This window comes from Microbacterium sp. NPDC056003, assembly GCF_042274785.1.
GTDB lineage: Bacteria > Actinomycetota > Actinomycetes > Actinomycetales > Microbacteriaceae > Microbacterium.
The window spans coordinates 1591501-1649171 of record NZ_JBHJXQ010000001.1 but is presented as its reverse complement, the minus strand read 5'-3'; the positions used below and the strand labels follow the sequence as shown (position 1 = coordinate 1649171).

General features: G+C 68.1%; 46 protein-coding genes (2 of these 46 only partly in view). 20 read left to right on the top strand and 26 right to left on the bottom strand.

The window, feature by feature from the left end; translation table 11 throughout:
- Positions 1-1177, bottom strand: partial view of a collagen-binding domain-containing protein gene (locus ACFC1W_RS07640; RefSeq protein WP_375990572.1) — the 5' portion only. Its footprint begins 383 nt before the window's first position; 1177 of the gene's 1560 nt are visible here — the first part of the coding sequence; it begins with the start codon at positions 1175-1177; the stop codon falls past the left edge of the window.
- Positions 1178-1434: 257 nt separating this feature from the next.
- On the opposite strand from ACFC1W_RS07640, the gene ACFC1W_RS07635 reads away from it, so the two are divergent.
- On the top strand, positions 1435-2496 hold the full coding sequence (locus tag ACFC1W_RS07635; RefSeq protein ID WP_375990570.1) for an LLM class flavin-dependent oxidoreductase: 1062 nt from the start codon (positions 1435-1437) through the stop codon (positions 2494-2496).
- Positions 2497-2499: 3 nt separating this feature from the next.
- On the opposite strand, the gene ACFC1W_RS07630 is transcribed toward ACFC1W_RS07635, so the two are convergent.
- The 4 genes from ACFC1W_RS07630 to pheA form a co-directional block, all read right to left on the bottom strand.
- Positions 2500-3591: a class I SAM-dependent methyltransferase gene (locus ACFC1W_RS07630; protein WP_375990568.1), complete on the bottom strand. Its 1092-nt coding sequence runs from the start codon at positions 3589-3591 to the stop codon at positions 2500-2502.
- Positions 3592-3680: 89 nt separating this feature from the next.
- A complete protein-coding gene (locus ACFC1W_RS07625) occupies positions 3681-5351 on the bottom strand; it encodes a LuxR C-terminal-related transcriptional regulator (protein ID WP_375990565.1) in 1671 nt (556 codons plus the stop codon).
- 147 nt (positions 5352-5498) lie between these two features.
- The gene (locus ACFC1W_RS07620; protein ID WP_375990563.1) at positions 5499-5939 is read right to left on the bottom strand and encodes a pyridoxamine 5'-phosphate oxidase family protein; all 441 of its coding nucleotides are present in this window, start codon (positions 5937-5939) and stop codon (positions 5499-5501) included.
- Positions 5940-5941: 2 nt separating this feature from the next.
- Positions 5942-6901 (bottom strand): prephenate dehydratase, encoded by a 960-nt coding sequence (pheA, locus tag ACFC1W_RS07615; protein WP_375990561.1) that lies wholly within the window; start codon positions 6899-6901, stop codon positions 5942-5944.
- Between the two features lie 194 nt (positions 6902-7095).
- Between pheA and pgm the strand changes: the two genes are divergently transcribed.
- The 3 genes from pgm to ACFC1W_RS07600 all read left to right on the top strand — a co-directional run bounded on the left by pgm (position 7096) and on the right by ACFC1W_RS07600 (position 11525).
- Positions 7096-8739: a phosphoglucomutase (alpha-D-glucose-1,6-bisphosphate-dependent) gene (gene pgm / locus ACFC1W_RS07610; protein WP_375990558.1), complete on the top strand. Its 1644-nt coding sequence runs from the start codon at positions 7096-7098 to the stop codon at positions 8737-8739.
- Between the two features lie 108 nt (positions 8740-8847).
- Positions 8848-10368, top strand: a complete 1521-nt coding sequence (locus tag ACFC1W_RS07605) for an alpha-N-arabinofuranosidase (RefSeq protein WP_375990556.1) — start codon at positions 8848-8850, stop codon at positions 10366-10368.
- A gap of 110 nt (positions 10369-10478) precedes the next feature.
- Entirely contained in the window at positions 10479-11525 is a 1047-nt protein-coding gene (locus ACFC1W_RS07600; protein WP_375990553.1) for a LacI family DNA-binding transcriptional regulator, read from the top strand.
- 161 nt (positions 11526-11686) lie between these two features.
- On the opposite strand, the gene ACFC1W_RS07595 is transcribed toward ACFC1W_RS07600, so the two are convergent.
- Both ACFC1W_RS07595 and ACFC1W_RS07590 read right to left on the bottom strand, forming a co-directional pair.
- On the bottom strand, positions 11687-12805 hold the full coding sequence (locus ACFC1W_RS07595) for a glycerate kinase (RefSeq protein WP_375990551.1): 1119 nt from the start codon (positions 12803-12805) through the stop codon (positions 11687-11689).
- A gap of 47 nt (positions 12806-12852) precedes the next feature.
- Entirely contained in the window at positions 12853-13830 is a 978-nt protein-coding gene (locus ACFC1W_RS07590; protein ID WP_375991458.1) for a LacI family DNA-binding transcriptional regulator, read from the bottom strand.
- Between the two features lie 97 nt (positions 13831-13927).
- Here ACFC1W_RS07590 and galT point away from each other — a divergent pair, with 97 nt between their 5' ends.
- The 4 genes from galT to ACFC1W_RS07570 all read left to right on the top strand — a co-directional run bounded on the left by galT (position 13928) and on the right by ACFC1W_RS07570 (position 17773).
- Positions 13928-15103, top strand: a complete 1176-nt coding sequence (galT, locus tag ACFC1W_RS07585; protein ID WP_375991456.1) for a galactose-1-phosphate uridylyltransferase — start codon at positions 13928-13930, stop codon at positions 15101-15103.
- Positions 15100-16299, top strand: coding sequence for a galactokinase (gene galK / locus ACFC1W_RS07580; RefSeq protein WP_375990548.1), 1200 nt, complete (start codon positions 15100-15102; stop codon positions 16297-16299). Before galT ends, galK begins: the two co-directional genes overlap by 4 nt.
- 114 nt (positions 16300-16413) lie before the next feature.
- Positions 16414-17250, top strand: a complete 837-nt coding sequence (locus tag ACFC1W_RS07575) for an alpha/beta fold hydrolase (protein ID WP_375990546.1) — start codon at positions 16414-16416, stop codon at positions 17248-17250.
- Positions 17231-17773, top strand: coding sequence for a DUF1990 family protein (locus ACFC1W_RS07570; protein ID WP_375990543.1), 543 nt, complete (start codon positions 17231-17233; stop codon positions 17771-17773). Before ACFC1W_RS07575 ends, ACFC1W_RS07570 begins: the two co-directional genes overlap by 20 nt.
- Before the next feature lie 43 nt (positions 17774-17816).
- Here ACFC1W_RS07570 and ACFC1W_RS07565 read toward each other — a convergent pair whose 3' ends face one another.
- From ACFC1W_RS07565 to ACFC1W_RS07555, 3 genes are all read right to left on the bottom strand, one after another.
- Complete coding sequence (locus ACFC1W_RS07565; RefSeq protein ID WP_375990541.1) at positions 17817-17984, bottom strand: hypothetical protein; 168 nt, start codon at positions 17982-17984, stop codon at positions 17817-17819.
- Positions 17985-18105: 121 nt separating this feature from the next.
- Entirely contained in the window at positions 18106-20430 is a 2325-nt protein-coding gene (locus ACFC1W_RS07560) for a glycoside hydrolase family 3 C-terminal domain-containing protein (RefSeq protein ID WP_375990539.1), read from the bottom strand.
- A gap of 72 nt (positions 20431-20502) precedes the next feature.
- Entirely contained in the window at positions 20503-21825 is a 1323-nt protein-coding gene (locus tag ACFC1W_RS07555) for an MFS transporter (RefSeq protein ID WP_375990537.1), read from the bottom strand.
- Positions 21826-21928: 103 nt separating this feature from the next.
- Between ACFC1W_RS07555 and ACFC1W_RS07550 the strand changes: the two genes are divergently transcribed.
- Together ACFC1W_RS07550 and ACFC1W_RS07545 are read left to right on the top strand one after the other, a co-directional pair.
- Positions 21929-22600, top strand: a complete 672-nt coding sequence (locus ACFC1W_RS07550) for a TetR/AcrR family transcriptional regulator (RefSeq protein ID WP_375990535.1) — start codon at positions 21929-21931, stop codon at positions 22598-22600.
- Positions 22584-24095 (top strand): carboxylesterase/lipase family protein, encoded by a 1512-nt coding sequence (locus ACFC1W_RS07545; RefSeq protein WP_375990533.1) that lies wholly within the window; start codon positions 22584-22586, stop codon positions 24093-24095. Before ACFC1W_RS07550 ends, ACFC1W_RS07545 begins: the two co-directional genes overlap by 17 nt.
- A 125-nt stretch (positions 24096-24220) precedes the next feature.
- Here the strand turns inward: ACFC1W_RS07545 and ACFC1W_RS07540 are convergent, their stop codons facing one another.
- From ACFC1W_RS07540 to ACFC1W_RS07525, 4 genes are all read right to left on the bottom strand, one after another.
- Complete coding sequence (locus ACFC1W_RS07540; RefSeq protein ID WP_375990531.1) at positions 24221-25057, bottom strand: DUF559 domain-containing protein; 837 nt, start codon at positions 25055-25057, stop codon at positions 24221-24223.
- A 233-nt stretch (positions 25058-25290) separates the two neighbouring features.
- Positions 25291-26277 (bottom strand): LLM class F420-dependent oxidoreductase, encoded by a 987-nt coding sequence (locus tag ACFC1W_RS07535; protein WP_375990529.1) that lies wholly within the window; start codon positions 26275-26277, stop codon positions 25291-25293.
- 9 nt (positions 26278-26286) lie between these two features.
- On the bottom strand, positions 26287-27180 hold the full coding sequence (locus ACFC1W_RS07530) for a DNA-methyltransferase (protein WP_375990527.1): 894 nt from the start codon (positions 27178-27180) through the stop codon (positions 26287-26289).
- Positions 27181-27205: 25 nt separating this feature from the next.
- The gene (locus ACFC1W_RS07525) at positions 27206-28255 is read right to left on the bottom strand and encodes a biotin/lipoate A/B protein ligase family protein (protein WP_375990524.1); all 1050 of its coding nucleotides are present in this window, start codon (positions 28253-28255) and stop codon (positions 27206-27208) included.
- Here ACFC1W_RS07525 and ACFC1W_RS07520 point away from each other — a divergent pair.
- A complete protein-coding gene (locus ACFC1W_RS07520) occupies positions 28250-29230 on the top strand; it encodes a carbohydrate ABC transporter permease (RefSeq protein WP_375990523.1) in 981 nt (326 codons plus the stop codon). The genes ACFC1W_RS07525 and ACFC1W_RS07520 overlap by 6 nt on opposite strands.
- A 744-nt stretch (positions 29231-29974) precedes the next feature.
- On the opposite strand, the gene ACFC1W_RS07515 is transcribed toward ACFC1W_RS07520, so the two are convergent.
- From ACFC1W_RS07515 to ACFC1W_RS07490, 6 genes are read right to left on the bottom strand one after another with little or no spacing between them, the layout of a single operon-like run.
- Positions 29975-30985 (bottom strand): glycosyl hydrolase family 32, encoded by a 1011-nt coding sequence (locus ACFC1W_RS07515; protein ID WP_375990520.1) that lies wholly within the window; start codon positions 30983-30985, stop codon positions 29975-29977.
- Positions 30986-30997: 12 nt separating this feature from the next.
- Positions 30998-33058 carry a glycoside hydrolase family 32 protein gene (locus ACFC1W_RS07510; RefSeq protein WP_375990518.1) on the bottom strand — a complete coding sequence of 687 codons (2061 nt, stop codon included), beginning with the start codon at positions 33056-33058 and terminating at the stop codon, positions 30998-31000.
- Between the two features lie 57 nt (positions 33059-33115).
- The gene (locus tag ACFC1W_RS07505; RefSeq protein WP_375990515.1) at positions 33116-34741 is read right to left on the bottom strand and encodes an ABC transporter substrate-binding protein; all 1626 of its coding nucleotides are present in this window, start codon (positions 34739-34741) and stop codon (positions 33116-33118) included.
- Between the two features lie 46 nt (positions 34742-34787).
- Positions 34788-35708 (bottom strand): carbohydrate ABC transporter permease, encoded by a 921-nt coding sequence (locus tag ACFC1W_RS07500; RefSeq protein ID WP_375990512.1) that lies wholly within the window; start codon positions 35706-35708, stop codon positions 34788-34790.
- Between the two features lie 5 nt (positions 35709-35713).
- A complete protein-coding gene (locus tag ACFC1W_RS07495; RefSeq protein WP_375990510.1) occupies positions 35714-36682 on the bottom strand; it encodes an ABC transporter permease in 969 nt (322 codons plus the stop codon).
- On the bottom strand, positions 36679-37797 hold the full coding sequence (locus ACFC1W_RS07490) for a LacI family DNA-binding transcriptional regulator (RefSeq protein WP_375990508.1): 1119 nt from the start codon (positions 37795-37797) through the stop codon (positions 36679-36681). The genes ACFC1W_RS07495 and ACFC1W_RS07490 overlap by 4 nt, the downstream gene beginning before the upstream one ends.
- Before the next feature lie 93 nt (positions 37798-37890).
- Here ACFC1W_RS07490 and ACFC1W_RS07485 point away from each other — a divergent pair, with 93 nt between their 5' ends.
- From ACFC1W_RS07485 to ACFC1W_RS07455, 7 genes are all read left to right on the top strand, one after another.
- Positions 37891-39366 carry a family 43 glycosylhydrolase gene (locus ACFC1W_RS07485; RefSeq protein ID WP_375990505.1) on the top strand — a complete coding sequence of 492 codons (1476 nt, stop codon included), beginning with the start codon at positions 37891-37893 and terminating at the stop codon, positions 39364-39366.
- Between the two features lie 56 nt (positions 39367-39422).
- Entirely contained in the window at positions 39423-40775 is a 1353-nt protein-coding gene (locus ACFC1W_RS07480; RefSeq protein ID WP_375990502.1) for an ABC transporter substrate-binding protein, read from the top strand.
- Between the two features lie 71 nt (positions 40776-40846).
- Positions 40847-41728, top strand: a complete 882-nt coding sequence (locus ACFC1W_RS07475; RefSeq protein ID WP_375991453.1) for a carbohydrate ABC transporter permease — start codon at positions 40847-40849, stop codon at positions 41726-41728.
- Positions 41725-42633: a carbohydrate ABC transporter permease gene (locus tag ACFC1W_RS07470; RefSeq protein WP_375990499.1), complete on the top strand. Its 909-nt coding sequence runs from the start codon at positions 41725-41727 to the stop codon at positions 42631-42633. The genes ACFC1W_RS07475 and ACFC1W_RS07470 overlap by 4 nt, the downstream gene beginning before the upstream one ends.
- Positions 42634-42659: 26 nt before the next feature.
- Entirely contained in the window at positions 42660-43724 is a 1065-nt protein-coding gene (locus ACFC1W_RS07465) for a LacI family DNA-binding transcriptional regulator (RefSeq protein WP_375990497.1), read from the top strand.
- A gap of 753 nt (positions 43725-44477) precedes the next feature.
- Positions 44478-46043 carry a glycoside hydrolase family 68 protein gene (locus ACFC1W_RS07460; RefSeq protein ID WP_375990494.1) on the top strand — a complete coding sequence of 522 codons (1566 nt, stop codon included), beginning with the start codon at positions 44478-44480 and terminating at the stop codon, positions 46041-46043.
- A 136-nt stretch (positions 46044-46179) separates the two neighbouring features.
- Positions 46180-47838: a GH32 C-terminal domain-containing protein gene (locus ACFC1W_RS07455; RefSeq protein ID WP_375990491.1), complete on the top strand. Its 1659-nt coding sequence runs from the start codon at positions 46180-46182 to the stop codon at positions 47836-47838.
- 10 nt (positions 47839-47848) lie between these two features.
- Here the strand turns inward: ACFC1W_RS07455 and ACFC1W_RS07450 are convergent, their stop codons facing one another.
- From ACFC1W_RS07450 to ACFC1W_RS07430, 5 genes are all read right to left on the bottom strand, one after another.
- Positions 47849-48751, bottom strand: a complete 903-nt coding sequence (locus ACFC1W_RS07450; RefSeq protein WP_375990488.1) for a carbohydrate kinase — start codon at positions 48749-48751, stop codon at positions 47849-47851.
- Complete coding sequence (locus tag ACFC1W_RS07445) at positions 48748-49080, bottom strand: putative quinol monooxygenase (protein WP_375990486.1); 333 nt, start codon at positions 49078-49080, stop codon at positions 48748-48750. The genes ACFC1W_RS07450 and ACFC1W_RS07445 overlap by 4 nt, the downstream gene beginning before the upstream one ends.
- Before the next feature lie 55 nt (positions 49081-49135).
- Entirely contained in the window at positions 49136-49936 is an 801-nt protein-coding gene (locus ACFC1W_RS07440; RefSeq protein WP_375990483.1) for an ATP-binding cassette domain-containing protein, read from the bottom strand.
- Positions 49933-50967, bottom strand: coding sequence for an ABC transporter permease (locus ACFC1W_RS07435; RefSeq protein ID WP_375990480.1), 1035 nt, complete (start codon positions 50965-50967; stop codon positions 49933-49935). Before ACFC1W_RS07435 ends, ACFC1W_RS07440 begins: the two co-directional genes overlap by 4 nt.
- Positions 50968-51043: 76 nt before the next feature.
- A complete protein-coding gene (locus ACFC1W_RS07430) occupies positions 51044-52156 on the bottom strand; it encodes a substrate-binding domain-containing protein (RefSeq protein ID WP_375990477.1) in 1113 nt (370 codons plus the stop codon).
- 163 nt (positions 52157-52319) lie between these two features.
- On the opposite strand from ACFC1W_RS07430, the gene ACFC1W_RS07425 reads away from it, so the two are divergent.
- Together ACFC1W_RS07425 and ACFC1W_RS07420 are read left to right on the top strand one after the other, a co-directional pair.
- Positions 52320-53318, top strand: a complete 999-nt coding sequence (locus ACFC1W_RS07425) for a LacI family DNA-binding transcriptional regulator (protein ID WP_375990474.1) — start codon at positions 52320-52322, stop codon at positions 53316-53318.
- Between the two features lie 152 nt (positions 53319-53470).
- Entirely contained in the window at positions 53471-56992 is a 3522-nt protein-coding gene (locus tag ACFC1W_RS07420; protein WP_375990471.1) for a GH32 C-terminal domain-containing protein, read from the top strand.
- Between the two features lie 38 nt (positions 56993-57030).
- On the opposite strand, the gene ACFC1W_RS07415 is transcribed toward ACFC1W_RS07420, so the two are convergent.
- Positions 57031-57671, bottom strand: partial view of a LacI family DNA-binding transcriptional regulator gene (locus tag ACFC1W_RS07415; protein ID WP_375990468.1) — the 3' portion only. It continues 406 nt past the right edge of the window; only the last 641 of its 1047 coding nucleotides appear in the window; its start codon lies off the right edge, out of view; its stop codon occupies positions 57031-57033.

Genomic DNA, 57671 nt, shown 5'->3' with positions numbered 1-57671 from the left:
CGGTCGGGTCGGTCGGGTCCGTGGGGTCCGTCGGGTCGGTCGGGTCCGTCGGGTCCGTCGGGTCGGTCGGGTCCGTCGGGTCCGTGGGCACCGTGCCCTCGAAGCCGTAGTGGTGCAGCTCGCCGCCGCCGCGCGAGGTGAACGACTTCACCAGCCACTGGCCGTTGTGCGAGATGCCCGAGTCGAAGACGACGTCGGCGTTCGGTGCGAAGACCGAGCCCAGCTCGAGCCCGCTGACGGTGAGCGTGCCGGTAACCGCCGATGCGTCGATCATGATGTGACGGGCGTAGCCTTGCTGCGCGCCGAGCTGGGCGCTCCAGCCCTCGATGTCGATCCGTCCGATCGTCGTCGTCCCGGGCGCGACGCGGATGATGAGCGGCGCGTCGGCCGTCGGCACATAGCCGCCCGAGCGCTCCAGCTTGATGGTGCGATCGGCGACGTCGGCGTAGTCGATCACGTTCGGGCGGTTGGTCGCGAACGACTGCGGGAAGACCAGACCGCCCTCGATCGTGAGCGGCACCTCGTGCACCGCGGTGGTGCCGTACGCGGCGGTGAGAGCCTCAGTCGCGGCGTCCGCTCCTGCTGCGTCGATGTACGACGCCACAGGTGAGGCCGTGCGCACGGTGTCGAGCACGTCCGGCGCGTAGGGCACGGCGAGCAGGTCCATCCATCCGCCGTCGGCATTGGTCAGCCGGGCGAAGTCGGCACCGGCCGCAGGGCCGACGCCACCACTGCGGGCGCTGAGGTCGATGCCGGTGAGGTCTTCGAGCTTGGCCGACGCCGCGGCATCCGCCTCCCCCGCGACGCCCCGGCTCGCGTTCGAGACCTGCATGTTGCCCGAGCCCGCGAACGCCTTCGCGAGGAGGCGCACCGGGACGCCGTCGATGAGCGGCACCGTGTAGCTGCCCTCGCTGGCCACGTCATGCCGCAGCGGGAAGTTGCCCGAGGTGCTCGAGACAGCTCCGAGCGCAGCGACGGATCCTTCGATCTCGCCGTTGCCGAGCGACGCATCACCCAGCGAGACGACGGTGAAGCCGCCGTTCACCCCGAACGGGTTGATGCTCGCCTCCGCCGCGACGGCTGCCGGAGCGGCGCCGAAGACGGCGCCCATCGCGAGCAGGCCGGCGAGCGCCGCCCCCGTCGCCGCTGCGCCGCGTCGACCGCGACCGTGCTTCACTGACATCGTTTCCCCAATCCCGGGCACGCCGAACGTGCCCTCGTCTGCGGTGCGCGCCGTGCACACTCCGCAGACGCGGAGCGGCGGCGCTGTCCCTGATGCAGGCGGCGATGTACTCGCTCACGCCTTGGGCTCCCCTGCCCGGCATCTCTTACTCCCATCCGACCACAGAGCGGGCTTGTCCACCAAATGGGGGACACCCCTCCAGGCGAAGTCCCAGGGAATACGCCGACCCGGAACGACGGTTGGGGTCAGCGATGACTTCTGCACCGGCCCTGTCCGTCCTCGACCTCGTGCCGGTGCGCTCCGGCCAGACCAGCGCGCAGGCGGTCGCGGCATCCCTCGCGCTCGTCGCCCGCGCCGACGAACTCGGCTTCCGCCGCTACTGGTTCGCCGAGCACCACAACATGCCCGCGGTCGCTTCGACCACCCCGCCCGTGCTGGTGGCCGCGGCCGCCGCGCGCACGTCGCGCATCCGCCTCGGCTCGGGTGGCGTGATGCTGCCGAACCACTCGCCGCTCGTGGTGGCCGAGCAGTTCGCCGCCCTCGAGGCGCTCGCACCGGGGCGCATCGACCTCGGCATCGGCCGTGCGCCGGGGTCCGATCCGGTGATCACGCAGCTGCTGCGGCAGAGCGGCACGACGAGCGATGTCGAGCGGTTCCCCGACCACGTGCGCGACATCGTCTCGCTCGTGTCACCCGACGGCGCATCGGTGCGCTTCACCTCGGGCGGCACCTATGACGTGCACGCGACGCCGGCGGCGTCGACCGTGCCGGAGGTGTGGCTGCTCGGCTCCAGCGACTATTCGGCCCAGCTCGCCGCGGCCGTCGGACTCCCGTACGTCTTCGCGAACCACTTCTCCGGTCAGGGGCTCGAGCGCGCGCTCGACCTGTACCGCACCGGCTACCAGCCGAGCGAGGCGCACCCCGAGCCGCGCACCTTCCTCACCGCGAACGTGCTCGCCGCGCCCACGAGTGAAGAGGCCGAGGAGCGCGCCCTGCCGAACCTGCGTATGACGGCGCGGCTGCGCACGAACCGCCCGCTCGTGCCGCTCGAGACGATCGAGCAGTCGATCGCCAGGGCGACCGACTTCGACGGGCTGGGCGACTCGTTCATGGCGTCGGCCCGCGCGAACTGGTTCGTGGGCACGCCCGCCGCGGTTGCGGGCGAGTTGACCGCGTTCGCCACCGCGCACGGCGTCGACGAGATCATGATCTCGCCGATCGCCGGGTCGTACGACAGCGAGCCGATGGATGCCTCGCCCGGCCGCGCGCAGACGCTCGAGCTGCTCGCGGCCGAGCTCCCGCTCGCCGGCTGACCCTCACCGGGTCAGCGAGTAGAACCGGAACATCCCGAAGTCCTCGACCGGGAGGATGTCCAGGTCGGCGAAGCCGGCCGCCTGTGCGTAGTCCCGCAGGGTGTCGGGGCGCATGACCGTGCCGGTGCCGACACTGGGCCGGTGCGAGAGACCATCCGGCAGGCAGCAGAAGATGCTGTAGCCGTACATGAGGCGCTCGACCTCGTCGCCCGGCGCGACCAGGCGCTCGCCGACGGCTTCGTCCATGATGACGACCGGTCCGTGCGGGACCGCCTGCCGCATCGCGGCCAGCACGTCAACGGGCCGCGCCATGTCGTGGATGCACTCGAACGCGAACGCCGCATCGAACGGTCCGTGAGCGGCGAGTCCGTCGCCGTCCGCGTTGTGGAACCGCACCCGGTCGGCGACACCCGCGGCCGCGGCGTTGGCCCGGGCGAGCTCGATCGACGGCTCGTCGATGTCGAATCCGTCCACCTCGAGTCCGGGGTACGCCTGCGCGAGGGCGATCGACGACCAGCCGCCGCCCATGCCGACATCCGCGACGCGCGCTCCGGGCCGGGTGAGCACCGACTGCACGTCGCCGATCCCGGCGAACGCGGTCGGGAGCTCGGCGAGCAGGGGTCGGTTCAGCTCCGCCTGCGCCTCGCGGGCATCGGCGCCCAGCCGGGCCCAGCTGACGCCTCCGCCGTGGCGGTAGGCCTCCAGCAGCTCGGGCATGGTCCGGCTCACTGCGGCGAAGACCCTCGGCAGCGGGCCGAGGTAGTTGAGGCTGTCGCCGTCGAGGAGCACCTCCGCCGCGGCATCCGGAAGCGTGTAGCGCCGCGTGCCGTCCTCGCTCTCGTCCAGGAGGAGCACGCCGCTCACCGCCTGCTGCTCCAGCCACTCGCGGGTGTACCGGTGCTGCGTCCCGGTGCGCTCGGCGAGCTGATCGGGGGAAGAGGGTCCGTGCTCGGCGAGGCTGCGGTACCAGCCCAGCCGGTCGCCGAGGTAGGCCGACATGACGTCGATCCAGCCGAGCGCGGCCGACATCATCCGCTCGGCGTACTCCTCAGCCGTCGAGGTCGAGGCCAGTGTGTGGGGGGCTGCGATGGTCATGGGAGTGCTCCTTCGGGCGGGGGCGAGGCACTCAGCGGCCTCGCGTCACCCACGGTAGGAGCGTGCCCGGCGCTGCCGAATCGGGAGAATCATGCAGATCCGGGCGACGGCGCACCTGCATGATGCGCGCCATCCGCATCGCCCGGATCGCCGGTAGCCCGCTGCGCGTGCCACCATGCGGCCGCAGCGGTGCGCGTGCCGACACCGATCTTCAGGTAGACGTTCGCCAGGTGCCGGCCGACCGTCTTCTCGCTGATGAACAGGCGCTGCGCGACCTCGCGGTTGCCGGCGCCCTCGGCGACGAGCGTGAGAACCTCGCGCTCGCGCGGTGTGAGCGGCCCGTCCGGCCGTGCCGGCGCGGCCGCCTCGACCACACGCGCGCCCAGCCGGTCGAGGATGACGCGCGCCTGATCCCGCGCAGGGCTCGCGGCCGCAGCATCCCCCGCCATCTCATACGCTCGAGCCTCGAGGAGCAGCACCCGCGCGAGCTCGTATTGCTGACGGTCGCTGCGGAAGGATGCCTCGGCCCGTCGCAGCGGGGCGAGCGCCGCGGCAGGATCGCCGTCGGCCAGCGCGAGCATGGCGTCGGCGTGGGCCGACCATGTGGCGAATCCGGGACTTCCGAAGCGGTCCGCCGCGCCGCGCAGTTCAGCCGCCGCCGACTCCGCCCCCTCGCGGTCGTCACTCGCGAGCGCGACTTCGACCGTCGCTCGCAGCAGCCGCACGCGCGCCAGCGCATCGCGCTCGGCGAGCGACAGCGTGAGGAGCGTGCGCGCCCCGGTCGCATCGCCTTCCTCGAGCAGGAGCAGCGCCTCCCCGGGCTGGGGGTCGATCCCCGAGGAGCGAGCGTGCGCGTACGCCTCGCGGGCTCCCGCCCGGTCGCCGCGCCGTCGGCGCAGCTCGCCGAGCTGGTAGAACCCCTCTCCCGCGACCCAGGGGTTGCCGCCGGCCAGGTCGGCGCACTCGCGCGCGATGGACTCCTCGGCATCCGTCCACTCGCCGCGTGCGCTGCGCAGCTCGATCCGGTGCACGCGGCAGATGCCGGTGTAGATCGCCTCGCTGCCGAACTGTGCGCACCAGCGCTCGGTCGCGCGGGTCCAGTCCTCCATGCGCCGGAAGTCGGCGAGCTCGTGACTGACGTGGATGACCGTGCAGTAGATGTCGCCGGCCCATTCGACGGGCAGCCGGCCGGCGAGCACGGGAAGCATCGCCTCGTCGAGCAGCGCGAAGCCCTGCGCGCAGTCTCCGCGCCGCAGCGTCGCCAGGCCCCGCACCGCGAGCGCGAGCGCCTCCACCGACGGGTCGGGGAAGCGCACCGCCAGGTCGGCGAGCCGGTCGACGTGCTCATCCCACTCGGCGTCACCCTCGAACATCATCGCGAACGACGCGTCGAGGTACGCGAGGTAGGCGTGCGCGGGTCCATCCGGCTCGGCTGCGAGCAGCCGCCGGGCGCGGTGCACCCAGGCGTTGCCGATCGTGAGGTCGCCCCGCGTGACCCACAGCAGCCCGAGCTGCAGCGCCGTCATCGCCGCGTCCACGCCCCGGCCGGCGTCGAGGAAGCCGCGGAATGCCTCCTCGGCGAACGCGAGCGATTCCGGGACCCTCCCCAGCCACCAGGCGGCGCGCGCGAGGGTGGAGATGTCCTCCGCGTCGAGGGATGCCTGCTCCCGCGCCGCGCTCAGCTGCTCGAGGGCGCCCGACCAGTCGGAGGCGGCGTACGAGCGCCGCCCCTCGGCGAGTGAGCTCGTCGGATCGAGCATGCTCCAGGGTACTGCCGTGCTGCGGCGGAGCGCAGGGTGATGTGGCACCGCGGACGCTCGCCGCGCGTGGAGCAGCGGGGCGCATCGCGTGACCGCCGCCGCGCCGCCGCCGCGCCGCCGCCCGCCGCGCCGCCGCCCGCCGCGCGCTTACCAGGCGATCAGCTTGTGCGGGGTGACCTTGATCAGGACGGAGTACCGCTCCGCCATGGTCTCGGTCGTGAGGTTCAGTCGCTGCAGCCACGCGTCGTACTTCGCCGTGTACGGCGCTGCGATGCGCGGGAGCCACGCGGTCGACGGCTGGGGCGAGAGCGTGGCGACACCCCGCAGGACGTTCAGCTGCTCACCGTCGGCTCCGGCCTCCAGGTGCAGCAGCACGCGATCGTTCGCTCGGATGTTGCGCACCTTCGCCGTCTCGGGCTCGCTCATGATCAGCGCGCGGCCGTCCTGCCACAGGAACCAGATCGGCACGGCGTGCGGGTAGCCGTCGCGCCCGATCGTGCCGAGCCACGCGACCTGCTCGGTCTCGAGGCGCTCCAGCGTGCGCGCGTGGGTCTTGACGGCCGGATCGAAGACGAAAGGTGCGGGCACGGTCACGCGTCCTCCGGCTCGCCGCTGATGAGACCGCGCAGCCAGTCGCGCGCCTCGACGAACACGTCGTCCGAGTAGCGCTCCGGGTAGTGCACGACCGCGCGGTCGGCCCGCGGGTACGAGCCGAGGAACACGACCTGCGGGCTGAACCGCCGCAGGCCCAGCAGCGCGTCGGCCATGCGCTCGTCCTCGATGTGCCCGTCGGCGTCGATCACGAAGCGGTACCGTCCGAGGGCGTCGCCGATCGGACGCGATGCCAGCAGCGAGAGGTTGATGCCGCGCGTCGCGAACTGCTCGAGCATCTCGAGCAGGGCGCCCGGGTGGTCGTCGGGGAGCTCGACGATGAGCGACGTCTTGTCGGCGCCGGTGGGCGGCGGCGGCGCGACGGTCTTGCTCACGAGCACGAAGCGCGTGACGGCGTTGGGGTTGTCGCCGATCGCGGAGGCGAGGAGTTCGAGCTCGTGGTGCTCGAGGATCCCGGGCGGCGCGATCGCGGCGTCCGCGGCGATCGATCCGTCGATGAGGCCCATCGCACTGGCGACGTTGCTCGCGGCGGGGATGTGCGAGTGGGCGGGCAGCGCGCGCGAGAGCCACTGCAGGCACTGGGCGTACGCGACGGGATGCGCCGCGATGACCGAGACGTCGTCGAGCGTCGCGCCCGGGCGGGCGACGAGCACGAACTCCACCGGTACCAGGTACTCCCCGACGATGCGCAGGCCCGGGACGGTGGCGAGGGCATCCTGCGCCGTCGAGACGCCGCCGTCGACGGAGTTCTCGATCGCGATCATCGCGGCGTCGGAGCGGCCCTCGACCACGTCGGCGAGCGCTTCGCCGACGTTGCGCACCGGGCGCCATTCCTGCTCGCGCGCCTCGGGCACCTGCGCCAGCGCCGCCTCGGTGAACGTCCCGGCCGGCCCGAGATAGCTGTAGGTGCGGCGCGCGGCGGGGGGCTCGGAAGTCACGGGTGCCAGCCTAGCCGCGTGTCGGTGCGCCACCGCAGCCGTACTGTTCTCAGGACCAGGCAGGCGGGCCGGTGCGGGTGAGCCGCGGATTTTCGCGGACGGAGGCGAGTTCGCACCGACAGTCGTCCTGCGACAGGTACGCCAGACGCCGTCAAGACCGTGCGCCTCCTCCGTGGGACGGGCAGACTGGACCCATGACTCGCGCAGGACAGCCCGCCGAAGCATCCGACCTCATCGACATCGATGACCTGATCTCCGCCTATTACGACCTCACGCCCGATCCGTCGGTGCCGGAGCAGCGCGTCGCGTTCGGCACCAGCGGCCACCGCGGCTCCTCCCTCTCGGCGAGCTTCAACGAGGTGCACATCCTCGCCACGACGCAGGCGATCGTCGACTACCGCCGCGAGCAGGGCATCCAGGGTCCGCTCTTCCTCGGCCGCGACACGCACGGCCTGTCGCTTCCCGCCGAGCGCAGCGCCATCGAGGTGCTCGTGGCGAACGGCGTCGACGTGCGCGTCGACTCGCGCGATTCGTGGGTGCCGACGCCGGCCCTGAGCCACGCGATCCTCACGTACAACAAGGGGCGGGATGCCGCTGACCCGGGCCGCGCGGACGGCATCGTCGTCACGCCCAGCCACAACCCGCCGCGTGACGGCGGCTTCAAGTACAACCCGCCGAACGGCGGCCCCGCCGACACCGACGCCACCGGGTGGATCGCGCACCGCGCGAACGAGCTGATCGCGGCCGGTCTCGAGGGCGTCGCCCGCACGCCGTTCAAGGATCTCGACGGCGATGCGCTGGGCGACTACGACTTCCGCGACGCGTACGTCCGCGACCTGGCGGACATCATCGACATCGACGCGATCCGCTCCGCCGGGGTGCGCATCGGCGCCGACCCACTGGGCGGCGCGTCGGTCGAGTACTGGGCGCTCATCGCCGAGGTGCACGGGCTCGACCTCACCGTGGTGAATCCCGACGTCGACCCCACGTGGAAGTTCATGACGCTCGACTGGGACGAGAAGATCCGCATGGATCCGTCCTCGCCGTCCGCCATGGCCGCGCTCGTGGCGCGCCGCGACGAGTACGACATCCTCACGGGCAATGACGCCGACGCCGACCGGCACGGCATCGTCACGCCGGACGCGGGGCTCATGAACCCCAACCACTACCTCGCCGTCGCGATCGACTACCTCTATTCGCACCGACCCGAATGGCCGGCGGATGCCGCGGTCGGCAAGACCCTCGTCTCGTCGATGATCATCGACCGCGTCGCCGCGTCGCTCGGCCGGTCGCTGCTCGAGGTGCCGGTCGGCTTCAAATGGTTCGTGCCCGGCCTGCTCGACGGGTCGGTGGCCTTCGGAGGCGAGGAGTCCGCGGGCGCCTCGTTCCTGCGCAAGGACGGCTCGGTGTGGACCACCGACAAGGACGGCATCCTGCTGTGCCTGCTCGCCGCTGAGATCCTCGCGGTGACGGGCAAGACGCCGTCGCAGCGCTATGCCGAGCTGGAGGCCGAGTTCGGCGCCTCCGCATACCAGCGGGTCGATGCTCCGGCGACACCTGCGCAGAAGGCGGCGCTCGGCAAGCTCGCGCCCGAAGCGGTCACCGCGACCGAGCTCGCCGGTGAGGCCATCACCGCGAAGCTGTCGCACGCGCCGGGCAACGGTGCCGCGATCGGCGGGCTCAAGGTGCAGACCGAGCACGCCTGGTTCGCCGCGCGCCCGTCGGGGACGGAGGACGTCTACAAGCTCTACGCCGAGTCGCTGCGCGGCCCCGAGCACCTCGCCGAGGTCCAGGCCGAGGCCCGCGCGGTCGTCACCGAGGCCCTCGGCGGCGCCTGACCCGGCGACCCTCGGACCGACTGTGCGAATCGCGCGCCGCACGCTAGTGTCGCGGGGTCGCCGCTCTTGCCGACCGTCCTTCCTCTCCGATCCCGTCCGAGGACTCGCATGACCCACGCCGCCGCACGCCTCGACCCCGCGCTCGAGATCGCCGACATCGACCGCCGCCTGTTCGGCGGCTTCGTCGAGCACCTCGGCCGACACATCTATGACGGCATCTTCGAGCCCGGGCATCCGTCCGCCGACGCCGACGGGTTCCGCGCCGACGTCATCGAGCTCGTGAAGGAGCTCGGCGTCACGACGATCCGCTACCCGGGCGGCAACTTCGTCTCGGGCTACCGGTGGGAAGACGGCATCGGGCCGGTCGACCAACGGCCGACGCGACTCGACCTCGCCTGGCACGTGACCGAGACGAACGCCGTCGGGCTGCACGAGTTCCAGTCATGGCTCGACCGCGTCGGCTCCGAGCTGATGCTCGCGGTCAATCTCGGCACCCGCGGAACCGAAGAGGCCTTGGACCTGCTCGAGTACGCCAACACGTCGGTCGACACGACCCGCACGCGCGAACGCGCCGCGAACGGTCGCTCTACTCCCTTCGGCGTGAAGATGTGGTGCCTCGGCAACGAGATGGACGGGCCGTGGCAGCTCGGCCACCGCAGCGCCGCCGACTACGGCAAGCTCGCGTCGCGCACGGCGAAGGGGATGCGGCAGCTCGATCCGACGATCGAGCTCGTGGTGTGCGGATCGTCGAGCCGCACGATGCCGACGTTCGGCTCGTGGGAGCGCGAGGTGCTCGAGCACACCTTCGACGACGTCGACTTCATCTCGTGCCACGCCTACTACGAGGAGCACGACGGGGACGCGCAGGAGTTCCTGGCGTCCGGCGTCGACATGGCGAAGTTCATCGCCTCGGTGGTCGCGACCGCCGACCACGTCGCGGCGGTGAAGCAGAGCGACAAGCGCATCATGCTCTCGTTCGACGAGTGGAACGTCTGGTACCTCTCCCGCTGGAAGAAGGAGGAGGCCACGCACCGTCCCGACGAGTGGCCGATCGCCCCCCGGCAGCTGGAGGACCGCTACAGCGCCCTCGACGCGGTCGTGTTCGGCGACCTCCTCATCACGCTTCTCCAGCACGCCGACCGCGTGCGCTCGGCCTCCCTCGCCCAGCTCGTCAACGTCATCGCGCCGATCATGACCGAGCCCGGCGGCCCGGCCTGGCGGCAGACCACGTTCCACCCGTTCTCGCTCACGTCGCGCCTCGCGCAGGGCCGCGCCGTGCGCCTGCCGGTCGACGCGGCGACGTTCGAGAGCGCGCGCTTCGGAGCCGTGCCGTCGGTGAACGCCGTCGCGACCGTGGACGACGACGGCGCGAGCGTCTTCATCGTGAACCGCTCGACGACGGATGCCGCGTCCCTCCACCTCGACCTCGCCCCCCTCGTGGCCGCGCTGGGCCGCGACGTCGCGGTGGTCGAGTCGCACCTGCTGCACGAGGACGACCTCTACGCCGCGAACACCCTCGAGGACCGCGAGCGCGTCGGCGTCCGCCCTCTCAACGCCAACACGATCGAGGAATCCGCTCTCACCGTCGAACTCCCCGCGGTGTCGTGGGCCGCACTGCGACTCGCCTGACCGGACGCGCGATCGACCGGACAGGGCGCCGCAGACCTCGCCCACCGTGCTGGATGAGAAGGTTTGCCTGATCAGACCACGATCCGGACAGAAGTCCTAGACTCAGCCTCGTGAGCGAGACGCACACGCCTGCCCGAGGCGCAGCAACCCTGCATGACGTCGCGCGCGAGGCCGGCGTGTCGCTGGCCACCGCCTCCCGCGTACTCAACGGATCGACCCGCAAGGTGGCCGACAGCTACCGCGAGCGGGTGGATGCCGCGGCCCAGAAGCTCGGCTACACCGCCAACCTGTCCGCCCAGGCGACCGCCCGGGGAACCTCCGCCATCGTCGCGCTGCTCGTGGCCGACATCGGCGACGTCTCGTTCGGCCGATTGGCCTCGGGAGTCGTCCGCGGTGCCGAGGAGGCGGGCTTCATCGTCACGATCGCCGACACCGGCCGCGACCCGGAGCGCGAGCTGCGCCTCGTGCGGACGCTGCGGGGTCAACGCCCCCGCGGGCTGATCCTCGGCGTCGCCCGCAACGCGGGGTCGGACTCCGCCGCCCTCCAGGGCGAGCTCACCGCACTGGCCGCCATGGGCTGCCATGTCGTGGTGCTCGGCGAAGGAGAACCGGCGCACCGGTCGATCAGCCTCGGCAACCGCGGCGGCGCGGAGGCGCTCGGTGCCGAACTCGCCGAGCTCGGCTACCGGGATGCCGTCGTGGTCGGCGGCCCCGAAGGCCTCCGGGCATCGGACGACCGCATCGGCGGCTTCACGGCCGGATTCACCGCCGGCGGCGGGAGAATCGGCGCCGTGCGCCACGGCGCGACGACCCGCGACGCGGGATACGCGGCCGCGGGTGAGCTGCTCGCGGACGGCCTCGCCGAGGGAACGCTGATCTTCGGCGTCAGCGACCTCGTCGCCGCCGGGGTCGCGTCGGCACTGCGCGATGCCGGCCGCCGCGTCGGCGCCGAGATCGCGGTGGCGGGGTTCGACGACATCCCGACGTGCCGCGACATCGGCCCCGGGCTGACGACGGTCCGCGCGCCGTTCGACGCCCTGGGCTACCGCGCGCTGCGTGCGGCCGTGGAGAGCGACTGGCGGGGTGACGCCGAGGCGCCGCTCGCACTCGAGGTCGTTGTGCGCGGGAGCACTCCTCGGCGCGACGGCGACGGCTGACCGGGCGGCCGTCACCGGGCGGCGCTGACCGGGCGGTCGGGCGGCGGCGCCCTCGGGCGTCAGCCCAGCGCCGCGGCGCCCTCGGCGTCAGCGGCGCCCTCGGCGTCAGCGGCGACCTTGGGCGTCAGCGGCGCCCTCGGCGTCAGCGGCGACCTCGGGCGTCAGCCCAGCGCCGCGGCGAGCACCACGCCCGCTTCGGTCAGCCAGTGCCCGGGCGAGGCCATGGCGGCTTCCGCCGACCCGGCGAGGTCGGTGAGCGACACCGTCGCCGCGAACGCCGAGACATCGGCGTCGCCCGCGATACGCCCGGCGACCAAGGCGACGGCGACCTCGGCCGCGTGCGCGATCGTCGCGACGTGCGCCGGGGCCTTGCCGGCGGCGGATTGACCGTCGAACGAGCCTTCGCCGGTAAGGACGACGGATGCCTCGCCCACCGCGGCCGTCAGTCCGATGAGCTCCGCGACCGCTGCCGCGCCGGGCACGAGCGTCGCTCCCCACGCGAGCAGACCGAAGCCGGCGCCGCCTGCGGCGCCCGCGCCGGGCGTCGCCGGATCGGCAGGGAGCAGCTCGGCGAAGCGGGCGAGCTCGGCGTCGAGTTCCTGCACCTCGTCGGGTGACGCCCCCTTCTGCGGTGCGAACACCGCTGCCGCGCCCCAGGCACCGACGAGCGGATTGTCGACGTCGCTCAGCACGGTGACGCCGCCCGGCGGCAGCGGCCGCAGACCCGACAGGTCGGCCGAGACCAGGTCGGCCAGACCGCGCCCGCCGTCGGCGACCGGCCTGCCCGCGGCATCCGTGAATCTCGCACCGAGCGCGGAGAGCAGGCCCATTCCGCCATCCGTCGATGCGCTTGACCCGATGCCGAGCACCAATCGCGAGACGCCGTGGTCCAGCGCGGCGGCGACAGCCTCGCCGAAGCCGAGCGTGCCCGCGTCGAGCGGGCGCAGCCGCGCAGGCGTGCCGAGCAGTTCGATGCCGCTCGTCGAGGCCAGTTCGACCACACCGGTGCCGTTCGGCGCGTCGGATGTCGCGGGAAGGAGGAGCCACGTCGCCTCGACCGGCGTGCCCTCGGGGCCCGTCACTGTGGCCGCCTGCCGCTGCGCGCCGTCCACCGCCGTCGCGAAGGCGTCGATCGTGCCCTCGCCGCCGTCCGCCATGGGCAGCAGCAGCACCCGGTCGTGCGGCCGCACGCGCGCCCATCCCTCGCCGAGGCGGGCGGCCGCTTCGGCGGCTCCGACCGTGCCCTTGAACGAGTCCGGGGCGATCACGACGGTGTGCATGCGGCCATTGTCCTCTTCCCGGGTCTGCTTCGCCGGGCCGCCGCTGGTCAGCGCGCCCGCGCGGTGCTCTCGCGCACCCGGAGCGTCGTCGGCACGATGTGGGATCCGGTGGCGCCGTCCTCGATGCCGGCGATGAGCGCGGCGACAGCGAGCTCCCCCAGCCGGTCGAAGTGCTGGCGCACCGTCGTGAGCGGCGGACGGTAGTCCGCGGCGTCGGCGATGTCGTCGAAGCCCACGATGCTCACCTCGCCCGGCACCTCGCGTCCGGCATCGGCGAAAGCGCGGATCGCCCCGAGTGCGAGCTGATCGTTCGCCGCGAACACCGCGGTCGCCTCGTCCTCGAGCAGGCGGGCGGCGGCGGCATGACCGGATGCCGCGGTCCAGTCCCCGCGGACCACGGGCGGCACGGGGGCCCCGGCGTCGGCGAGCGCCTCGCGCCAGCCGCGTTCGCGCTCAGCCGCCGCGAACGACGTCGCGGGGCCGCCGAGGTGATGCACCGTGCGATGGCCGAGCTCGAGCAGATGCGTCGTGGCGGCGCGGGCGCCCCCGGCGTGGTCGGACTGCACGATGCCGAAGCGCCGCGCCCCCTCCGCCTCGGGCGGCGCGTCGACCACCACGAGGCTCAATCCCGGAGGCGCGGGTGTCTCGCGCGCGGCCGCGGTGGCCTCGTTCAGCACCACCACCCCGTCGACGCCCTGCTCGCTCAGGCGCTCGAAGGCGGCCGGCACATCGGGGTGGGCGCCGAGCGTCACCACGGTGAGCGCGTAGCCGCGCGTGGCCGCAGCATCCGCCACCGCCTGCAGCATGCGCGAGTTGCCCACCGTCGCCAGCGTCGAGACCAGCAGCCCGATCGTCTGCGTGCGGCCGGTGCGGAGGGCGCGTGCCGCCCGGTGCGGGCGGTAGCCGAGCTGCGCCATCGCGGCCTCGACGCGGGCGCGGGTGCCGGGATCGACGCGGGGGCTGTCGTTCACGACCCGCGAGACCGTCTGGCCCGACACACCCGCGAGCGCCGCGACATCCGCCATCGAAACGCGTCGTTGCACGGGGTCTCCTCGATCGGGTGTCGAACGGTCGAGCATGTTGACGTTAGCACGGGGTCGTTGCTACCGTGTTGACGTGAACATGCCCGCAGAATCACCGCTCATCGAGACTCTCGGCGCCGGCGTCGTCAAACGCTCCACCCGTCTCGACGACGGCCGCGAGCTGATCTACTACGACGACCCGGGCACGACGCTCGGTCCCGAGCGCGCCGCGGATGCGCGCGACCTCCCGGCGCGGCCCGTGACGGCGACGATGCGTCGCGACGTGCTCACCGGTGATTGGGTCTCGATCGCCGCAGCGCGCCAGAACCGCGCCTTCCTGCCGCCGGCCGAGCTGGACCCGCTGTCGCCCCAGACGGCCGCGAACCCGTCCGAGATCCCGTCGCTCTACGACGTCGCCGTCTTCGAGAACAAGTCGCCGTCGTTCGGGCCCGCCCTTCGGGTGGCGCACGGCGGGGCGCCGGCCGGTTCCGACGCCCCGATCGACCTCGCCGATCTCGACGCCCCGGGGCTGGGGCGCACGCGCACATCGGTCGGACGCTGCGAGGTCGTCTGCTTCAGCCCCGAGCACTCCGGCTCGTTCGGCACGCAGAGCGTCACGCGGGCCCGCACGGTGATCGAGGCGTGGGCCGACCGCACGGCCGCGCTGTCGGCCCTCCCGGGGATCGAGCAGGTCTTCCCGTTCGAGAACCGCGGCGAGGCGATCGGCGTCACGCTGCCCCATCCCCACGGCCAGATCTACGCGTACCCCTACATCACGCCGCGCACCACCAGCCTGCTCGCATCGATCGATCGCGAGGGCGCCGACCTGTTCGCGCGCATCCTCGAGTTCGAGCGCGCCTCCGAGCGGGTCATCGTGCAGGGCGAGCACTGGACCGCTTTCGTCCCGTTCGCCGCGCGCTGGCCGCTCGAGGTGCACCTGCTGCCGCACCGGCACGTCGCCGACTTCGCCGAGACGACCGACGCCGAGCGCGACGAGCTCGCGCCGCTCTATCTGCGCCTGCTGCGCGGCGTCGACGCGCTCTACGACACCCCCACGCCCTACATCGCGGCGTGGCATCAGGCGCCGGTGCAGCGCGGGCGCGACACCGTGCGGCTGCACCTCCAGCTGACCTCGCCGCGCCGCGCCGCCGACAAGCTCAAGTTCCTCGCCGGGTCGGAGGCCGCCATGGGCGCCTGGATCGGCGACGTGCCGCCCGAGTCCGCCGCTGAGCGCCTCCGCGCCGCGGTCGATGCGATCCCCGAGGAGACCCTGTGACCTCCCCCACCGCTTCCGTCGCCGCTGCACACACGGCCCGCACGGCCCGACGTCTCTTCGCCGAGCGCTTCGGCGGCGAGCCCGTCGGCACGTGGTCGGCACCGGGACGCGCCAACCTCATCGGCGAGCACACCGACTACAACGACGGGTTCGTGCTGCCGTTCGCGATCCAGCACCGCACCCACGTGGCACTGGGTGTGCGCGACGACGGGATGATCCGTGTCGCGTCGACGTTCGACGATGCTGCCGTCGAGGTGCCGCTGGCCGAGCTCGATGCACTGTTCCCCGCCCGCCGCGACGAGATCGCGGAGTGGGCGCGCTACCCCCTCGGCGTCGCATGGGCGCTCATCGCGTCCGGGGCGACGGCCGCTCGCGGCGTCGACCTCGCCTTCGCGTCGAGCGTGCCGGTCGGCGCCGGCCTCTCGTCGTCTGCGGCCATCGAGGGCGCCACCGCCTCGGCGCTCGCCGACACGTGGGGACTCGACGTCGACCGCGTCACGCTCGCCCGGGCCGGGCGCCGGGCCGAGAACGAGGCCGTCGGTGCGCCGACGGGGATCATGGACCAGATGGCGTCGATGCTCGGCCGCGCCGACGCGGCGATCTTCCTCGACTGCCGCTCGCTCGACGCCGAGGTGGTCGACCTCGGTTTCGGCGACGCAGGGCTGGAGCTGGTCGTCGTCGACACCGGCGTCTCGCACTCGCACGCCACCGGCGGCTACGGCGAGCGTCGCGCGGCCTGCGAACGGGGGGCGACGATCATGGGCGTCCCCGCGCTGCGCGACGTGTCGGTCGACGACCTCGCGCGCGCGGAAGGACTCATGGACGACGTGACCTTCCGGCGCGTGCGCCACGTCGTGACCGAGAACCAGCGCGTGCTCGACACCGTGCGCACGTTGCGCGAGCAGGGTCCGCGCGCGATCGGCGAGCTGCTCGTCGCCTCGCACGCCTCGATGCGCGACGACTTCGAGATCTCCGTGCCCGAGCTCGACACCGCCGTCGACGCAGCGCTCGCGGCGGGTGCCGTCGGCGCCCGCATGACCGGCGGCGGCTTCGGCGGTGCGGCGATCGCGCTCGTCGCACACGACAGGGTCGAAAAAGTCACGGCTGCGGTGACCGCCGCGTTCGCGGCATCCGGCTTCACGGCTCCGACGATCTTCACGGTGACGCCGTCCGACGGCGCCGGACGCGACGCCTGACACTCACCGTTCAGCACGCGACCACCGTCAACCCCTGGCGATTCGGGATGCCGCCCCCTAGCGTCGGACGTGGGCCGCGGCATCCGCTCGCCGTCGGCCCGGAAGGAGCGACACGTGGCGTACATCACCGTCGGAACCGAGAACTCGGTCGACATCGAGCTCTACTACACCGACCAGGGCGAGGGTCAGCCGGTCGTGCTGATCCACGGCTTCCCGCTGAACGGGGAATCGTGGGGCAAGCAGCAGGCCGCGCTCCTCGACGCCGGCTACCGCGTGATCGCGTACGACAGGCGCGGCTTCGGGGCGTCGTCGAAGGCGGGGTCGGGCTACGACTACGACACGTTCGCGGCCGACCTGCACGCCCTGATGGAGGACCTGGATCTGAAGGATGCCGTCCTCGTCGGCTTCTCGATGGGCACCGGCGAGATCGCGCGCTACCTCGCGCGGTACGGCAGCTCGCGGGTGGCGAAGGCTGCCTTCCTCGGGTCGCTCGAGCCGTACCTGCTGATCACCGACGACAATCCCGACGGCGCCGGCCCCCAGGACTTCTTCGACGGCATCGCCGCCTCGGTGCGCGAAGACCGTTACGCATTCGTCGCCGGGTTCTTCAAGGACTTCTACAACCTCGACGACACCCTCGGCTCGCGCATCTCGCAGGAGGCGGTCGACGCCAGCATCCAGGTGGCGAACCTCGCGAGCAACGCCGGCATGGCGGCGGCCCCGCTGACCTGGCCGACCGACTTCCGCGCCGACATCGGCTCGGTCGACGTGCCGACGCTCATTCTGCACGGCACGGCCGACAACATCCTGCCCATCGATGCGACCGCGCGACGGTTCCGCACGATGCTGCCCGACGCGACCTACGTCGAGATCGAGGGCGCACCGCACGGTCTGCTGTGGACGCACGGCGCCGAGGTGAACGAGGCGCTGCTTGCCTTCCTCTCGCGCTGAGCGACCTGCACCCGAGGCGGCCGACTCCTCGGCGCTCACGGCACCGGCCGACGAGCGCTGGGGGTCCGGCCCTCCGGGCTATCGCCGATGGGAGACGTCGACGGTGCTCGGACACGGCGATGACGCCTGGGCCTGGGTGGGCGAGGAGCTGCTGCGCTGGGGCGTCAAGACCCGGAGCGGTTTCACCGTCACGCCTCGCGCGCCGGCGGAGGCGGGCCAGCGACCCGTCATCATGGCGCACGCGTTCGGGCTGTCGGTGCGCGAGCCGGTCGAGGTGATCGCCGTGGTTCGGCAGCCGGATCGCATCGGCTTCGCTTACCGCACCCTGCCGGGTCACCCCGTGTCGGGCGAGGAGGCCTTCATCGCCCACCGGGAGGGCGACTCCGTGCTGCTGACGATCCGCTCCCTCACGCGCCCCGGCGACCGCGCGATGTGGCGGGCGGCCTTCCCGGCGCTGCTCGTGGCGCAACAGGTTGCGCGGCGCCGCTACGTCCGCGCGCTGCGCATGCGCGCCGCCCGCTGAGGCTCCCCCTCATCGGGCACCGAGGACGAGGGGATGCCGCGGCTCAGGCCTGCTCGTCCTCTTCCGGCTCGAAGGTGGACGCCGTGCCGGTGTGACCCGCGGCGACGCCGTCGGGGTCGTCGGGGATCGTGCCGTCCTGGCCGAGGCCGTCGGGCTTCGGCGTCCCCTCCGGGTCGTTGCTGCGTGCGTCATCGGGCGCATTGCGGTTCATGGCTCGTCCTCTCTTCCCCCACGCTCGAACGTACGCAGGCCCGCGAGCCGACGGAGCGGGGTTGACACGGCGAGGGGCGGATGCCTCGACCGGCGTCGGCCGAGGCATCCGCTCGCTCTTGTCAGTCCTGCGGCTGCTGCGGGGCGTTGGCCATCGCGATGAGCCCGTCGATCATCTCGGGGCTGACGGCTCCGTTCGAGTCGCCGGCCGCGAACATGCCGGCCCGGCCGATCGGGAACGACTCCATCATCTTGGAGGCGTCGACACCCTCGGGCATGATGGCCTCCACACCCTCCATGCCCGACATCATCTGCGCGATCGCCGCCTGCACCATCTGACCGACGACGGGGTGGGCCATGACCTCGCCGATCGACGAATTGCGCGTGAGCGGCAGCACGATCGGGTCGCCCTCGACGGTCACTTCAGCGGTGGAGCGGATGTCGCGACTCGACGCCGCGACATCCAGGACGTAGTCGCCACCCTCGACGACCCACGCGTCCAGGCGCGTGTCCCAGTAAGCGAGGTCCTTGCGGCGCACGGTCAGCGTGACCTCCGCGATCTCGCCCGCCTCGAGCGCGACCGACGTGAACGCCTTGAGTTCGCGCACCGGGCGCTGCACGGCGCCTCCGGGGAGCGACGTGTAGACCTGCACGACCTCGCGTCCGGCACGGTCGCCGGTGTTCGCGACCGTGAGCGTCACGTCGATGTCGCCCAGCGCGTTGACCGACGCCGTCGCCTCGCCGTACGAGAACGTCGTGTACGAGAGGCCGTGGCCGAACGGGAAGGCGACATCCATGCGGCGCGCGTCGTACCAGCGGTAGCCGACGAACAGCCCCTCGCCGTAGCGGACGTGCGAGAACTCGCCGGGAAAGTCGAGGAAGGCGGGGGTGTCCTCGAGACGGTGCGGGATCGTCTCGGTGAGCTTCGCCGACGGGTTCACGTCGCCGAAGAGCACGTCGGCGACCGCGCCGCCGCCGGCCTGCCCGAGCAGCCAGCCCTCGAGGATCGCCGGCACCCGGTCGGCGAACGGCAGCGCCACGACACCGCCGTTCGAGAGCACCACCACGACGTTCGGGTTCGCCTCGACCACGGCCTCGACCAGGGCGAGCTGCTCCGCGGGCAGGTCGATGTCGATGCGGTCGTAGCCCTCCGACTCGAGACGGGCGGGGAGGCCGAGGAAGAGGACGACGACATCGGCAGCGGATGCGGCGGCCACCGCCTCGCCCCGCAGCTCCGAGGTCTCGTCGTCGGTGACGTCCGGCGCGACGCTGAAGCCCCGCGCGTAGCTCACGTCGCCGTCGGCGAGGGCGCGGATCTCGTCGAGCGCGGTGTCGAGCTTCGTCGGGTTGATCATCGACGACCCGGCGCCCTGGTAGCGCGGCTTCTCGGCGAACTCGCCGATCAGCGCGATGCGCGCGTCCGTCGCGAGCGGGAGGATCGGCGCGCCGGCGTCTGCGACCGCGTCGTTCTTGAGCAGCACGATCGAACGGCCCGCCGCCTCGCGGGCGAGAGCGTGGTGGGCGTCGATGTCGAGCGGACCCTCGACCGCGCCGGCTCCGGCCTGCGCCTTGCGCACGAGGTCGAGCACGCGCGCCGCGGCGGTGTCGAGTACGGCCTCGTCGAGCGAGCCGTCCTCGACCGCCGCGACGATCTGCGCGTCGGTGACACCGTTGGACGACGGCATCTCGAGATCCATGCCCGCGGCGAGCCCGGTCACGCGCTCGTTCACGGCGCCCCAGTCCGAGACGACGAGCCCCTCGAAGCCCCACTCGTCGCGGAGCACCCCGGTCAGCAGCCAGGGGTCCTCCGACGCGTACACGCCGTTGATGCGGTTGTACGAGCACATGACCGTCCACGGCTGGGCGTCCTCGACCACGCGCTGGAAGCCGCGCAGGTAGATCTCGCGCAGCGGGCGCGCATCCACGTCGGACGACGACCGCATCCGATCGTCCTCCTGATTGTTCGCCGCGAAGTGCTTGAGCGACGTGCCCACGCCCTTCGACTGGATGCCGTTCACGATCGCGGCGCCGAGCACGCCCGATACGATCGGGTCCTCCGACAGGTACTCGAAGTTGCGGCCGCACAGCGGCGAGCGCTTGATGTTGATGCCCGGTCCGAGCAGCACCGCGACGCTCTCGATCGACGTCTCGGTGCCGAGGGCCTCTCCCACGCGGTGCACGAGGTCGACGTCCCACGACGAGCCGAGCCCGACCGCGGGCGGGAAGCACGTCGCCGGCACGCTGTCGCCGAGGCCCAGGTGGTCGCCGCCCTCACGTTGCTTGCGCAGTCCGTGCGGGCCGTCGGTGACCATGATCGCCGGCACGCCGGCGCGCTCGATCGGTTTGGTGTACCAGAAGCTCGCGCCGCTGGTGAGCGACGCCTTCTCTTCGAGGGTGAGATCGGTGACGGATGCCGCGGCCTCGGCGGCGGTCGTGGTGTCGGTCATGGGGCCATCCTTCCGTGGATGAGGGTCGGGGTGTCAGGGGGTGTCTGGTCCGTCTGGTTCAGCGGGTCGGGCTCAGCGGGTCGCCTTGATCGGCCAGACGGCGAAGGCCCCCAGGATGCTCAGCACGATGCCGACCGGGAACAGGCCGACGTAGCCGAACGAGAGAACGATCGCTCCGGCGACCGCCGGGGCGAGCGTCTGCGGCAGCGTGGCCGCGATGTTGACGACGCCGAGATCCTTGGCGAACGATCTCGCCGACGGCAGCACCTCGCTCATCAGCGCCGTGTCGACGGCCTGGAACATGCCGAAGCCGAAGCCGGCGATGAACGTCATGAGCATCCAGCCCTCGAGCGTGGGCATGAGGATCGGGATGAGCATCGCCAGACCGACGAACACCGACGAGCCGAAGACGAACGGCTTGCGGCGTCCCACCCGGTCGGAGAGCGGTCCCGAGACCACGGTCGAGATCACGATGCCGACGAGGCTGAGCAGCCCGAGGATCGGTATGACCGTTTCCGGATTCTCGACACCGATGTAGTCGGTGAGGATGAACAGCTGATAGCCGGTGACTGCGAAATACCCGGTGTAGAGCAGGAGGCGCCCGGTGAACGCCCAGAAGAAGTCGGGGTGCTGGATCGGGTTCACCCAGAAGGTGCGGAGGAAGTCGCCGAGGCGGAAGGGCTCGGGCTGGAGCTTCGTGCTCGAGTAGTCGGGGTTGAACACGACGAACAGCGTGAGCACGACCAGAGAGATGACGGCGAACGTCACGTAGCCGACGGCGATGCTGTTGAAGAACATCGACCCGACGATCTGACCGCCGAGCGCGCCGACCATCAGCCCAATGCCCGACAGGGCGGCGAAGAGACCACGGCGCTTGAGCGGCACACGGTCGGGAAGGATCGCGCTGAGCGGCCCCTGCGCGAAGTTGTAGGCGATCTGCACCAGCGTCCACGCGATCGCGATGCCGACGAGGCTGTTCGCGAACGCCAGCCCGACGAGCGAGAGACCACCGGCGAGCGAGGCGATCACGATCCAGGGGGCGCGGCGCCCGAAGCGGGAGCGTGTGCGGTCCGAGACCTGTCCCGCGATCGGCTGAGCGATCATCGCCGCGAACGCGCCGATCGTCGCGATGATCGCCAGGTTGGCGACCTTGTTCTCCTCACCTAGGGCGACGGTCACCTGCTGCGGGAGCAGGATGCCGGGCACCGCACCCCAGATGAGGAAGATACCGAGGTTCGCCGGGATGATCCAGCCGAGCAGTCGGCGAAGGCCCTTGATCGGCGCTGGCGGATCGTCGTTGCCCGCAGCGGTGGCGACGAAGGTGTTCTCGGTCATGGGCGAGGTCGGCGGCAGGGCCGGCTCGGGGGCGAGTGCGGAGTCAGACGGCGATGTCATGGACGATCCAATCGGGATGGAGCACGCTCGTCCTCGAGCGCTGGCAAAACCATATGCCACTTGGTTTTGAGAAATCAAGCCTCGTTCGGGTTTACTTGTCCCCATGGCAGAAGGCCGCAAGGAACGCAGGGGTTCGTACGCGAAGGGTGTCGCCAAGCGCGAGGAGATCCTCGAGCGCGCACTCGACGTGATCGCGCGCGAGGGCTACCGCGGCGCCTCGATCAAGGAGCTCGCCGAAGAGGTGGGCCTGAGCCAGGCCGGCCTGCTGCACTACTTCGACAGCAAGGAGGAGCTCTTCACGGCGATCCTCCGCAAGCGCGACGAGATCGACTCGGCCAACTTCGGCCTCGCTGACGATGACGGCCCGGTCGAGGGCGTCGACCTCCGTGAGGGCTACCTCGGCGTGATCCGCCACAACGCCGACGTGCCCGGGCTCGTGCAGCTGTTCGCGCGCCTGTCGGTCGACGCGAGCGATCCCGACCACGCAGCCCACGACTTCTTCGTGGCGCGAGGCAAGACGCTCCGAACCGCATTCGCCGCCGCGATCGCCGCGCAGCAGGCGGCTGGAGAACTCAGCGATCGCGTCGATCCCGACACCCTCGCGCGGATCTTCCAGGCCGTCGCCGACGGCCTCCAGGTGCAGTGGATGCTCGAACCCGACGTCGACATGGCCGGCACGATCGACGCCCTGTTCACCGCCCTCGACACCCGCACAGCCGCGGGGTCGGATGCCGGCACCGACACGGAAGCGGGGCGTCATGGCGCAGCATCCTGAGCACCCCGTCGTCTCGATCACGCCGGGCGACGTCCGCGGGTTCTGGCGTGGCGAGCCCGGTGCCCCCGGCGCATCGGCGGCGTTCCTCGGCATCCCGTTCGCGCAGCCGCCCGTCGGCGGACTGCGCTTCGCGGCACCCGTCCCGCCGGAGCCCTGGCAGGGAGTGCGTGACGCGCTCGAGTACGGCGCCACCGCGCAGCGCATCGACCCCGGCGACACCCTGATCCCCGAGCCGGCGATCCCGGGCGACTCGACACTCAACGTGAACGTCTTCACGCCAGCGCCGGGTGGCGACGCGCGTCTGCCCGTGATGGTCTACATCCACGGCGGCGGATACGTCGCGGGATCACCCGCGAGCCCCTGGTACGACGGCCGGTCGTTCAACCGCGACGGCGTCGTCACCGTCACACTCTCGTACCGGCTCGGCTTCGACGGCTTCGGGCATATCCCGGGCGCCCCCTCCAACCGCGGGGTCCGCGACTGGCTCGCGGCGCTCGAGTGGGTGCGCGACAACATCGCGGCCTTCGGCGGCGACCCGGCGCGCGTGACGATCGCCGGACAGTCGGCGGGCGGCGGAGCCGTGCTGACACTGCTCGGGATGCCGGCCGCCCAGCACCTGTTCCACTCGGCGTGGGCGATGTCGGCCGCGCTCGCCGACGTCGCACCCGAACGGGCGCGCACCCTGTCGGCCAAGCTCGCGCACCTCGCAGGCGTCAAGCCGAACCGCGACGGCTTCGCGTCGGTGCCCGCGACGACACTGCACGACCTGCAGCACGACGCCGCGACGCCGGATTCGCGCGATCCTCTCGCGGCCGTGCATGTGATCCTCGACGACGGGCTCTCGTGGGGTCCGATGATCGACGGCGATCTGCTGACGCAGCCGACCGTCGCCTCGCTCGCGGCGGGCATCGGCGCCGACAAGCCGCTGGTGCTCGGCACGACCGACGACGAGTTCACGATGGTGACCGACTCCGCGCGCGGCAAGCTGCGGCTCGTGCCCGCCTCGTTCGCCCTCGGCAGGCTGAAACTGCCGCGCGGGGCACGGCGCGCCTACCTCGCGGCCAACGTCGCGCAGCGACGCAAGGGAACGGCGGCCGTCCTCGGCCGCTACGTCACCGACGTCGTCTTCCGTTCCGATGTCGTGCGCGTCGCCGAGGCGCGCGGCGACGCGCGGACGTGGGTGTACCGCTTCACGTGGGTCTCCCCCACGCGGGGGTGGGCGCTGCACTGCCTCGACGTGCCGTTCTGGTTCGACTGCCTCGACGCCGAGGGCGTGACGGCGCTCGCAGGCGACACCCCGCCCCGTCGCCTCGCCGAGGCCGTGCATGGCGCCGCTGTCGGCCTCATCCGCGGCGGCGACCCGGGGTGGCCGACGTGGGCCGAGCAGCCGGGAGCGACCCGGATGTTCGGGGGCGAGGCATCCCGCCCCGACGTCGACCCCGACGGCTACCGCAGCGTGCGCTCGCTCGTCGCCGGCCCGACCGCCTGGGCCTGACCCCGGCGGGTGCCGACGCGCGGCCCCCGTCGTCGACCCGTCGAACCGTCGGGACGACACGCCGTGCTGGGGGTCTCCACCGCCTCTGAGAGCCGAAATCTCCCGACGCTTCGACCGTCCGCGTCCTATCGCGCCCGTCGATCGGTGCGGCCACGGAGAAGTCCGGCCAGCGCCGCCCGAACCTCCTCCGGACGCCACATGATGTCTTCGGCGATGGGCCGATATGTCGCGTAGCCGAGCGCGGCCGCGGCCTGGTCCCGACGTCGATCGCGGCGCTGCGCGTCCCAGCTCGAGTGGTGCTCGAAGCTGTCGCACTCGACGATGAGCCAGCCGTCGACGACGAAGTCGACGCGGCCGACACCGGAGATGGCCACCTGCACGTCGAAGTGCACTCCGAGAGACCTCAGGATCAGCCGGAGGAGGGACTCGGGTCCTGACTCGCACCGCTCGTCGACGAGCCTGTGCACGACCGCGTAGCGCCCAGGGAGGGTCGCGAAGAGTTCGTCGAGCTCGTGCGTCGCAAGGAGGCCGAGGTGCAGCGCAGAGTCCAGGGTCGCGACCGCCGCTCGCGGCGGCTGGCACCTCACCGCCTCTCTGAGGGCATCGAAGACCTCCACGGCGAGAGACGCGGGGTGCGGCACCCGTCTCAGCCGTCCCCAGTGTCGCCGCACTCTGCGGCTCGGCTTCGGTGTTCGATCCCGCGCATCGTGGAGGTGAACGTGCAGCGAGTCGACTGTGAGGACGAACACGCCGCGCCTCGCCAGCTCGGACACGCAGGTCAGCCGACCGCCGTGCGCGCACGCGTCAACCAAGTCGGTGTGCGTTCCGGGAGCAAGGTACGCGTTGTCTCGCGGCTTGAGCAGCCGACCCTCGTCGACCGCGCGCCGCAGTCCGCGGTCGGTCCAACCGAGCTGGATGAGATCGCTTCGCCGCATGGCCGCGTCGGGGGGAGGACTGAGCATGCGGCGACTGTGGCCGATCCGACGATCGGCCGTGCCTGCACGTCGTCATCATGCGGAGGCCGTCCCATGGCGTCCGCTTGGGGAGGAGCCATGCCCTGACCGCGGCGTCAAACGATCGGGGGAAACCTGGCCAGGAGGCACGCATGAGCGCAGGAACGCCCCATTTCTCCCGACCGTTTGACGGCCGCCGCCTGAGGCCCGGCCCCGCCGGCCCTACCCGAGCCCCGCCGGGCTCAGGCCAGCGCGCCGACGACCTCGCGCTCGAAGAGCTGCACGCCCGAGCGGTCGTACGCCGCCTCGGGGAAGTAGTGGATCGCGTAGCCGAGGCCGTGGCGCTCGCGCTCGGCGAGCCGCTCGGCGATCTGCTCGACCGTGCCGAACGCCGGCGAGGAGCGGTACTCGGCCTCAATGGCGTCGGCGCGCTCCTGGCCCACGTGCGGCAGCAGTCGCGCCTTGACCGCGGCGAGGCGATCGGATGCCTCGGCCTCGGTCTCGCCGACGATGGTGTTGAAGTTGGCCGACCGGGTGATCGAACCGAAGTCCCGGCCGATCGCCTCGCAGTGCCCGCGCAGGATCTCGCTCTTGCGATCCCACACCTCGAGCGAGCCGTTGAAGTTCGTGTACGTCGCGTACTTCGCCGCGATCTTCAGCGTCACCTTCTCGCCGCCGCCGGCGACCCACAGCGGGATCCCACCCTCCTGCAGCGGGAGCGGACGGACGATCGCACCGTCGACCTGGTAGTGCTTGCCGTCGAGCGTGGCGCTGCCGGTGGTCCAGGCCTGGGTCATGATGTCGACGCCTTCGCGCAGCATCCCGAGACGGTCCTTCACCTCGGGGAATCCGTAGCCGTACGCCCGCCACTCGTGCTCGTACCAGCCGCCGCCGATGCCCATCTCGGTGCGACCGCCCGACACGGCGTCGACGGTCGCCGCGACCTTCGCGAGGTACGCAGGGTTGCGGTACGCCATGCACGTGCACATCTGGCCGAGGCGGATGCGGCGGGTCGAGGCGGCGAACGCGGCCATGAGCGTCCAGGCCTCATGGGTCGCCTCCTCCGACGGGACGGGCGTGGTGTGGAAGTGGTCGTAGACCCACAGCGACTCCCACGGTCCCTCGTCGGCGAGCTGTGCGAGGGTCGCCATGACCCGCCACTGGTCGGCGGGATCGATGCCGACGAGATCGAATCGCCAGCCCTGGGGGATGAAGGTTCCGAAGCGCATTGGTCCAGCCTACGAGGGCGACCCTCCGTGGCGCACGACCGCGGCCCCCGGCATCCGCTGCCTCATCACAGCGATCGCGTCGGGGTTGTCGTCGACGAGCACCGCGTCGCGCCCGAGTGCAGAAGCCACGGCACCGGTGGTGCCGCTGCCCGCGAAGAAGTCCAGCACGCGGTCGCCGGGGCGCGACGAGGCCTGCACGATCCGACGCAGCACGCCTTCGGGCTTCTGCGTCGGATAGCCGGTCTTCTCCCGTCCGGTCGTCGGCACGATCGTGTGCCACCAGACGTCGGTCGGGAGCTTGCCGCGCGCGGCCTTCTCGGGCGTGACGAGGCCGGGCGCCATGTACGGCTCTCGATCGACGGCCTCCGAGTCGAACCAGTACCGGTCGGGATCCTTCACGTACACGAGGATCGTGTCGTGCTTGGTGGGCCACCGCTTGCGCGTCTTCGCGCCGTAGTCGTAGGCCCAGATGAGCTCGTTGAGGAACTTGTCGCGACCGACGAGCGCGTCGAGCAGCACCTTGGCGTAGTGGGCTTCGCGGTAGTCGAGGTGGAGGTACAGCGTGCCGTCGTCGGCGAGCAGCCGCCAGGCCTCGATGAGCCGCGGCTCGAGGAAGCCCCAGTAGTCGTCGAACCGGTCGCCGTACGCGCGCAGGTCTCCGCGCAGCCGCTCGTAGTCGCGACCGTGGAAGCCCCGGCGCACGACCGCGTCGGCGGCACGATCATCGCGCGGCGGGCGCGCCGTCTCGGTCGCGCGCTCCTGCGTGCGCCCGGTGTTGAACGGCGGGTCGAGGTAGACCAGCGTGAAGGAGCCGTCGGCGAACCCGCGGATGACGTCGAGGTTGTCCCCCACGTGGATCTCGACGGCTCCGGATGCCTCGGCCCCGGTCGCGGGCGCGCTCACGGTCGCCCTGCCTCGGTCAGGTGCGTCACGGCACCCGGCGCAGCCAGGCGTCGGTGGCGAACTTCGACTCGACGAGCGCCTCGGCCTCGGCGTATTCCTCTTCGGTGATACTTCCCGGAACGGCGCCGTAGAGCTTGGCGAACGTCTCCTTGAAACGCTCGATGATCGCCTCGCGCGGCAGCCCGGTCTGGCGGCGCAGCGGGTCGACGCGCTTTGCGGCCGACGTCGTGCCCTTGTCGCTGAGCTTCTCGCGGCCGATGCGCAGCACCTCGGTCATCATCCGGCCGTCCATGTCGTAGCTCAGCGTCGCGTGGTGCAGCACGCCGCCGTTCGCCAGGCGCTTCTGCGCCGCCCCGCCGATCTTGCCCTGCGGTGACGCGATGTCGTTGAGCGGCTGATAGGTCGCCTCGATCCCGAGCGAGCGCAGCGCCTGCAGCACCCAGTCGTCGAGGAATGCGTACGAGTCGGCGAACGTCAGTCCGGCGACGAGGGATGCCGGCACGTACAGCGAGTAGGTCACGATCGAGTTCGCGGCCATGAGCATCGCGCCCCCGCCCGAGATGCGGCGCACGACGTCGAACCCGTGCCGCTCGGCGCCGTCGGGGTCGACCTCGTTGCGCAGCGACTGGAACGACCCGATCACGACGGCAGACTCATCCCACTCCCACATCCGCAGCGTCGGGCGACGGCGGCCGTCGCCGACCCGGCCGGTGAGCACCTCGTCGAGCGCGAGGTTCATCCGCGGCGAGACGGGCTTCTCGTGCACGATCTCCCAGTCGAAGTCGCGCCAGCCCGGTGCCGTCACCAGCGCGCGGCGCACCGCGGTGCCGACCGCCTCGGGGGTGAAGCCGAGCAGCTGCGCACCCTCGGGGAGGGCCGCGCGCACGGCGCCGGCGATCGTCGTGACGTCGGCCTCGACCGGCAGGCCGTTGACCGCGGCGTCGATGTCGTCGAGGGCGGAGTCGGGCTCGAGGAAGAAGTCACCGGCGAGGTGGAAGTCGGCGATGCGGCCGTCGCGCTCCTCGAGGTCGACGACGACCAGCTTGCCTCCGGGCACCTTGTATTCGCCGTGCATGGGTTCAGCCTATTAGGGCTGCGGCCCGGCGCCTCCGGGAGAGGCGGCGGCGCCGGGCGGAAGCATCCCGGCGCCGCCGTCCGTTCTCAGGAGGTGCAGGCCTTCCCGTTGAGGTGGAACTGCCACGGCTCGACCGCGGCGCCGGAGCCCGTCACCGCGATCGCCGCCGTCTTGCCCGGCCGCAGCGACCGTGCGCCCTCGACCGCGACGTTCGCGCCCTCCTGGATTGCGCTGCTCTCGCTGCAGCCCAGTGAGAAGATCCTCTCCAACCCATTCTCATTCGACGACCTCACCCTTGAGAACTACCTCAACGCCGCCAATGCCCTGCCACTCCTGCAGATGTACGGCAATACGATCTTCATCGCGCTGGTCTCGGTGACTGTGGGTACGGCGATTTCATTCATGGGCGCATTCGCGCTCACCCGGATGGTGTTCCGACGGCGGCGAGTTCAGTCCTCCGCGCGGTTCTACCTCCTGGCGGGACTTGCCGTCCCGGTGTACATCCTTCTGTTTCCGGTCTATCGGCTCGACCTCGCCCTCGGTATCTTCGGGACCTATGCCGCGCTGATCCTTCCCTACGTCGCGGTCTCTATCCCGTTCAACACCTTGCTAATGACCGGGTTCCTGCGCGATTTTCCGGCGGAGATCGAGGAAGCCGCAATCATTGACGGCGTCGGGCTCTGGCGACTGTGCTGGTCTATCGTCCTCCCACTCATGAGGCCGGTCATCGCCACGATCCTGATCTTCAACGTCGTCTACGTGTTTAATGAGTTCCCGTTTGCCTCGATCCTGATCAACGACCCCGACATGGTTACGGTCTCGCTGGCGGTGTCGCGTTTCCAGGGCCAGTACACCGTCGACTACGGAGGCATGATGGCCGCTGCCACACTCGTGCTCATCCCCCAGCTCGTTATCTACGCCATCTTCCAGCGGCAGGTGATCGCGGGCATGACGGTGGGTGCCGTCAAAGGCTGACGCAGGTTAGGGAGCATGCACGAGCGCAGCTCGCGTTCCACGGACGTGCCGGTCGAGGTTTCGCACAACGCGCGGGAGGGTGAATCCGGCCTCAGAGGTTGGATTCGAGGCTGATTCTGCCAAGTCCGGCAAGGTTTGACCAAGGTGACCTTGGCTGGAGTTTGCCCAGTGTTTTCAACGGCTTGAGGGGACCTGCCAAGGTTGCCAAGTAGTAGATGTATTCCATGAGAAGAAAAAGTAAGTAGTAGTGAAGAAACGCCTCCAACTGCACTCACTTTCTCTCTATGGATACATCGTCCGCGCTTGGCAACCTTGGCTGGAGCGGTGTTTTTATACCTCTGATCTGGGAACAGCACCGATCTCTGACCTTGGCAGGACCTTGGCAGACCTTGGTCTATCCGGTAAAACTCCCAGGTCGAGGCGAAAACTCGGCCTGCCGGGGTGAGCTTGTGCCGGGATGCCAGCAGGAGCTCGTCGATGTGCCGCAGGGTAATAGACGTGACCACGAGAGCAGCTTCCGCGATACGCGCCGCGACCACGATGCTGGCGTTCGTGGTCGCCGCCGGCGTCCGAGCGCAGCAGACGCACTCACTCGCCGCAGCGAAAATCGACCGCCCCGGGCTCATCCGCCCGCCCCGCAATGTCACCAGCAGGCAGCGCAGCCTCACCTGCGCCGTCGCTGGAGCAGGCATGCTGGATGCGGCCGCAGGCAGAGGCTTCGCGCCCGTCGACTCGCGCGGTCAGCTATCCGTCCTGAGCACTCACGGGCACGGGGTGCTCCTTCCCCGTTGCCGTCGCTACGGCTCGGCCGATGTCCAGCCCTCCGTCCGCGGCGACCGTGACCGGGAACGGATCACTCAATCCACCGACGAACGGACCGCCGTCGACAAACTGGAGGAAGGCGAGGAAGACATGGTCGCCCTCGAAGGTCTCGACGACGCGTCCCGCGTACAACTCGCCCTGCGGGTCGCCAGCGAAGAACTCGTCCCGTTCGAGTTTGAAGGGTCCGGCACTCGAGTCGGAAACGAGGTAGTGGGTGCCGCAGACCGCGAGACCACGACGGACACGGTCCGCGCTGTGCGCCCACTCGTAGGCGGAGAAGAACAGGTACCAGCGTTCGCCGATGCGTTCCAGTTGGGGCACTTCCATGTGACCGAACTCGGCGGGCGCCGCCAACGGGGGCAGCACCTCCCAGGTGTGCAGGTCCGCCGAGCGGGCAAGGCCGATTACTCCGCGTGCGTCGGCGGCGCCTTCTCGCGCTCGAGCGGTGATGAGCATTCGGTACTCGTTGAGGTCGGCGTCGTAGTAGACCCAGGGGTCGCGCCAGGTGAGGTCGAACCACACATCCAGGTCGAGCTGCTCGTACCAGCGCGGGTCCACTTCAAGCACGAAGCTGTCGTCCTTGGTCCACGTGTACAGGTCGGTGCTGGTGGCACGTCCGATTCGCTGGATGAGGCCGTTCTCCGACCGTCGGACCCCGGTGTAGTACATCTGCCAGCCCTCGGCGGTCTCGATGACGCTTCCGGTCCATGTGGACTGGTCGTCCCATGCACCGGGTGCTCCGGGGCCGAGCGCTTCACCGACCACATCCCAAGCGCTCAGGTCCCTGGACACCGCGTGGCCGACGCGGGCGTTCACGTGCCGCAGGTCGGGGTCGCCGAGGCTCTTCGGCGCCATCAGGAAGAACAGGTGGTACGTATGGTCGTGCTTGGCGAGCCAGAAGTCCCAGGTCCAGTGGTCGGGGAGGAGAAGCATGCGGCGGGCCTTTCAGGTTCGGTAGGCGGGGTGGATGCGGAAGGCGTTGAAGGTGACGGCGTGCGTGCCCGCGGGCAGGCGAAGGCGCACGTGGTCGCTGTCGGGTCGGCTGTACGAGCGGGAGGTGATCATCACCGTGTCATCCACCCAGAGTTCGATCATCGACCCGTCCAGAACGAGGCGCGCCCGAGTGGGCTGAATGGAACGGTGGTGCGGGATCGCCCGCACGGGCTCGCAGTACTCCCCAGCCAGGCTCGCGCATGACCGGTCCACCCATGCGCGCTCTGCATCAACACCGAGCGTCGTGCACTCGAGGCCGTCGGCGTGGGCGAAGACGTCGATCTCGAAGTCCCCTTGGATGACTAGTTCGATGTCGAGATGTCGGCCCCGAAGCACGCCCTGGCTGTGGTGCACTCGTTCGTCGCGGAGACCTGCCAGTTCGGCGACCGGTCGTACCTCAAGCGTGCCCGCGGCGGAGAGTCCGAGCTCCAGGGGTATTCCGGCGTTGTGTGCCCACCCTGTGGCAACCTGTTCTTCGCCGCTGCGCTTGTCCTGCGTGATGGTCCAGAGAATCGCGCGCCCGTCCTCGAGCACCGTGCCGCTCGGCCCAGTGAGATGCCCGCCGCCGTCGAACTCCCGCGGCTCGATGTGGTCAGGCACAAACCGAGCGGAGACGGCGTCCCAGATCCCGATCCAGTGCCACACGTGCTGCAGGTGATGCGGGTTGGGGCCCTTCCACCATGGCGCGATGAAGAGAGCGTGACGTTGCCTGCCATCGGCAGCGACGCCGACGGGAAGAAGAACGGGCAGCTCCCACATCACACCGGTGGCGGGGTAAGCGTGTTTATCTCCGACCAGGAGCGACCCGAGCGGTTCCCACCGAGTTCCGTCTTTGCTGCGGTAGAGGAGTGCTGTGCCCCCGAGTCCCTCCAGGCCGGCGCCGATGAGCGCGAACCACACGCCGGCTTCGCGCCATACAAAGGGGTCGCGGAACTGTCCGGGGATCAGCGGAACGCCGTCGAGGTCGGCTGGCATTTCGATGACTGGCGCCGGGTCGACATCCCAGCGGTCCCCGGACGGCCGCGCGATGGCAATCGCCTGGTCCGGCTTCCGTTCGAGCGCTCCCGCGGTGACGAAGAGAAGATGCTCACCGTTGTCACCGGCCACCGAGCTGCCGCTCCAGATACCGTCGGCCGCAAGTTCGGCGGACCCAGGATGAACGGCGATGGGTTGGTCTGTCCAATGCACCAGGTCAGCGCTGATCGCATGGCCCCATGAGATGTGATCCCAATAGGGTCCGCCGGCGTTGTGCTGATAGAAGATGTGGTGCAGTCCCTGGTGCTGCCATGCCGCGTGCGGCTCATTCATCCACCCTTGCGGTGCGCTGAGGTGGGCGAGCGGCCGGTGCGGGTCATCCTGATAGCGCCGACGGGGAGGTGTGGTGTCCACGGGCAGGCCATGGACGATGTTCGTGTCGTCGAGGCCTATCGGCGAGGCAGCCCATGGACCCCCGTCGGACAGCGTGAGGGTGACGCCGGCGAGTAGCCCTATGGCGAACGCGTCTTTCTGACTCTTGGTTCTCCCCACAGTCACGCCATCGGGTATCCGCATCGGTTCCCGCCTCAGAACGTTCACGGATGCGGTCTCCGGCCCGAGCCCGAGTACGAGAGCGTGAGAGCTCAGGTGGACGTGGAGGTGGTTCCATTTCTCCGGCTGCAGGCGCCAAGGGGCAGCGTGAAGAATCTGGTCCACACGGGCGGCGAGCGTTCCGTCCGCGAGGTGGCCGAGGGCGATACCGCGTCCGGCCTCTGTCGCATCGATGAGCGCAGTGAACCCGTCGTGATCGCCGCGAGCAAACGCACGAGGCGCAAACCATGCTTCTGCGCGGAGGGCGTCCAAGTCTTGCGAGCAGCCAGTGACATCGACCCACACTGTGAAGCCGTCCATCCGAAGGAATCGCTCCGGGGTGGGTGCGAGCTCGGCTTGTGCAGTTCCCACGGCGCTGATAACGCGAACAGCGCCGCCGTCCTCGTCGACGGCGCTGGTCGGCTGGTGGGCAAATGCGATGCGCATCGGGCTCCTCGAGGGTAGGGGCGGGGGTGCATCCGGGCTGCACCCCCGCCGGTCGGATCAGCCGGCCGCGGCCCGGTAGCGGTCGTAACCCGACTGGTAGATCTTCAGGAGATCGTCAAGGCCCATGTTCCGCAGCTGGTCGACGTAGCCAGTCCACTCGTCCTCGATTCCGCCTGAGACGATCCATTCCGCCCGCTTCTGCTCAACGAGTGCGTCGATGTCCGGCTCGATCTGACCGATCTGCTCAAGTTCCTCGACATCGAAGAAGACCGACGGGTAGAAGTCCGGCTCGATGTAAGGCAGGTAGTTCTCCTCTAGGGCTTTGGCGCGCTGCAACGCTCGCGGCTCCGGAAGGATGACGGACTCGTAGTCACTTCGCGTGATCACGTGCGGAGCGCCCGCGCCCAGCGCGACCTTCTGCCGAAGCTCGCCTGCGTTCACGCCCTCGGGCAGTTGCGCCTGCTCGAGAACACCGTCCGCATTCTCGACGAGCGTCTCACCGATGGGCCCATAGGAGACCTGCGCCGACATCTTCGGCTCGTACAACGCGTCCACCCACCGCATAGTTGCGGACGGGTACTCGTTGGAACGGGTGATAGCGAACGCGCTGCGGCCGTAGTCGGTCAGGTTCGAATGCCCGACCAGCCGCCCGTTGACGCCTTCCAGCACCGGGAGCAGCACGTAGTCGGCTGCCCGCTCCGCGCCGACGACTTCCTCGGTTTCCCACCACACGTACGATCCGAGCACTGGGGTCTCGGTCTTGCCCTTCGCGAGATACGCCTTGTCGTCCTGGGTAAAGGCTTCGGCGTCGATGAGGCCTTCCTCGTACCACTCGTGAAGGGTCTGGATGGCATCCCGATACCGGTCGTCAGCGCCGGTGTAGATCACTTCTTCATCGCGAACGATGCGGTGGTCGGTGTTGTCCGCGATGCCGCCGAGCGCGGCGAACAGGTCGCCGATGTCGGCGCACCACCAGTTGTTAATGAAGCTGAGCGGGATCTCGTCGGCCTTGCCGTTGCCGTTGGGATCCTGCGTCTTGAAGGCGACGAGGGCATCGTGGTACTCGTCGACGGTAGTGGGCACCGGAAGTCCGAGCGCGTCCAACCATGACTTGTTGATGGACCAGAAGAACGGGACCGCGCCGAGACCGAGTTCCTCAGCATTCGGCAGCGCGTAGATGTGGCCATCCGACGCGGTCACCGCAGCTTTGAGGTCCGGGTTCGCCTCAAAGATGGCAGTGAGGTTGGGAGCGTGCTCGGCAATCAGATCCTCGAGTGGAATCAGGGTGCCGTTTGTGCCGTACTTGACTAGCTCCGCGTCGGTGAACCGCGAGTTCAGGAATGCGTCGGGGAGGTCGTTGGACGCCAGAAGGAGGTTCCGCTTCTCCGAGTACACCTCGGGCGCAAGCATCTCCCAGTCGATGGTGATGTTGGTGTCCTCTTCCCAGCCCTGCACGAGTGTCATCTCGTTGTAGTCAGGTGCGAGTGAGGACTTCTCACCGGCGATGGTGAGGGTCAGCGGCTTCTCGACAATCGGGAGACCGGTCGGCTGGAAACCGAACTCGTCGGACTTGTCCGCAGTGTCGTCGGCGTTGCCGTTTCCACACCCGGTGAGAGCGAGCGCGAGCGCGAGGGCAGCGGCCACGCCGCCGGCAACCCTCCCGCGGGTCCTTCTTTCGATCATGATGTTTCCTTTCGGGTTTTCGTCCTGTGCGGGACGAGGGTGCGTTTCAGTTCTTGACGGCGCCCAGCAATGCGCCCTGGGTGAAGAAGCGCTGCAGGAACGGGACGACAAGCAGCAGCGGGATGCTCGCGAAGATGATCGCGGCGTACTTGACGAGTTCGACGACACGCTGCGCTTCTTCGTAGCTGCCGAGGTCGCCCGTGAGGCTGCCGCTGCCGGACAGATTGGACTGCACGAGGATGTTGCGCAGCACCAGCTGAAGCGGGTACATGTCCGGCGTGCTCAAGTAGATGAGCGCATCGAAGAAGCCGTTCCAATTCCAGATGATGTGGATGACAATCATCAACGCGATGAGCGGCTTGGCCAGTGGGACGGCGATGCGGAAGAAGAACCGGAAGTCGCTGGCACCGTCCATCTCGGCCGCTTCGCGGAGCTCGTCCGGGAGGTTCGTCTCGAAGAACGCCCGCGCAATGATGATGTTCCACACAGCTAGGGCGCTGGGCAGCACCATGGCCCCCACAGTGTCGAGAAGCCCGAGGTCTCTCACGACGAGGAACTTCGGGATGATTCCGCCGTCGAAGAACAGCGTCAGAACGATAAGAAATGTGATGGTCTTGCGTCCGGGAAGGTCCCTGCGGGACAGGACGTAGCCAGCCGATACCACCAGCGCGACACTGATGAAGGTGGCAAGCGACGTGTAGACCACCGAGTTGCCGAGGCCCCGCCACACCAGCGGGTCGCCAAGCAAGCGGGCGTAACCGTCAAGAGTGAAGCCGACCGGCCATAGCCAGACTTGGCCCTCGTAAACGCGTGAAGGTTCGCTGACGGACGCGATGGCGATGAAGTAGAGGGGGTAAATGACGGCGACGATGGCGAAGGAAAGGATGGCGAAGGTCACCGCGTTGAACAGCGGATCGGAGAGACGACGGCGGGCGGGTCGCCGATGTGCGCGAAGGGTGGTCGACATGGTTCCTACCAAAGGCTCGACTGGCGGGCTCGGCGCGCGACCCAGTTGAAGGTCAGCAGCAGCCCGAGATTGAGGAGGGCGTTGAACAATCCGATGGCTGAGGCGTAGCTGAACTCCGCGCCGAGCAGGCCGACCTGATAGGTGTACGTCTGCATGATCTGCGATGTCGCGAGATTCAGGTCCGTTTGCATCAACAGTGCCTTCTCGAAACCAAGGTTGAGCAGGTTGCCGACCGCGAGGATGAACAGGACGGAGATCACCGGCGCAATGCCGGGAATGTCGACGTGCCACACCCGCTGCCAGCGGGATGCGCCGTCAACCTTCGCCGCGTCATGCAGCGCCGGATCGACGCCGGCGAGTGCGGCCAGGTACACCACCATGTTGAAACCGGCTTCCTGCCAAACCGAAGATGCGACGTAGACGGGTCTGAACCACTCGGGCGAACCCATGAAGAAGATGGGTTCGCCGCCCAGCAGCACAATCAGGTTGTTGACCAGACCGGCGCGCGGCGAGAGCAGCACGAACAGGATTCCAACCACGACCACGGTTGAGATGAACGTCGGCGCGTACAGGATCGTCTGGATTCCTCGGCGGACCCGCCCCTGTGCGAGCTGGTTGACCAGCAGCGCGAGCAGGATGGGGATGGGGAACACGAAAGCCAGGTTCACCAGTGCCAGCAGGATCGTATTCGAGAGGATCTGCGGGAACTGGTACGAGGAGAACAGCCGTTCGAAGTGTTCGAGCCCGACCCAGGGGCTGTCGGTGAATCCGCCGCCGGGCGTGTAGTCACGGAACGCGATCTGGACGCCGTACATCGGCCAGTACTTGAAGACCAGAAAGTACAACAGCGTGGGCGCTAGTAATACGTATAACTGCCACTTTCGCAGCACCCTCGCCAGGCGCGAGCGACGCCGTGGCCGCACGACGGCCTGCGAGTCATGCGCGGCAGTGGGACGAGTCAGCACACCAGTCATGCGGGCTCCTTTCGTGAGGGGCCGACGGAGCCGCGTCGGATGAGCGGACACGTCACGAGTTCTGCAGCCGCTCCCCCGCGTTCGCCTTGCAGGAGGAGCTCCACGGCGCGACGACCCATCTCGGCGAAGGGCAGTTCGAGGGTGGTCAGGCCGGGCCGGAGGAATGGCGCGAGGGTCTCCTGGTTGTCGAAACCGACGATGGAGACATCCTCGGGGATCCGCAGACCCATCTCCTGAAGCGCTTGGTAGGCGCCCCACGCCGTGCGGTCGTTGCCGCAGAAGATCGCGGTGGGACGGTCCGTTCGCGCCATCAGTTCATACGCGCCGCGATAGCCCGCGTCGGGGTTGCCGTCTCCTTCGATGTGGAGAGCGGGGTCGGCTTCGAGGCCGTGTTCGTCCAGGACGGAGAGAAATCCGTGGTGCCGCTGCACGGCGGCTGGCAGCTGTGAGCTGAGCGGTGCGATGTTGATCATCGCGATCCGTTCGTGGCCCGCCGTTACGATCTCCCGAGCCGCCTCCGCTCCGCCCGCGAATTCGTCGGGAATCACCGCACGGGTGCGGCCGGCGGCGTCCTCAGAATTGAGGACGACACTCGGAATGTCCGCAAGTGCGTCCGGCACGCTCAGAACGCGGTGGTACATGGCGGCATACACGATGCCGATGACGCGGTGTGAGAGGAGCGATTCGATGGCGGCGTCCTCGAGGCGGGGGTTACCTCCGGTGTTGATTGTCAGCAGGAGCATGTCGTCGTCCCACGCGCGTGTCTGCGCGCCCTCAACGATTCGTCCAGAGAAGGGGGAGCTCACGACCGCGTCGCCGACGAATCCGATGAGGCCGGCCTTGCCGTCACGTAGGGTCTTCGCCGCGGCGTTCGGCCTGTACCCCAAGTCGCGGGCGGCGCCGAGCACGCGTTCGCGGGTCGCTTCGGCAACGCGCGAGCCGCCACGGTTGTTCAGCACGAGTGACACCGTGGCCTGGGAAACTCCCACTGCCGCAGCGATGTCGTTCATCGTCGCACCTACATTGGCACTGCTCGCCATGAGTCCTCTTCGAGTCATGTTATACGTATAACCTGTCTTGTTCTCTGACGCTACCATCACGGCCGCCCGGCACACAACATCAGGTTTTGGCGAAATAGTTTGATTAAACGCTTGACCATGTCAACTTGACAGGCCTAAAGTCTGGTCAAGCGTTTAAGCAAAGGATCAATGACGATGCAGAACCTGTTCCCGAAACCGGCCGACGGCTGGGTCGGCGATGTCATCCCCTGGCAGGAGAACGGCACCTTCTCGCTGTTCTACCTCCACGACATTCGGGAGACCCCCAAGCCCGGCACGCCCTGGCGACGGTTCGTCACAAGGGATCTCGTGAACTTCGACGAGGTCGGCGTGGCTCTGGCAGCAGGTGCCGAGCGGGCCGCGGACTTCAACGCGTACACCGGCAGCGTGGTGCGTGACGAATCCGGCACCCATCACCTCTTCTACACGGGGCAGAACCCGCGCATCGTGGGTGAGGACAGGCTGCCGCTGCAGCTGGTGATGCATGCGACCAGTGACGATGACATGGCGACGTGGCAACGGCACCCTGCGCACACGTTCGGCGCTTCGGCCGGCTACGAGTCCGGGGATTGGCGCGATCCGTTCGTGTTCCGCGACGACGCGGCCGGTCTGTGGCGGATGCTCATCGCCGCCCGCCACACCGACGGGCCGGAGCGGCGCCGCGGAGTCATCGCCCAATGCGTCTCCACCGACCTCGTGCACTGGCAACCGGCAGCCCCGTTCTGGGACCCGCGCCGATACATCGCGCACGAGTGCCCCGAGGTCTTCGAGTGGAACGGGTGGTGGTACCTCGTCTACTCGGAGTTCTCCGACGCCTTTACTACCCGCTACCGGATGTCCCGCAGCCTCGATGGACCGTGGCAGACTCCCGCGAACGACTCCTTGGATGGGCGGGCGTACTACGCCGCGAAGTCGGCGGAGCGCGACGGGCGCCGACTGTTCTTCGGCTGGATCGCCACCAGGGAAGGCGCGCGAGACGACGGCCCATGGCAGTGGGCCGGCACCCTCTCCGTCCTCGAGGCTCGCCAGAACCCGGATGGCACACTCGCGTTCGGTTTCAGCGACGAGATGCTCGACCGCTGGGATACGCGAGACCTGCTGGATGACGAGCGAGCCTTCCCGCGTTCGCTGGATGCGCGCGGCCGCCACCTTGCGGTGACCTCCGACGCGGAGCTGCCCGCCACGTTCCGAGCGACCGTGCGGTTCCAGGTCACCGCCGACACCGACGACTTCGGCGTGCTCCTGCGCGCCAGCGCCGACGGCGACACGGCATACAGCATTCGACTGGAACCACGTCGCAACCGCATGGTGTTCGACCGGTGGCCGCGACGTCGTACTGGCGACGGGCAGTGGGAAGTTTCCGGCGACGTCCCCCATGTCATCGAACTGGAACGCCCGTGCGAACTCAGCGTCGGCGAGCACGTCCTGGACATCATCGTGGACGAGGACATCTGCGTCGCCAACCTCGACCGCGCCGTCGTTCTGAGCGCCCGGATCTACGATCTGCCGGCGGGCCGATTCGGCGTCTTCGCCTCCGAAGGCACGGTCGGCATCACCCATGCGACCGTCACCGTACCCGCCCCCGTCCCTGACCCGATTCCAGCACTCGCGGCGGCGACTCGCTGACGAGAGACCCGATAACTGAACATCCCGCACCATCCTCAATCAATGGAGATATGGACATGAGAAAGAACCGAATGGTCGCCGCCGCCCTCGCCGCGGCCACCGCAACCGCCCTGGTGCTCACCGGCTGCGCCGGAGGCGGATCCGGAGGGTCAGGCGACCCGACCGACGTGAACCCGGACGGGGAGATCGAGCCCCGCGAGATCTCCTGGCTCCTGTCCCGCCCCGCCGACGGTGGCGTGATCACTGCCATGCAGCAGATCGCAGACGAGTATGCCGAGGAGAACCCCGGGTTCGCCCTGAACCTCATCACCACCCCGGACCGGCCGTCGTACATCCAGAAGTACGAGACGCTCGCAGCGGCGAACAAGCTCCCCGAGCTCTTCGACACCGACGCCACCCCGTTCGCGCAGAAGCTTGCCGACCAGGGGCGGATGGTGGACGCGGAGGCTCTGCTGGAGGACCTCGGCCTCTACGACGACTACCGTCCCGCGGCACTGAACTACCAGCGGTTCGACGACGGGTCGCTGTACATGATCCCGTTCGAATTCCAGCTCGAGTTCTTCTGGTACAACAAGGCGCTGTTCGAGCAGGCTGGCGTCACCGTCCCGGAAACGCTGGACGACTTCCCGGCGATGTGCACCGCGCTTCGCGAAGCGGGAATCACCCCCATCGCGCTGGATGGGCAGGATCAGTGGCCGCTCGAGCGTTACATGGCGTACCACCCGTTCCGCACCGCCGGCCCGGAGTACGTGCAGAAGCTGAAGAAGGCGGAGGCAACGCTCTCTGACGAGACTGGTACCGCCGCGGTGGAGTGGCTCGCGTCGCTCGGTGAGGCCGGCTGCTTCCAGGAGGGGTTCTCCTCCACCGGTTACGCGGACGCTCAGGCGGCGTTCACGTCCGGTAACGCCGCGGTGTACAACATCGGCACGTGGGAACTGTCGAACCTCGCAACCGAGAACCTCGACCCGGCGGTCCGTGACGACATCGACTACTTCACGCTCCCGCTCACCGCTGGCGCTGTTACCGCCGCGAACGAGTACGTCACTCCGTCGGGCATCGGGATGGCTGTCAACAGCAAGACGTACGATCCCCTCGTCCGCGACTTCCTCGCCTTCGCGCTCGAGCGCTACCCCGAGGTCTACGCGCAGACCGGCGCGCTGTCACCCACCTCCACAGTCGAGACCACGATCCCCGCCAATGCAACGCCGCTGTACGAGCGAGCCGTGGATCAGGCGGGCGACGTCGGCGAAGCCATCGCTATGCCCTGGGACACGCAGCTCGACCCGGCGTCGAACACCCGCCTGCAGCAGGAGCTCACCCTGCTCATTCAGGGCGAGATCTCCGCGGAAGAGTTCATCCAGACCATGGATGAGACCATCGCTGAGAACGCGCCAGAGGCGTTCAAGTAAGCCCGGTGGCGGGGGCGACAGTTCGCCCCCGCCACCGCACCACACACGGAAGGCTCACCATGAGCAACAGCATGCTCCCGAGCAGGTCCAAGACCTCCGTCGCCATTTTCCTTATCCCCCCGCTACTCCTGTACGGGATCGCCGTGCTTCTGCCCATCCTGCAGTCGCTATTCCTCAGCTTCTTCCGCTGGGACGGCATCACCGACATGGTGTTCGTCGGATTGGCGAACTACGTTGAGATGTTCACCGGAGACGATGTCTTCTGGATCTCGTTCTTCAACTCCCTGGGCTACCTCGCCATCTGCCTCATCCTGCAGCTGGGGGGCGCGCTCATCGTCGCCAGCCTGCTGCTGACCATTACCCGCGGCCGCGAGCTCGTGAAGACCCTGTACCTGTTGCCGGCGGTCATCTCCACCGTCGCGATAGCACTGCTGTTCCAGCGCATCTACTCGCTCGAACCGCTCGGCCTGCTCAACCAGATCCTGCAGTGGGTAGGCCTCGGGGAGCTGCAGCAGGCGTGGCTGTCGAACGTCAACACGGTGCTCGCCGCAGTGTCGATCCCGGAGGGCTGGCGATTCACCGGCCTCTACATGCTCATCATCTACGCCGCTCTCCTCGCGGTGCCACGCGAGCTCGAAGAGGCGGCGCGCCTGGACGGCGCCAACTGGTGGCAGGTTTTCACTAGGATCCGCTTCCCGTACATCCGACCGGTGTGGATTACCGCCGTGATCATGGCCACCACATACGCGCTGCGCGGCTTCGACATCCCGTATCTCCTCACCAACGGTGGCCCCGGTCAGGCCTCCGAGCTGCTGACGACCTACATGTACAAAACCGCGTTCACCCACACCGACTATGGCTACGCCAGCACGATGTCCGTCTTCATCGTCGCCGAGTGCCTCCTGGCCGTCGGGCTGATCGTTGTTCTCCTCCGTCGAAAGGCCGACGCATGAACGCCTCCGCCGTGGCCACCCGGCCACAACTGCAGTCCCGCCTGGAATCGCGCCCGGAGCCGCCGCGGCGACCTCGCCGCCTGCACCTCCACCAGACGCTGAATTCGGTCGTCATCGCCATCATCGTCGTGGTCCAGGTCTACCCGCTGGCATGGCTGTTCATTTCCAGCGTGCGCACCCCGCAGGACTTCGCCAGCGGCAACCCGTTCGCCCTCCCCACGGAGGTGACCTTCGACAACTACGCCCGCGCGTTCAGCACCGGAAACCTCGGACTGAATATCCTCAACAGCCTCATCGTTACGCTGGGCGCCAGCGTTCTCATCGTGGTCCTGGGCATGATGGCCGCCTACGCGCTGCAGGTGCTGGGCTTCCGGTTCAGCGGCTTCGTCCGCGGTCTGTTCCTCATCGGCATCATCGTGCCGGTGCAGATCGCTTTGGTTCCGCTGTTCGTTGACTACTCAGCGGTCGGCCTTCTCGACACCTACCAGTCGATGATCATCCCGCTGGCCGGCTTCTCCCTGCCGATGTCCATCTACCTATTCTCCTCGTTCTACCAGTACATCCCTCAAGAGACGTACGAGGCAGCTTCGCTGGATGGAGCCGGGCCTTACCGGATCTTCGGTCAGATCACGTTCCCGCTGTCGGTGAACACCATCGTCACCGTGGTCCTGGTCAACAGCATCTTCATCTGGAACGACTTCATCTTCGCCAATACCTTCGTCCTCTCAGATGACCTGAAGACGATTCCGCTCGGTCTGCAGAACTACATCGGCGCGATGGGCAACGTCGACTGGACTGCCACCTTCGCTGCGGTGTGCGTCACGATTACCCCATTGCTGCTGGTGTTCCTCGTGCTGAACAAGGCGATGATCTACGGTCTGGAGAGCGGGGCGACCAAGGGATGAGCGCCTCGCGGCGAAGAGGAACCTTAATGACGACGTCACGCACACCGGCGGTAGGACCCGACGACGAGCCGAGCGCGCGCACATCACCGGTTACGATGCGCGACGTCGCGCAGGCCGCAGGGGTATCCGTGGCCACGGTGTCGCATGTGGTCAACGACAAGCCGGGAGCGCGTATCGGCGACGCCGCACGTGACCGGGTCAAGCAGGCCATCGAGGAACTCGGCTACCGCCCCAACGCGCTCGCGCAGACCCTGGTGAAAGGGAACTCAAAGTTCATCGGCCTGGTCGCCGATGCCATTGCCACCACACCCTTCGCCGGACGCATCATCCAGGGCGCCCAGGACGAGGCGTGGAAGAACGGTTACGTGCTTCTGGTCGCCAACACCGACGGAAACGAGGGCGCCGAGGAGGAAGCCATCAGCATGATGCTCGAGCACAAAGTGCGCGGCATCCTCTACTCCACGTGGTATCACCGCGAAGCGTCAGTCCCTGTCGCGCTCGCGGAGACCGATGCAGTGCTCGTGGATTGCTTCTCTGACAGCGCGGCACTGCCAGCAGTGGTTCCCGATGAGAGGCAGGGGGGCCGGACTGCAACGGAGCTGCTACTCACCGCCGGACATAAGCGCGTCGCCTTCATCAACACCACGACGCCCTCGCCCGCGCAGGCCGGCCGGCTCGCCGGGTACCGTGACGCGCTTGCCCACGCCGGAGCGCCGTTCGACGAGTCGCTGGTGATCGACGCATCGCCCGACCAGGAGGGCGGCTACAGCGCCGCTGCGGAGGTCTTCGCCCAGGGCGCGACAGCGGTCTTCTGCCACAACGACCGTGTCGCGATGGGGTTCTACGATGCCGCCCGCGAACGGAACCTGCGCATTCCTGATGACATCGCGGTCGTCGGATTCGATGACCAGGAGGTCATCAGCGCGCATCTGCGTCCCCCGCTGACCACCGTCGCCCTGCCGCACTACGAGCTGGGGGTCGCCGGAGTTCGCACTCTGCTCGGTCTCGACTCGCCGACTCAGGTCCCGCGGCAGCTCATCGCGTGCCCCCCAGTGCCACGGCGGTCCGTCGGAGCGCCCGCCGATGCGTGAGATCGCAGCGGCCCCACCCACCCGCCCCACACACGCTCGACCGCGCCATGCGGCCGAGCGTCTCCTGTTCTGCTGACCGCCGCCGGGTAGCGCGCCTCTGGCTCGAGAAAGGAGTTTCCAAGCTAGTGCGCCACTGGTAGACGATTGACTCTCGGTCCTTTCGGAGGGGCAAACCGTGAAATCACGGCCCGCCGTACGAAGGACTGTCACTGCGACCGTCGCCGCCGGCTTTGTACCCGCGCACAGCCGTCGCTGCACCACTGCCGAGCCCGGGCGTTAACGCGCAGTCGCGCCCGATGACGCCACAGAACCATTGATCCTGGTGGCCGGCGGCCGGAACGATGGTGCTGCCCCGACCAAAAGGTGCGTTCGTAGGAGCGCCGCACTGTCCGCGTTGCTCGTTAGCGATTGCCGCAGTCCGCTGTCGGAACTGGGCGCTCGTAAACCGTCTTGCCCGCACGGCAAGTTTCGACTGGTGCCAGCGGGCGCGATCTGCTCATATTTCAGCGCCCGTCCGGGCCTCGGTGAGGCAGAAGCTTCATCCAGCGACCTCACGTGCCGAAGGAGCGCGGACGGCGCGTCGTCCGAGGTAGTCGCTGCGCGCCGTGAGCGACGTTGTCCCCCGAAGAGCCGACATGCGCCCAGCACGCCCCCATGCAACTATGGATTCGTCATGCAAAACAGATTTGCATGATCTTCCCCGAATGAGGAGCCATCATGATGCAACCCCCAAAGCGGCGGCCACGTCGCGCGATGAGCGCTGTGCTCACCGCCGCTCTTGTTGCCACGGCCGTGTTCGCCGGCTCGACGGCGGCGACGGCGGCCCCGGACTTGCAGGACGGGCCGGAGCCGACCATTCACTCCCAGAAGGCGTATTCGCCGACCACGAACTTCACGTCCCGGTGGACGCGTGCTGACGCACGTCAGCTCAAGCGGCTCTCCGATCCCGCGGCGCCGTCCCGTGAGAACTCCATGCCGGAGTCACTGACGATGCCTACGGTGCCGCAGGACTTCCCCGACATGTCCAATGAACAGGTTTGGGTCTGGGACACCTGGCCGCTGACCGATAAGGACGGCAACCAGTACAGCGTCAACGGCCAGGAGATCATCTTCTCGCTCGTTGCCGACCGCAGCCTGGGCTTCGACGACCGTCACGTCTACGCCAAGATCGGATACTTCTATCGCGAAGCGGGCATTCCTTTCGAGGATCGACCCGAGAACGGTGGCTGGACGTACGGCGGCCTGGTCTTCAAGGAAGGCGTCACCGGCAAGATTTTCCCGGACCAGAGCTTCAGCCATCAGACCCAGTGGTCTGGCTCAGCGCGCATCTTCAAGGGCGGGCAGATCAAGCTCTTCTTTACCGACGTCGCGTTCTACCGCAACCCCGACGGCAGCAACCGCAAGCCGTATGACCCGCGGATCGCGCTGAGCGTCGGCAAGGTCCACGTCAATAAGCAGGGTGTGAAGTTCACCGGTTTCAACAAGGTAACGGACCTATTGCAGGCCGACGGGAAGTGGTACCAGAACGGTGCCCAGAACGAGTTCTTCAACTTCCGTGACCCCTTCACGTTCGAAGACCCCGCCCGTCCCGGCGAAACCTACATGGTGTTCGAGGGCAACTCGGCCATGCCGCGAGAGAGCGCCAAGTGCACCAAGGCTGACCTCGGGTACCGGCCAGGGGACCCGTATGCCGAGACGGTCGAACAGGTCAACGCCTCCGGGGCGACTTATCAGATCGGCAACATTGGTCTGGCTCGAGCGAAGAACAAGGAGCTTACGAAGTGGGAGTTCCTCCCGCCGATTCTCTCGGCCAACTGCGTGACAGATCAGACCGAGCGGCCGCAGTTCGTGTTCAAGGACGGCAAGTACTACTTGTTCACGATCAGTCATCGCGGAACCTTCGCATCTGGAATTGATGGCCCCGAGGGCGTCTACGGGTTCGTCGGGAATGGAATCCGCAGCGACTTCCAGCCGCTCAACAGCGGCTCTGGCCTCGCTCTCGGAAACCCCACCAACCTGAACTTCCTGGGTGGGCAGCCGTTTGCTCCGGACTTCAACCAGCATCCCGGTCACTTCCAGGCATACTCGCACTACGTCATGCCGGGCGGCCTCGTGCAGTCCTTCATCGACACCATCGGCACGCACGACGACTTCGTGCGGGGCGGAACTCTGGCCCCGACGGTGAAGATGGACATCGGCGTCAACGGTGATCCGGCAACCACGGCTGTCGACTACAGCTACGGGGACGATGGTCTCGGCGGTTGGGCGGACATTCCGGCCAACAAGGTCTTCAAGAACAAGACGGCGGAGAAGCCCTGAGCCACGCTCCGCGGCCCGACGGATCAGCGTCGGGCTACGGATCTGACCTACCCGATGGCGGGGTGCCCCGGATCGCACGGCCCGGGGCACCCCGTCTCGTCATGAATCAAGCCGCCAATGGATGGAACGAGCAAACGTGGACGACAAGCCCACCCCTAGGCCATCGACGACGCGACGTCGGTTGATTGTCACGGGGATCGTCGCGGCTGCCGTGGCGGTCGTGACCATCCTCGTTGTCATCGCGCTTCGGAACCCCGCCGCGCCACCGGAGCCGGAGGTAACGCCGACCCCGGGGACCGCCCCGTACACGCTCACTCCTCGAGACGACCCGTACCGCCCTGCCATTCACCTCACTCCCGAACGGCACTGGATGAACGATCCGCAGCGCCCATTCCTGCTCGGTGGGGTGTGGCACTACTACTACCTCTACAACGAGGACTACCCCGACGGGAACGGGACCGAGTGGTATCACGCGACGTCTACCGACCTGATGAACTGGACCGATCACGGCGTGGCCATCGAGAAGTACACGACGGGGCTTGGCGACATTTGGACCGGTACGGCGGTGGTCGACGAGGAGAACACCGCTGGGTTCGGTGCCGGAGCGGTCATCGCCGTCGTCACGCAACAGGTGGACGGCGTCCAACGCCAGTCGCTGTTCGTGTCTAAAGACGATGGCTACAACTTTGAGCCCTACGACGGCAACCCAGTCATGGAAAACCCGGGAGTGAGAGACTTCCGCGACCCCCGCGTGATTTGGGACGTGCAACGCCGACAGTGGGTCATGGCGCTGGCGGAAGGCGGAAAGATCGGCTTCTACACGTCTTCCGACCTCAAGCAGTGGGTCTACGCCTCAAGTTTCGAGGCTCCCGACCTGGGCGTTCTGGAATGCCCGGACCTGTTCCCCATGGCCGTGGACGGCGACCCCTCCAACATTCGCTGGATCCTGATGGCGGGAGCGAATGGGAGCACTGAGAACATGACCACCGGAACGGTGTACTGGACCGGCTCGTGGGACGGCGGCGGCTTCACAGCCGACCCGACCGCTCACCAGTGGCTGGATCGTGGGGCGGACTTCTACGCCGCAGTCACCTGGGACGATCCCCGCCTACCAGCGGGAGAACGATTGACAGAGCGCTACAGCATCGGCTGGCTCAACAACTGGGCATATGCAGGCCAGCTGCCCACCACGCGCTGGCACGGCGGCTCGGACACTCTCGTTCGCACCCTCACCTTGACGAAGATGACCGACCGGCTGACGCTGACCTCGCGCCCCCTCGATGCACTCGCCTCGCTCGAGGGCGCTCCGCAACCGGTCGAAGCGGTGACGCTCACGCCAGACAATCCCTATCCCCTCCCCGACCCAGCTGCCGACGCATATCGGGTGCGCGCAGAATTCGACGCGGACGCATCCGCCGGCAGCGAAGCGCGCATCCGCATTCCACGCGGAAACGGGACATTTGCAACGGTCGGCTACGACTTCGCGACCCAGACCGCGTTCGTCGCCCGTGATGCCGATGCCATCGCCGCGACCATGCCGGATGCGTATCGCACAATCCGTACGGTGCACGCTCCACCTCGCGAGGGACGCGTGCGGTTGGACATCGTCGTGGACGTCGGCTCCGTGGAGGTGTTCCTGCCGGAGACAGGCGCGTCTCTCTCGATGATTAGCCTCGGAACCACAGACGCAGCCCACCTCGATGTGCAGGCGGTGCGAGCGGACACGGTGCTCCGGGAAGCGTCGGTAACGCCCCTGCGCCCAATGGAAGTCGCCCGTCGCGTCGTCTCAGACTGATCGATCCCGCTCACACACCTGCGGTGAGTTCGTTTGCCCACGGCAGGTCCGCGCCGGCACGTCCGACCGTGATGGCCGCTGCGTCGGCAGCTCGCGATCCCAATTCATAGATCATCTCGTAGGTAAGATCCTTGCCGTGCATGGCAGGATAGTCAGCCACCAGCGATGCCATGAAAGTGTCCCCCGCGCCGATGGTGTCGACGACCGCGGTGCGGCGCCCCGGCACGTGCACGATCTGCCCGTGGGCGCTGAGGATCGCCCCCTCCGCACCACGAGTGACCGCGACCAGATGCGGGCCTAGTTGCCCGATGGTGCGGAGGACCTCGACCTCGTTCGCGCCGGGGTACAAAAAGCCGGCGTCCTCGTCAGATAACTTCACCACCGTCGAACGCCGGGCGAACTCCTCGAACCGGCTGCGGACGCTCGCCGCATCTCCAATCAGCGCAGCCCGGATGTTGGGGTCGAAGGTGACGATCTCCGGATTCAATCGATCCAGTTGCTCCAGCACGAGAGCGTCACCCGGCGCGAGGAAGGCAGCCACCGATCCGGTGTGGACGGTGCGTGGCTTGACCGAGATCTCCGCGGGCGAAGCCAGCCAGGTCAGGCTGAAGTCGTATTGAGCTGACCCGTCCCCGAGAATCCGGGCGTGGGCAGTGGATGTCGGAGCGGCACCGAACGATTCCGCCAGCACCCAGACACCCGAGCGTTCGAGGTGACGTGTGATCAGGCTTCCTCGGCTGTCGCGACCGAGGTTCGTGAGGAGGGCCACGTCGCTTCCGCGGCGGCCCAGCCCTAGCGCCACGTTGGCCGGTCCGCCGCCGGGCATCTCGGTCACCTCGTCGCCGATGGTGGTGATGTCCATCAGCGCCTCGCCGATAACGAGGACATCGGCAGTGGTGATCCCGCCCGTCACTTCTCGCCCACATCCACCCCGTCCCATGCGGCGACATCCAGCGGGCGCAGGAAACTGAGCTCACTCGCAGGTTCTTCGATAAGTGGGGTGAGTGCGGCATTGAATGCGACGCCATCCGCACTAGCGAGATGCGCCTCAAACGCGGCTTGGTCCCGGTACGCCTCGAAGACGTTGAATCGGGCTGACGCGTCGCCCCTGGTGTACACATCGAAACACAGGTTCCCCGGTTCGGCGCGGACCAACTCTGCGTACGCGCTGATGAGCGCCTCAACCTCGAGCGCAACACCTGCGCGTGCAGTGAACTCGGCGTACAGAACCACCGTTCCCATTGCATCAATCCCTTCTGTCAGACCCGCCGCACTCGGCGCATCTGGCTGTCTAGTCTCACGCCTGGGCGGCGCCGGTCATGATCGCCACAGCATCGGTCATCGAGTGAGACTGCGGGGTGATCGTCGCTGCACGCTTGCCCAGCCGTTGCACATGGATACGGTCCGCGACCTGGAACACATGCGGCATGTTGTGGGAGATGAGAATAACGGGCACACCGTGCTCACGCAGGCGTTCGATGAGCTCGAGCACCTGGTTCGATTCCCGCACCCCCAGCGCTGCTGTCGGCTCATCAAGAATTACCACCTTCGATCCGAAGGCTGCCGCCCGGGCGACGGCGACGGCTTGCCGCTGCCCTCCGGACAGATTCTCGACCGCGACGCTCACGTCCTGCAGCGTCGAGATGCCCAGCTTCTGCACCTGCTCGCGCGCTTCCCTACGCATACCAGATTTGTCCAGAGCTCGGAAAACGGAACCGGCGATGCCCGGCTTGCGTCGCTCGCGACCGAGGAACAGATTCGCGGCGACGTCGAGAGCCGGCGACACGGCAAGGTTCTGATACACGGTCTCGATGCCCGCCGCTCGCGCATCCTGCGGACGCTTGAAGTGCACTTCACGGCCGTCCAGCAGTAGCTGCCCTTCGTCGGGGATGTATGCGCCCGTGAGACATTTGATCAGCGTGGACTTGCCAGCGCCGTTATCGCCGATCACGGCCAGCACTTCGCCGGCGTGGAGTTGCAGGCTCACGCCGTCCAGACCGACGACGCGGCCGAACGTTTTCACCAGTCGTTTGGCTTCGAGGACTGGGACGCCGACCGGCGTCGGGGCGGGCTCGACGGCATCTTCGATGAGGCTCACTTGCGTACCTTCCTGATCCACTGGTCGACGGCGACCGCGACGATGACGAGGATTCCGATGGCGAGGGTCTGATAGAGCCCGTCCACGCCCGCGAGGAAGAGCCCATTGCGGAACACTCCAACGATGACGGCGCCGAGCAGGGTCCCCCAGATCACCCCGCGACCGCCAAAGAGGGAGGTCCCGCCGATGACGACGGCTGTGATCGAGTCGAGGTTGAGGTCGGCGCCGGCGTTCGGGCTTGCCGCGCCGGACCGTCCGATCTGGATCCACGCCGCGACCGCGAGCACTGCACCAGCCGCGATGTACACGCTCATGAGCACGCGACTAGTCGAGATGCCGGCAAGACGAGCGGCTTCAGCGTCGTCGCCAACGGCGTAAACGTGCCGACCCCACGCGGTGCGGCCCAGGACGTACGCGACCACCACGTACAGGGCCAGCATGATGATCACCCCGACCGTGAGTCTGATATCTCCGACGGGAAGCGCGGTGGCGGTCCATGTGAGAAGGTCAGGCATCTCCGCTTTTCGGACGGTTTGCCCGCCGCTGTACAGCAGCGTGAGGGCCACGAAGATGTTGAAGGTTCCGAGCGTCGCGATGAAGGGGGGCAGTTTCACGCGAGTGACGAGGAAGCCGTTCAATGCTCCCGCGGTCAGCGCCGCAACCAGTCCGGCAAACAACGCCAGCGGCGCCGGAAAGCCGTTGTGGAAGGCGGTCTGAGCCATCACCATGGACGCCAGGATCATCGCAGCGCCGACGGACAGGTCGATGCCTGCGGTCAGGATGATGAGCGTCTGGGCTATCGCCACCGTCCCGACGACGGACACCTGGTCGAGGACGAGCGACAGGTTGGCGGGTGCGAAGAAGCGGGGATTGATGCTGCCGAAGACAATGATCGCCAGGACCAGGACAACGGCGGGGCTGATTGCGGGATAGCGGTGCAGCAGACCGCGGACGCGGTCCAAGGGCGTTCGCCGGTCGAGGAACTCGGCGGCAAGATCGAGGGTGGATGTCGGCGGGGCTGGTTGAGTCACGGGGTCACTTCCAAAGAGTTGGGGGAGGACGCCGCGGTCGACGGGATGAGTCGGCCGCGGCATCCTTCGGGGCTGCTTACTCGCCTCCCCAGCAGATCTCCGTCGCCGCGGCGGTGTCGATGGACTCCACACCTTCGGCCGGCTGGTCGGTGACCAGAGCGACACCGGTGTTGAAGAAGTCGAGGCCATCGCTGGTCTGGGGCGCTTCACCGGTCTCGACAAGCTCGACGATTGCTTCCACGCCGAGTTCGGCCATCTTCACGGGGTACTGCTGGCTGGTGGCGTCGATGATGCCGTCAGCTACCTGTCCGACGCCGGCGCAACCGCCGTCGACGGACACGATGATCACGTCGTCCGCGGTCTTTCCGGCTGCCTCGAGTGCCTGATACGCGCCGTAGGCGGCGGGTTCGTTGATGGTGTAGACCACGTTGATGTCGGGGTTCTTGGCGAGGAGGTTCTCCATTGCGGTGCGACCGCCGTCTTCGGCTCCCTGCGAGGCCTCATTGCCGACGATGGTGTAGTTGCCGCCCGCACCACCGGAGTAGGAGCCGGTGGCCTCCTCGTCGCCGTTGATGGTGTCGTCACCCAACTCGATGCCGAGCCCGTCCAGGAATCCCTGGTCGCGGTTGTAGTCGACGGTGACCGCCTTGTCGTCGAACAGGTCGATTAGTCCGATGACCGCGTCGCCGCCGTCGAGGGTGGCTGCCGTCCACTGGCCGATGTACTGACCGGCAAGGTAGTTGTCGGTCGCGAACGTGATGTCGACCGAGTCGGCGGGGTCGGGAACGGTGTCCAGTGCGATGACGAACAGTCCCGCGTCGCGTGCCTTGGCGATGGCGTCCAGCACCGCGGGCCCGTTGGGCGTGATGAGGATGCCGGCGTCACCCTTAGAGATCGCGGCCTCGATGGCCTGGATCTGGGTGTCTTCGTCCCCGTCCTCCTTGCCCGCGGCGAGCGTCAGATTGACCCCGTTCTCCTCCGCGGCCGCCTTGGCGCCTTCCTGCATTGCGATGAAGAAGGGGTTGGAGTTGGTCTTGACGATCAGCGAGACGCCGATCTCCTCGGATCCTCCGCCGGATGGTGAGGTAGCGGTTGTTCCGGCACAGCCTGTGAGGGCGAGTGCCGCCGCGGCGGAGATGGCGAGCGCTGAGGTCAGGGTCTTTCGTCCCTTGTGCATGTGGATCTTCATTGAGTTCCTCTCGGCGAGCGTTGCCTGATTGACAACGATGTCAGCAGCGTTTCTACCTCAGCATTCCAGTACAGTCAAGACAGCCGTTCGAATCTGAGACAGGATTGTGACACCGATGTCAGCCTCCGTTGCCACGACCACTGCCCGCCGACCAAGGGCCACCATGAAGCAGGTTGCCGCGCTGGCCGGCGTGGGCATAAAGACCGTGTCGCGAGTGATCAACGACGAACCGAACGTTGCTGCCAGTACGGCGGAACGGGTGTGGGCCGCGGTGCGGGCGTTGGATTACCACGTTGATCTGCAGGCCGGGAGCCTGCGCCGCAGTGACGGACGCACGCGGACGCTCGGGCTTCTGGTGGGCAGCGTTGACAACCCCTTTTCCGGCGCGATTCAGCGGGCCGTGGAGGATGCCGCGACCGCCCGCGGTGTGGCAGTATTCGCGACCAGTCTCGACGATGACCCTGACCGTGAGGAGCGCGCTGTGGCCGCGTTCTTGCAACGGCGAGTTGACGGGTTGATCCTGACCTCCGCAGGGCGACGACAGAATTATGTCACCCACCTTCAAGACCGCGGCATTCCAGTCGTCTACATCGACCGCGAGCCCGGGGATCCCTCGTTTGACACGGTCGTCAGCGACAATCGGACGGCGGCAAGGCAGGCCACCGAGCATCTGATCAATCACGGCCACCAGCGCATCGCTCTTCTCGCTGACCGACGGGTTATTCGGACTGCCGCCGAGCGAGAGCAAGGATTTGTGGAGGCAGTCCGCAACGCAGGAATCCCGGCTGCTCTCACACCCGTCGTCACCGAGCTCGCCGACACCGAAGCCGCTCATCGCGCCCTGCATGTATTGCTACGCAGCGACCACCCGCCCACTGCCGTGTTCAGCGCGCAGAACCTGATCACTATCGGCGCACTCCATGCCCTCCGCGACACCGGGAGGCAGTACTCCACTGCGCTCATCGGATTCGATGATGTTCCTCTGGCCGATCTCCTCGAACCGGCAGTCACCGTGATCGCCCAGGATCCTCACGGAATTGGCCGAACTGCAGTCGAGCGCATCTTCGCCCGCCTCGAGGGTGACACCACCGCGCCCCGCCATCACGTCATTGCGACGACGCTGATCGCCCGGGGAAGCGGAGAAATCCGCGCTCCGCAGTAGAGCACGACAACAATGTCTGGTGAGGTTGCGCATCCGGCGTTGCTTTGTCCGCTGGACAATCCGTACGATCTCGCCCTAGCTACTGACATCGATGTCAGTAGCTGTCGGCTCAGTCCGACCCACGAGGGATCGCCAAGGAGGGCGAGCATCAGATGGTGCGATCAGCACGGTGGGCAGCAGTCTCACGACACGAAGCTCGACAGAAGAAGATCAGAACCGCCGGCATAGCAGCGGTGGTCGGAGCGGCCGTTGTCGTCGGCGGCCTCGGTCCGCTGGCGCCAGCGAGTGCGACCACTCCAGGCGACCAGGCGTATCGTCCCGGAGTGCACTTCACGCCCGCGGAGAACTGGATGAACGACCCGAACGGGATGGTGTACGTCGATGGCACCTACCACCTCTACTTCCAGCACAACCCGCAGGGCACACGCTGGGGCAACATGAGCTGGGGGCACGCGACGTCTGAAGACCTGCTCCACTGGGAGCAGCAGCCGCTGGCCATCCCGCAGACCTTCGACGCGGACGGCCGACCCATCGAGAGCATCTTCTCGGGCTCGGTGGTCGTCGATGAGCACAACACCTCCGGCTTTGGTGAGGGCACGAGAGCTCCGCTGGTAGCTATCTACACCAGCGCGTACGAGGCTTCTCACCCCACCCTCGCCGGCAAGCAGGCTCAGTCCCTCGCATACAGCACCGACGGGGGCTACACCTGGACGAAGTACAGCGGAAACCCAGTGGTGAACCGCGATTCCGCCAACTTCCGCGACCCAAAGGTGTTCTGGTATGACGGCCCTGCGGGAGCCTACTGGGTGATGGTCGCTGTCGAGGCGCTCGATCACAAAGTCGTCTTGTACAAGAGCGCTGACCTGAAGACGTGGGAGCACCTGTCCGACTTCGGTCCGGCAAACTCGGTCGGTGGTATCTGGGAATGCCCTGACCTGTTCGAGCTTCCCGTCGACGGGGACCCTACCGACACCAAGTGGGTGATGGTGGTCAACCTCAACCCCGGCGCCGTTGCCGGCGGCAGCGGCGGACAGTACTTCGTCGGCGAGTTCGACGGAGTCACCTTCAGCAGCGAGACCACTGAAGGCTCGCAGACCCTCCCTGCCGGGGCGGTATATGCCGGCTTCGATGAGGGGACCTACGACGGATGGTCCGTGGGCAACGAACCAGGAAACTGGAAGGAAGGTCCGTGGGGACCTGCTCCTGCGTCGGGCAGCCTGCCGGGGCAGAACCCGGTGTCAGGATTCGTGGGGGCCGGGCTCGTCAACGGGTTCAACGACGGGGACTGGCCGCTCGGGACACTGGAATCGCCCACCTTCACCGTCGAAAGCGACTACATCAACTTTCTGGTCGGTGGCGGTCGGCACCCGCACGTTGCGGGCACGCAGCTGAGCAACGACCCTCCCGCGGGAACCACGGTGATCGACTTCGAACTGCCTGATGGGCAGAACCTGACGGATGCCGGGTGGGCGATCACTGGTGACTTCGCGACAGACCCGGCGCGAAACCCCTCTACCGCCGGCGGCGATTACTACCTCGGCGCGAAACGGCTAAACACATGGGAGGGTGGCCCGCGCGGTGACGACAATGTTGGAACGCTCACCTCGCCGACGTTCGAGCTCACCGGAGACCACGTCTCATTCCTCATCGGAGGCGGCAAGCGCACCGACGGCACGCTGCAGGCGGAACTCGTCGTCGACGGCGCCGTCGTCCGTAACGAGACTGGTCCGGAAGCCGGTCAGCTGAACTGGCGGTCTTGGGACGTCTCGGAGTACCGCGGACAGCAGGCGCAGTTGCGGATCCGCGATGAGGCGACAGGGGGATGGGGCCACCTCACCTTCGACCACGTCGTGGTCGGCGACGCGCCCGCCAAGGCTCGTTCGGACGAGACTTCGGTGAACCTCGTCGTCGATGGGGAGATCGTACGCACCGCGACCGGCGCGAACAGCGAGACCCTGGACTGGGCGAGCTGGAACGTCAAGGAGTTCGCAGGACGCGAAGCAACGATTCGAGTCATCGACAACAACCGCTTCGGGTGGGGGCACATCCTCGTTGACCAGGTGATGTTCGCCGACACCGCCGCCCTCACGCGGCTCGAAAGCTACGACTGGCTCGACTGGGGCCGCGATTATTACGCGGCAGTGTCCTACTTCGGAACTCCGACGGACTCTCGAATCATGCAGGGGTGGATGAACAACTGGGATTACGCCAACGACATTCCCACCAGCACGTGGCGCAGCAGCATGTCGCTTCCGCGGGAGGTGACGCTCGTATCCACCGCGGACGGCCCTCGACTGAGGCAACGGGTGGCGCCTCAGATGGAGGACCAACTCCAGACGGATGACACCCGGACCCTTTCCCACATCCGAGTAAACGGTGAGTCCGACCTCGGACTGTCCGGCGACCTGGTCAAGCTCGAAGTCCTGCTTCGCCCCGGCGACGCAGACCGTGCCGGTATCCGCGTCCATGGTGACAACGATTCGGGCACCCTCATCGGTTACGACGCCGAAGTTGGGCGTGTCTTCCTGGACCGCCGTGACTCCGGAAACATCGGGTTCCACCCGGCATTCGCCTCCGTCGAGGACGCGCCTCTGGCACTGAGTCCCGATGGGACGGTCGAGCTCGAGGTGTACCTCGACCGTGCGTCGGTCGAAGTGTTCGCCGGGGACGGGATGCGGACCATCACTGATCAGGTGTTCCCCGACGCTGGGGCAACTGCCATCACGGCGTGGTCCAGCGGCGGTGAGGCTGTAATCGAGCGGATTGCGGTTACACCGATCACTCCCTCGATGTGGCAGCGGCCCGAGCCGGTCGCGCCCGATGCACCGCCCTCGGTGGCTGCGGCTGCCCGAGGCAACGACATCGAGTTGACCTGGACCGCACCCGCTGCGGATGGTGGCAGCGCGATTACCGAGTACCGGGTGTACCGCGAAGGCGTGGAGGACCCCATCGCCAACACGACCGCGAGGAGCTACACCGTCGCAGGCCTGACACCGGGCACCAGCGTCCGCTTCGCGGTTGCCGCTGTGAACGAGGCTGGTGAGAGCGAGCGTTCGGCATGGTCGGAGACCGTCATCGTGCCCGACGGCGCAACAGCTGCTCCCGCACGTGGACGTCTGTCCCACGACAACGGTTGGGACACCGGGCTGGCCGATGGTGATTACACGGTGTCGATGAACCTACCTCACGGCCAGAACGGCTCATCGCTACGCCTTTTCGAGAACGGGGCGGTTGTGAAGACGGTCCCGCTCGAATACAAGGGGACCGCGCCACAGGAGGCGAAGGTTGCGATCACCGGAAAGCCGAACGGCGTGTATGTGTACACGGGCGAGCTCGTCAACTCGAAGGGCGTGACGGCGACAACCTCTGTCACCGTCAAGGTGACCCAGGCGTCCCCTGGTACGCCGGTGCTCTCGCATGACAATTGGGACGGCGACGGCAACTACCGATTGACGGCCAACCTGTGGTGGGGCACGAACGCTACCTCGTATCGGTTCTACGAGGGAGCCGTCGTGATCGCCGAAGGCGAGCTTGTCGCGGCGACGCCGACGGCGCAATCGGCGACGGCAACGGTCAGCGGCGCCTCGAAAGGGAAGCACACCTACCGGGTGGAGTTCATCAACGCCGCGGGTGCGACGATGAGTGCGCCGGTAACGGTCACCGTCAAGCGGTGACATCTGGGCGGGGTGTCGGCGCGCCGACACCCCGCCCTTCAGTCGACCGCAGCGACGGACCCACGCTCGACGAGCCACCCGTCCATCAGACGCAGTTCCGGCGGACCCACCTCCGCGCCGTCAAGCCGAGCGATGAGCCGTGTCATAGCCCATGAGCCCATCTCGGCATGCGGAAGTGCGACGGTGGTCAGTCCGGGGTCGAGCGCGTCGGCGACCGGATGCAAGTCATCAACCCCCACCACTGAAAGACCCTCGGGAACTCGGATGCCCTGCCGGGCGGCAGCCTGCATCACGCCCATTGCAACTTGATCGTTGAAGCAGACGATGCCGGTGGGTCGATCAGGGAGAGCAAGCAGCTGCTCCCCGGCTGCACGGCCACCAGCGGCGGTGGAGACGACCCAGGCGATATGGTCGTTGGAAAGATCCAGCCCTCGCTCCCCCAGCGCAGCCCTGATCCCGATGAGTCTTGCACGCGCAGCGCGCGACTGGTCGACCGTGTTGGCCAACGCGATGCGACGATGACCGGCGTCCAGTAGCCGATTCGTGGCGAGCATCGCGATCTGCGCCTCATCTGGAATGACGGCGTCCGCCTCCCATCCAAGCTCTGGTGCCGCATTCAGCAGTACGACGGGGAGATCGGCGGGAAGCACAGGGTGGTCAATACGTTGGTGGTACATCC

Bases quoted from the DNA above. Each gene is read 5' to 3' on its own strand.
- ACFC1W_RS07460 (WP_375990494.1), top strand. From the start codon at position 44,478: ATGAGCGCTGTGCTCACCGCCGCTCTTGTTGCCACGGCCGTGTTCGCC.
- pgm (WP_375990558.1), top strand. From the start codon at position 7,096: ATGACTCGCGCAGGACAGCCCGCCGAAGCATCCGACCTCATCGACATC.
- ACFC1W_RS07595 (WP_375990551.1), bottom strand. From the start codon at position 12,805: ATGCACACCGTCGTGATCGCCCCGGACTCGTTCAAGGGCACGGTCGGA.
- ACFC1W_RS07420 (WP_375990471.1), top strand. From the start codon at position 53,471: ATGGTGCGATCAGCACGGTGGGCAGCAGTCTCACGACACGAAGCTCGA.
- ACFC1W_RS07510 (WP_375990518.1), bottom strand. From the start codon at position 33,058: ATGCGCATCGCATTTGCCCACCAGCCGACCAGCGCCGTCGACGAGGAC.
- ACFC1W_RS07540 (WP_375990531.1), bottom strand. From the start codon at position 25,057: ATGCTCAGTCCTCCCCCCGACGCGGCCATGCGGCGAAGCGATCTCATC.
- ACFC1W_RS07560 (WP_375990539.1), bottom strand. From the start codon at position 20,430: ATGACCGACACCACGACCGCCGCCGAGGCCGCGGCATCCGTCACCGAT.
- ACFC1W_RS07500 (WP_375990512.1), bottom strand. From the start codon at position 35,708: ATGTCGACCACCCTTCGCGCACATCGGCGACCCGCCCGCCGTCGTCTC.
- ACFC1W_RS07545 (WP_375990533.1), top strand. From the start codon at position 22,584: ATGGCGCAGCATCCTGAGCACCCCGTCGTCTCGATCACGCCGGGCGAC.
- ACFC1W_RS07495 (WP_375990510.1), bottom strand. From the start codon at position 36,682: ATGACTGGTGTGCTGACTCGTCCCACTGCCGCGCATGACTCGCAGGCC.
- ACFC1W_RS07485 (WP_375990505.1), top strand. From the start codon at position 37,891: ATGACGATGCAGAACCTGTTCCCGAAACCGGCCGACGGCTGGGTCGGC.
- ACFC1W_RS07430 (WP_375990477.1), bottom strand. From the start codon at position 52,156: ATGAAGATCCACATGCACAAGGGACGAAAGACCCTGACCTCAGCGCTC.
- ACFC1W_RS07535 (WP_375990529.1), bottom strand. From the start codon at position 26,277: ATGCGCTTCGGAACCTTCATCCCCCAGGGCTGGCGATTCGATCTCGTC.
- ACFC1W_RS07445 (WP_375990486.1), bottom strand. From the start codon at position 49,080: ATGGGAACGGTGGTTCTGTACGCCGAGTTCACTGCACGCGCAGGTGTT.
- ACFC1W_RS07425 (WP_375990474.1), top strand. From the start codon at position 52,320: ATGAAGCAGGTTGCCGCGCTGGCCGGCGTGGGCATAAAGACCGTGTCG.
- ACFC1W_RS07590 (WP_375991458.1), bottom strand. From the start codon at position 13,830: ATGGCGGATGTCGCGGCGCTCGCGGGTGTGTCGGGCCAGACGGTCTCG.
- ACFC1W_RS07465 (WP_375990497.1), top strand. From the start codon at position 42,660: ATGACGACGTCACGCACACCGGCGGTAGGACCCGACGACGAGCCGAGC.
- ACFC1W_RS07625 (WP_375990565.1), bottom strand. From the start codon at position 5,351: ATGCTCGATCCGACGAGCTCACTCGCCGAGGGGCGGCGCTCGTACGCC.
- ACFC1W_RS07470 (WP_375990499.1), top strand. From the start codon at position 41,725: ATGAACGCCTCCGCCGTGGCCACCCGGCCACAACTGCAGTCCCGCCTG.
- ACFC1W_RS07605 (WP_375990556.1), top strand. From the start codon at position 8,848: ATGACCCACGCCGCCGCACGCCTCGACCCCGCGCTCGAGATCGCCGAC.
- ACFC1W_RS07565 (WP_375990541.1), bottom strand. From the start codon at position 17,984: ATGAACCGCAATGCGCCCGATGACGCACGCAGCAACGACCCGGAGGGG.
- ACFC1W_RS07635 (WP_375990570.1), top strand. From the start codon at position 1,435: ATGACTTCTGCACCGGCCCTGTCCGTCCTCGACCTCGTGCCGGTGCGC.
- ACFC1W_RS07555 (WP_375990537.1), bottom strand. From the start codon at position 21,825: ATGACATCGCCGTCTGACTCCGCACTCGCCCCCGAGCCGGCCCTGCCG.
- ACFC1W_RS07505 (WP_375990515.1), bottom strand. From the start codon at position 34,741: ATGATCGAAAGAAGGACCCGCGGGAGGGTTGCCGGCGGCGTGGCCGCT.
- ACFC1W_RS07515 (WP_375990520.1), bottom strand. From the start codon at position 30,985: ATGCTTCTCCTCCCCGACCACTGGACCTGGGACTTCTGGCTCGCCAAG.
- ACFC1W_RS07630 (WP_375990568.1), bottom strand. From the start codon at position 3,591: ATGACCATCGCAGCCCCCCACACACTGGCCTCGACCTCGACGGCTGAG.
- ACFC1W_RS07550 (WP_375990535.1), top strand. From the start codon at position 21,929: ATGGCAGAAGGCCGCAAGGAACGCAGGGGTTCGTACGCGAAGGGTGTC.
- ACFC1W_RS07525 (WP_375990524.1), bottom strand. From the start codon at position 28,255: ATGCACGGCGAATACAAGGTGCCCGGAGGCAAGCTGGTCGTCGTCGAC.
- galT (WP_375991456.1), top strand. From the start codon at position 13,928: ATGCCCGCAGAATCACCGCTCATCGAGACTCTCGGCGCCGGCGTCGTC.
- ACFC1W_RS07475 (WP_375991453.1), top strand. From the start codon at position 40,847: ATGCTCCCGAGCAGGTCCAAGACCTCCGTCGCCATTTTCCTTATCCCC.
- ACFC1W_RS07480 (WP_375990502.1), top strand. From the start codon at position 39,423: ATGAGAAAGAACCGAATGGTCGCCGCCGCCCTCGCCGCGGCCACCGCA.